This is a genomic window from Alkalicoccus chagannorensis DSM 18086 (assembly GCF_000429725.1).
Taxonomy (GTDB): domain Bacteria; phylum Bacillota; class Bacilli; order Bacillales; family Salisediminibacteriaceae; genus Alkalicoccus; species Alkalicoccus chagannorensis.
Genome location: NZ_KE386944.1, coordinates 114467 through 168866 on the forward strand (window position 1 = coordinate 114467; position 54400 = coordinate 168866).

Genomic DNA, 54400 nt, shown 5'->3' on the forward strand with positions numbered 1-54400 from the left:
GCCGCCCAGGCAGCGGCTTTTTCGACGGTGACCCCCGGAACCGTCCCGGGCGCAGGCAGGAGAATCACGTCGGCCCCGGCTGCGGCAGTTGCTGCGATTTGTTCCGGGGATACCACGTCTCCCTGCACACCAGCGCCGTGCATTTTACCAGCGATGAGAAGGGCCTCCTCGCCGAGCAGCCGCCGCGCCTTTTTTACGGCATCGGTGATCTGCCGGTTCGTCACTCCTGTCTGCGGGTTGCCGGTCAGGCAGAGAAAGTCGATTCCCTGCGAAGCGGCCTCCCGCAGCGTTCGTTCTGAAACGGTGCGCCCCTCCGGAAGCGTCTGGAGCGTTTCGGCAGCTGCAGCGTCCGGGTCCACCGGCTCCAGATTGATGCCGGTAGGTCGTCCCGTCCATTCCCGAAACCGCTGCATGGGCGGATGGTCGCCGGCGTGCAGTCCGTGAATATCCGGCTGCAGCACGTCGTAGCCGTTCAGGAGCAGGAGGTCGGCCCCGAAGGCAGCCGCGAGCTCCCCGTTTGTCATTTCCGGATAGACGGGAGGTGTCGAAGCAAGGACCTCCGCGAGGATCGTGCGCCCTTCAGACGCACGAACGGCCTGCTTCAATTCCTGGCCTGTCATCGCGAGTAATTCGGAGGAAGTACTGCTTAATAATCGCTTCATTGCTTCTTCTCCTTCATGGCATCTGCTACGAACTCCACATCGGTACCGACAACGACCTGTACGTTTTCTCTGCCCATCTTCATCACGCCCTGAGCGCCATGCTTCTTCAGCGCTTTCTCATCAACCTCTTCGCTGTTCTTTACCTGCAGGCGGAGACGGGTGGCGCAGTTGTCGATGGAGGTGATGTTGTCTGCTCCGCCAAGCGCCGTCATGAAGGCATCTGCCATGATGCTGTACTTATCTTCAGACGCTTTCTCTGACGCTTCTTCGGAAGAAGGCTCGGCAGCCGTTTGACCTTCGCTGTCAATCACGATGCCATCATCTTCACGTCCTGGTGTTTTGAGATCCAGTTTAATAATCAAGAAGTAAAAGATGACGAAGTAGAGTGCGCCGAAGGCAAGTCCCTGCAGGAGGAGCAGCGCAGGGTTCTGCGCGATCCCGAAGTTCAGCAGGTAGTCGAACATACCGGCAGAGAAGCCGAAGCCGTGCCGGATATCGAGCCAGACGGCAATCATCATCGACAGTCCTGTTAAGAGCGCATGGACGACATAGAGCAGTGGCGAAAGGAACATGAACGAAAACTCAATCGGCTCCGTCACCCCTGTGATAAAGCTGGTGATAGCAATACTGATCATACCGCCGGAAATGGCTTTGCGGTATTCTTTTTTCGCAGCAAAAATCATCGCGATTGCTGCTGCCGGCAGACCGAACATCATGATCGGGAAAAAGCCGGCAAGGAAGTAACCTGCGTTTGGATCGCCCGCAAAGAATCTAGCTATTTCACCGGAAGCACCTTCGTATTCACCAAAGACAAACCAGATGAGGGAGTTGATGATGTGGTGCAGGCCGACGGGAATGAGAAGCCGGTTCATTACACCATACACGCCGGCGCCGGCAGCACCTGCTCCGAGCATCCACTCGCCGAAGCTGTGAATTGCTTCCTGGATCGGCGGCCAGATGACGCCGAACAAGAGGGCGAAAACGACCATCGTAGCACCAGTGACGATCGGAACGAACCGCCTTCCTCCAAAGAAAGCGAGCCACTGAGGGAGCTTGATGTTGTAATACCGGTTATACAGCAGGCCCGCTGTAAGACCGGAAATGATTCCCCCGAGCACATCCATGTCAATATCACTGTTGATGGCTTCGGTGCCGTTCGTTAAGACGAGATAACCGACAGCCCCGGCTAAGGCGGAGGCCCCGTTGCCGTCCCTCGATAAACCGACGGCGACCCCGATGGCGAAAATGAGAGGCAAGTTGGCAAAAATAGCATCACCTGCAGCTGCCATGAACGGAATGTCTAAAAGATCGTCCTGACCGAGCCGGAGAAGGATGGCCGCAGCCGGGAGAACGGCTACCGGCAGCATGAGCGCCTTACCGATCCGCTGGATAAAAGCTAACATGTAGATAAACCCCTTTCGATCAAAATAATTAGGAAAGCCCTTTCTTACAAACGAATATAACACAAGGTCATATGGTTGTCTATACCACTTTTCTTTTGTATACTGAAGATATGAATAACCAATGGAGAGGGTGACGGGTCATGGAAAGAGAGTGGTATATCCGCGGTGGAACGGTTTATCATGCCGATGGGGAAAAGGAGGTGCAGCCGCTTATTCACATCAAAGGAGACCGGATAGTTTCCGTGCAGGAAGCAGCCGGCCCGCCGGAGCAGGCAGACGTCCTGCAGCTGGAGGACGACGACGTGATCCTGCCGGGTTTTATCGATATTCATATCCACGGAGCCTACGGCCATGACGTGATGGATGGAGAAGCAGCATCGCTGGAAGCAATGAGCCGGAAGCTGCTGCAGGAAGGGGTCACCTCGTTCCTCGGCACTACTATCACATCGGAAGAAGAAGCGACCGTGCAGGCACTGCGCACGCTCGGCGCATTTGAAACCGGGGAGGGGGCATCTCTTCTCGGCATTCATCTGGAAGGCCCCTTTATCAATCCGGTGCAGGCAGGTGCACAGCCGCTGGAGGCGATTCATGAGCCGGACGTGGGGTTATTTCAAAAGTGGCAGGAAGCAGCCGATGGACAGATCCGTGTCGTAACATTTGCGCCGGAACAGCCCGGCGGCCTGGAGCTGCTTGATTACCTGGCCGCTACAGGAGTAACAGCTTCCATCGGTCACTCCGATGCCGGATACGACGTGATTCAGGAGGGGGAGAAACGGGGGCTCAAGCATGCCACGCACTTATTCAACGGCATGCGCGGCCTGCACCACCGTGAGCCCGGAGTCGTTGGGTCCGTCTATTTGAGCAGTACATTAAAAGCCGAACTGATCCTCGACCACATCCACGTCGGCCCCGAAGCTGCGGCTCTCTCATGGAAGGTGCTCGGTGCGGACAGATTGATGCTGATCACCGATGCGATGCGCGGCAAAGGACTCGGTGACGGCACGTTTGATCTCGGAGGGCAGCCGGTCTACATTCACGGGAAAGAAGCGCGGCTTGAAGACGGAACGCTCGCTGGAAGCGTTCTGACGATGGATGAAGCCGTCCGTCATGCGCTGACGTTTCCTGGTATTTCATGGCATGATATCGTGAAAATGACATCAGCAAATCAGGTGGCTTCCCTCGGGCTGATGGACCAGCTCGGCGCGGTGAAAAAAGGGTATAGAGCGGATATAGCGGTGATGAAACCGGACGGCTCCGTAAAAGCCGTTATCTGCCGGGGAGGGAGAAGCGTATGACGATCAACCTGATACGAGTGCCTGACTATGAGGCCATGAGCCGGGAAGGGGCGTCTCTTTTTTACGAAGCGATCCAGAGCCGGCCGGACATCTGCCTTGGTCTCGCGACAGGAGGTACGCCGGTCGGTATGTACGAGGCGCTCATCCGAAAACTGAAGGAGGAACCGCTCGATTTGAATGGGATCTACACGTTTAACCTGGATGAATACACGGGTCTGGACGAAGAAGACCCGAACAGTTTTTTCTCGTTCATGAAGCATCATTTTTACGAGCCGCTGCAGCTGAGCCGGAACCAGAGCTTTCTCCCTGACGGAACTGCGGGGGACCTGGAAGGGGAGTGCCGCCGCTATGAGTCATTGCTCGAGGACTACGGCGTCGATCTGCAGCTGCTCGGCGTCGGAGAAAATGGGCACATCGGCTTCAATGAACCCGGTACCTCGTTCGATTCCGTCACGCATATCGTGAAGCTGAAAACGTCCACACGGGAGGCGAATGCACGATTCTTCTCCTCGATGGACGAAGTGCCGACCCATGCCATTACGATGGGCATCGGCTCTATTTTAAAAGCCGGGCGCATTGTGCTCATCGCAAGCGGAAAGGCCAAAGCAGAAGCGGTAGCGCAGCTGATGTACGGAACCGAAGACGAAGCCTGGCCGATTACCGCCCTGCGCCGGCATGCCGACGTGACCGTGATTGCCGATGCGGCTGCGGCATCTCTGTTGGAAGAAGAGAAGGAGGGTTCCCATGATTGACAAAGCGTCGCCGATACCGATTTACTACCAGCTGCAGGAACATATGCGGCAGATGATTGATACAGGAGTATGGAAGCCGGGAGAGCCTGTCCCCTCCGAGAGAGACTTGTCGGAGCAGCATGAAATCAGCCGCATGACCATACGGCAGGCGATGACGAATTTAGTGAATGAAGGACTGCTCACGAGAGTGAAAGGGCGCGGCACGTTTGTGGCTGAACCGAAAATCGAGCAGCCTCTGATGAAGCTGACCGGCTTTTCCGAGGATATGCGCCGCCGCGGGATCGAGCCGGGGTCGAATCTGCTGCAGTTCGACATCGTGGAAGCATCGGCGGATGCCTCGAAGCACCTTGAGATCGAACCGGGGACAGACATCTACCGCATCAGCAGGCTTCGTCTCGGCGACGGGGCGCCGATGGCTCATGAACTTTCTTACTTGAGAAAAGAGGGATTGAGACTGACGGAAGAAGAACTGCAGGGATCTTTGTATGAAGCCGTGGAAACGCAGCTCGGCATGAAGATGGCTGGTGCCCGGCAGACGATCGAGCCGTCGTTCGCCACGGAAGAAGAAGCTTCTTTGTTAACGATCGAAGCTGGAGCGCCCGTCCTTCTGCTGGAGCGGGTATCCAGGCTGGAGAGCGGAGCCCCGATTGAATACGTGAAATCGATCTACCGGGGGGACCGGTATAAATTTATTGCCGATCTGGAACGATGAAGGAGGACCATGATGGAATTCCGATACTTGGACGTGGTACAGCATAAACTGGAAGGAATCAAAGAAAGGCAGCGCAGGCCGCTGGAACAGGCGGTAAGGCAGATGAAAGAAGTGCTCCGTCGTGACGGCATGATCCACGTGTTCGGTACGGGCCATTCCCACCTGCTCGCAGAAGAACTGTTTTACCGCGCGGGCGGCCTTGCCTGTATCCGGCCGATTCTGATTGAATCACTCATGCTGCATGAAAGTGCCACGGAGGCCTCGAGACTGGAGAGAGAGCCTGATACGGCAGCTTCTTTTATGAAAGAGCAGCCGCTGAAGGAAGGCGATATGGTGATCGTTGTCTCGACATCGGGGCGGAACCCGGTGCCGATTGATGTGGCGCTCCTGAGCCGGGAAGCGGGAGCGGTCGTACTGTCCGTTTCTTCGCATCAGTATGCAGACACGATGCATTCCCGGCACGAATCCGGACTATTCCTGAAAGAGACGGCCGATACCGCGCTGGATAACGAGAGTGCCCCAGGGGATGCGGCGCTGACCCACCGGGCGCTCGATACTGGGTTCGGTCCGACGTCTACGATCATCGGGGCAGCACTCCTGCACAGCGTGATCGCAGAAACCATCGACCAGCTTGCGGAAACAGGACACAGGCTGCCTCTTCTTCAAAGCGGCAATGTGGACGGTGCGGATGCACATAACGCGGAGCTGATCACCCGCTATAGAGACCGAAACGAGCTGCTCCGCTGATGGTTGATGGAGCAGCCGTTTTTTTCTCTTTGCAGGAAAATGTCATAGCAGGAAGACGACGGCTTCCTGCGCTGCACGGGAAGCATAAAGAACCTGCAGCGACGCCGCAGGTCGTTCCGACCAAAAGGCGCTGCGCGCTTTTGGTCCAGTATAGAATGTCGAGTCAGATAGACGGCAGCGCACGCGGTTTCGACCAATACAGGCGCACTGCGCTGTTGTTTTAAGCGTCACGTGCGGCCTTCTTACTATGCAGACAGGAGGAAGAAGGTGTCTCCTCCAGGAACAAGAGAAGGACTGGGTGAAACATTGCTTCTACCGGTATATCCATCTAGCTCTAAACAGTACGGCCGGCTGAACTTGCCGGCGAATCGTCACGATCCTTCTCACGGCCCTGAACGCTATGGCCTCTGGAAGTCACGATTTGATTTCTTCCGGCTCGTTTGGCTATATACAGAGCGTTGTCCGCAGTGGCGTATAAATCTGAAAAACTGCCGCCGAGTGCTGGGTCGAAAACGGCAGTGCCTGCACTGAACTGTACGGATTCCGGCTCCCCATCGAAGGTGAGCGGGTTGTTCATGAGCTGCAGCTGCAGCTGCTGCACGTTCCGCGCCGCTTCTTCTTCCTCCATCCAGCAGACCGCCGCAAATTCTTCGCCGCCGATCCGGCCTGAAAAGCCATGACCCTCCGCATGACTCATAAGAAGACTTGCAAAAAACTGAAGGACTTCATCGCCGGCCTGATGACCGTAGCGGTCGTTGAACTGCTTGAAGTAGTCCAGGTCCAGAAGGACGAACGTAAAGGATCGACCCATGCTGATCACTTCTTCGAGTTGTTCAATAAAATAACTGCGGTTGGCCGTGCCGGTCAAATAGTCGATGGTAGCACGGCGATAGAGAGCTTCTTGATACAGATAGTCCTTTGTCACGTTGGTTAACATGAGGAGCGAAGCCTCTTCTCCGGAGCGCAGGCTTTTCATCGGATAGAGGCGGGCGCGGACGCGGAGCGGAAGGTTCTCATCCGTCCATGATTCCTCCTGCATATCCTGAACAGTGTGTTTATCGAAATTGGACACCTCCGGCAGAATGTCCGTACAGGGCAGTCCGCGCCACTGGGCGGGGAGCCCCGGGGTCAGCTGCATCAGCATCTGTTCTGCTGCACTGTTCCACTCCTTGATCCGACCTCCGCTGCTGATGATAAGGATACCTTCCGTCATCGTTTCGAAAATGCGTTCACCAGCAACCGGCCAGACCGCTAGAAGATCATATTTATAATAAAGCACGAGGAGAATGCCAGACGTAACGGTGAATCCGACAGCAATTTGACCGGGAAAATTCCATGGCAGGGCAGGAACGCTCAGCATATAAGCAACCGGAAGGATGAATGCAATAAAGAAAAGGGTGTTCATCACCCGTTCCGAGTGGTTGCTGCGGAGCAGCTGAATGAAAAGGATAGAGGCAGCCAGTAACGCAACAGAGGAAGGGTATACAATCGTAATCGCTCCTAAAAACGTCTGTGTGACAGAGATTTCCGATAAGGTGCCGAACTGGACGACTTCCGTAGATACGCGGAGAAGTCCGAGCTGTTGATCGAACAGAATCAGCAAAAACTGCAGCAGCACAGGTGCCGTAAGAAACAGCAGCCAGCGTCTCGTCCTCGCTGCACCGTAACCAGCATACTCCCTGGCAAGACCGAACAGCAGCACAGGGGTGATAAATAAAGGAAGCTGCTGCAGGTTTCGCAGCCACAGCATCAGTGTTTCACTAGAGGCTGAAAGCTCGGCAGCCGTGAGAATCATAAAGGCTCCCCCGGACGTTAATAAAGCCGCCAAGTACGTTCGTGCATGTGTGGCGGAGTGACGGAAAATCTGAATGGTCAGAAGCAGTGCCAGCATTGCCATCAACAGCATATAAAAAATGTATGGATGGATCGTCATCTGTACGGCTCCCTTCCCCGATTGACTAGTCACAAAGTATTAGTAGACACATTATAAAATGAAAATGAAAAGTATACAAGAACAAAGGGACTTCTTTCTGTACAACTTGATGATATATGTAGTAAAAAAGTTTAACAACATGGTTTTCAGGCAGCATGTCTGCATCTTAAGGAAGAGGTCTGCATCTACCATATGTCTACCGGTCATCTGTGCAGCACGCATGAATCGAGCTCGTTTTCCCACGGAGTAACATCGGAGACTGTGATTGCTTCAATCGTTAAAAAGCGATCTCCTTCACATGTTGAACAGGCTCAGGCATGCTCAGAGGCTTTTCCAATGGTACCCAGGATGCTCTTTGAAAAGAAAAAATAACATCTTTTCAGGAGTGAAGAGCGGCGACGCCGGAGGGATCAAGCGCCGTCCGAACCTCCTCCCCGCAGCGCGAGGATTGTAGAGGGGAAGCGTCCGCCTGAAACGGAAGAAAAGATGCCACGGACATGAACCGCTGCCTCAACATTTATGATAGTACAAAAAAAGAAGCCCATACCCGGAGGCATGGACCCTTTTATCAGTAATTCGGCTGCATTTCACCGGACTCGATTTCCTCGATGTAGTGGCAGGCTGCGCGGTGGCCGTCCTGCATAAGATCATCGTTGGTTCGGAGCTCCGGGTCTTCGTCTTTACATTTGTCTGTCGCAAAAGGACAGCGTGTGTGGAAACGGCAGCCGGTTGGTGGATCGATCGGGGATGGAACGTCCCCTTTGAGAATGATCTGATCTTTTTCAATCGACGGATCCGGTACTGGAATCGCTGAGAGCAGCGTCTTCGTGTACGGATGCTTCGGGTTATCGAAGAGGGACTTCTTATCTGCGATTTCGACGATTTTACCAAGGTACATGACCAGCACGCGGTCCGAGATGTGCCGCACCACCCCAAGGTCGTGGGAGATAAAGAGATACGTCAAATCGAGTTCCTTCTGCAGCTTACGGAGAAGGTTCAGCACCTGTGCCTGGATCGAAACGTCCAAGGCAGAAACCGACTCATCACAGATGATCATCTTTGGATCCACGGCGAGGGCACGGGCAATCCCGATCCGCTGCCGCTGTCCGCCGGAGAATTCATGCGGGAAACGGTCGATTTGGTGTTCGCCGAGGCCGACGGTAGTCATCAGTTCTTTAATTCTCGCTTCGCGCTCCTTTTTCGGGAGCACGTTCTGGATGGCCATTGCCTCGCCTAAAATCTGCCGTACGGTCTGGCGCGGGTTGATGGACGCGTAAGGATCCTGAAAAATGATCTGCAGGTCTTTGCGCATTTTACGCATCTCCGCTTTGGAAAGAGAGAGCAGGTCTTTGCCGCCGAATTCGACCTCTCCGGACGTCGGTTCATCCAGGCGCAGAATCGCACGGCCTGTGGTAGATTTTCCGCACCCGGATTCGCCGACGATACTGAGAGTTTCACCGGCTTTTACTTCGAATGAAATATCATCGACGGCTTTGACGTCATTCACTTTACGGCCGAGAATGCCGCCTTTGATCGGGAAATATTGTTTAAGATGTTGAACTTTGAGCAGATCCGTAGTCATCTTTCACGTTCACCTCCGGGCCGTCCCACTGGTCGGTATGAATCCAGCATCGGACTTGATTTCCGCCTTCGAGATCTTCCAGATCCGGCAGACGTTCATGACACATATCACGGGCAAAAGGGCAGCGGGGGGCAAAACGGCAGCCTTCCGGAAGGTTATCCGGCCGGGGCACCATGCCCTGGATGACTTCGAGTTCATCCTGATCGATGTCATGACGCGGCAGCGATTTCAGCAGCCCCACTGTGTACGGATGCTTCGGGTTGCTGAACAGGGTGTAGACATCGGCATATTCCACGATTTTGCCTGCGTACATCACGGCAACGTAATCACACGTTTCGGCTACGACACCGAGGTCGTGGGTGATCAGCATCATCGACATGCCGAGCTCATCCTGAAGCCGGCTGATCAGACGGAGAATCTGCGCCTGAATGGTCACGTCCAGTGCCGTCGTCGGTTCATCTGCCACGAGCAGCTCCGGGTCACAGGCAAGGGCAATAGCAATCATCGCCCGCTGCCGCATGCCGCCGGACAATTCGTGGGGATAGGCTTTGACGCGTCTTTCCGGAGAAGGAATACCGACCAGTTTCAGCATATCTACAGCCTTGCGGAGTCCTTCTTTTTTCGACGTTCCTTCATGAATCTGGTACGCTTCGGCAATCTGGTCGCCGATCGTATAGACCGGGTTCAGCGACGTCATCGGTTCCTGGAAAATCATCGAGATTTTGTTTCCGCGGATCGACCGCATCTCTGCTTCACTTTTCTCCAGCAGGTTCTCGCCTTTAAAGATGATCTCGCCGCCTTTAATCCGGCCGGGATCGTCAATCAGACGCATGATGGAGAGGGACGTAATACTTTTTCCGGAGCCGGATTCACCGACGATGCCGAGTGTCTTTCCTGCAGGCACGTCGAAATGAACGCCGTCTACTGCTTTAATTTCCCCTTTATGGGTAAAGAAAGAAGTCTGCAGGTTATCGACTTTGATAATTGACTCATTGGATTCCATGTTTTCATTTTCCAACGTGGTTCCCACCTTTCTGCAGTTGGAATAAAATCATCAATCAAGCTCAATACGCTTGTTCAGAATACGGTAGGAAATATCGACCAGGAAATTTACCAGTACGAACAGGAGGGATAGAACAAGGACAGATCCCTGAACAACCGGGAAATCACGCTGGTTGATGGCTTCCACAACCAAGCGGCCGAGGCCGTTGATCGCAAACACCGTTTCTGTCAGGACGGCTCCGCCGAGCAGAACGCCGAACTGAAGACCAACAACCGTAACAACTGGAATCAGCGCATTTCGGAGCGCGTGTTTATAAACGACATATCGTTCTTTGACCCCTTTGGCCCGGGCGGTGCGGATATAGTCCTGATGGATGACTTCGAGCATGCTGGATCGTGTCATCCGTGCAATGATCGCTGCCCCTGCAGTGCCGAGCGTGATAACCGGGAGGAGAATCTGCTGCGGTGTCCCCCAGCCGGAAACAGGCAGCCAACCGATATTTAAAGCAAGGTACTGTATCAAAATTAAACCAAGCCAGAAGTTCGGCATCGACAGTCCGAACAAGGCAATAATCATTAAGGACATATCTAAAAACGAGTTACGGCGGGTTGCAGAGATGATACCTGCAATCAAACCGATGAAAATACTAAGCAGTGTACTGTAGAAGGCAAGTTCTACCGTGATCCAGAAACGGTCTCCAATCAGCGATGTAACGGAGCGTCCACTCCGGATCGAGTTACCAAGGTCCCCCTGCACCGCGTTTCCGACAAAGGTAGCATACTGGACCGGCAGCGGTTCATTCAGTCCGAGGCGTTCACGAGTCTGCTCCACCTGTTCTTCCTGTGCGGCTTCTCCGGCAATGATCTGTGCCGGATCACCAGGAATCAGATGCATCATCAGGAAGACGACGAGGGAGACCCCGATCATGACCGGTATGGTCTGTATAATGCGTCTTATTGTGTAAACAAACATGGCTGGTTCACCTCTCTTACATTAAGTTTTTAACTTCGGATCGAGTGCATCGCGTACGCCGTCACCAAACAGATTGAAGGCAAGAACGACAGCAACAATAGCAAGTCCAGGGAAGAGAGTGATGTGCGGATATTCCCACATGTAATCCCGTCCTGCAGCAAGCATCGCTCCCCACTCAGGATCCGGGGGCTGTGCTCCAAGTCCAAGGAAGGAGAGTCCTGCAGCTGTGAGGACAGCCGTGGCGATTCGCAGCGTCGCCTGCACAATGATCGGCGACATGATATTAGGCAGGATATGCAGGAAGATGATCCTTGTATCGGACGCACCAAGTGCACGGACGGCATCAATGTATTCAAGCTGTCTGACACCGAGTGTAGAACCACGTACAATCCTTGCGAAAACAGGAATGGAAAAAATAGAAATCGCAATGATGACGTTGTTGATGCTTCCACCGAGAACAGCAACGATACCAAGCGCCAGCAGGATACCAGGGAACGCAAGCAGGACGTCCATGACTCTCATGATCACGGCGTCGATTTTCTTTCCGTAATAACCGGAGATGACGCCGAAAAATACCCCGAAAATCATCCCGATAAAAACGGATGTGAACCCTATGTAGAGTGTAATGGACATTCCGTGAATGATCCGGGCGAAAATGTCACGGCCGTGATGGTCCGTTCCGAACCAGTATTCCGCAGAAGGACCTTGAAGCCTATCTGCCACGTTCGGCGCAAGTGGATCATTCTGTACAATCCACGGTCCGGCAAACGATGTGATGATGAAAAAGATAATCAGAATTCCGCCTGCCATCGCCAGGTAGTTGGAGCGGAGTTTCCGCCAGACATTTTTTAAGTTTTCCAGCTGCGGACTCACCCGCTTTTTTTCCTGGGTGGAGACATTCACCGTTTCTTCCATAATAGGTTTCCCTCACTTTCTTTTATCAAATATCGTGTGTACGGAGAGGAACGTCTCTGCATCATCCATTCAGCATGCATGTCATACATAGAACATCATAAAATAAACAGACGATATGAAAAAAATTATATCACTGTGGTAAATGAACACAAGGGCTAACGCCAAAATAAATGATATTTTCACGATATAATAAATGAATAACTGGGTACAGAGGTAAATGATGTAAAAACAAGAATAGAAAACGCTTACAATTCTGTGATACGGTGAACATGCAGCTTCTATTTATCTGAATTTACTGATAAAAGGAACGTCAAATTAATTGACAAGAATAATAAATTAATGAAAATTCATGCTTGTTTTTTTATGCGAATTATTGTAAATTGTACTTGAACAACTTTGTAAAAATATGAGATTTTAAGGGGGATGTATCATGTTCAAAAGCAACGTGCTGAAGACGGCGCTCATGTCTGCAGCTGCTGTTACGGCACTCGCTGCATGTGCGAGTGAGCCGGATAACAACGGTACAGACAATGCTCCGGATAACGGGGCGGGGAACAACAACGCTGAGGTTAATGACAACGACAATGCTGACAATGATGCTGATAACAACGACGGGGAAGAAGCAGGAGAAGATGTCGATCCGGAAGATGTAGAAGTAGACCCGGATAACCTTGTCATTGCTACCCTGTCTGATGTATCTGAAATGGACCCGCATGGTTCTAATGACGTGCCATCCAGTGCCGTTCAGACAAATATTTTCGAATCCCTCCTTTATCAGGACGAAGATATGGAGCTCCAGCCACTGCTTGCTGAGAGCTGGGATGCTGTAGAAGAGGACGTATGGCAGTTTGAACTGCGTGAAGACGTGACATTCCACGATGGAGCAGAATTCAATGCCGAAGCTGTTCAGACAAACTTTGATCGATTGCTGGATCCGGATATCGGTTCTCAGCGGGCATTTCTCTATGAAATGGTCGAAGACATTGTAGTCGTAGACGATTACACGATTGAATTCCATACTGAATTCCCATTTGCAGCACTGCCTGCCCACCTGGCCCATTCCGGCGGCGGTATCATCAGCCCGGATGCCATTGAAGCAGACTATGAAGAAATGGAAAATGGTGGACAGCCCGGCGATTACTTAAATGAGAATCCGATTGGCACAGGTTTCTTTGAATTTGAAGAATGGACGCCAGGTTCTGAAGTCGTTCTGATGAGAAACGACGACTATTGGGGAGAGCCTGCCGGCATGGAACAGGTTACCTTCCGCGTATCTCCAGAGGACCTTACTCGTCTTGGTGAACTGGAAACAGGCGATGCCGATATCATCTTCCCTGTCAGCCCATCCGATGCGGATCGTGTAGAGGATACAGAAGGTATTAACCTTTATACACAGGAAAGCCTGAGTCTCTCTTATCTCGGCTTCAATATGGAAGCAGAGACGCTCGACGATCAGCTTGTACGTCAAGCACTGACGAAAGCGGTCAACAAAGAAGAACTCATTGAGGGTGTATGGGAAGGCTTCGCAACCGAAGCAGTAGGCCCAATCGGAGAGAACGTTTTCGGCTTCTCTGATGAAGTCGACGAGCTCGAGTACGACCCGGAGCGTGCGCAGGAGCTCCTTGAAGAAGCAGGCTACGGCGACGGTTTCGATACGACGATCTGGACGAACGACTCCCGAGAGCGTATGGACATTGCTGAACTCGTGCAGGCACAGCTGTCTGTTATCGGCGTCAATGCGGAAATCGAAGTGCTTGAGTTTGGCTCCTACCTGGATGCAACCGCAGAAGGCGAGCATGACATGTTCATCCTCGGCTGGTCCACAGTAACAGGGGATGCGGACTACGGCATGTATGCACTGTTCCACTCCTCCCAGCACGGCGACCCTGGTAACCGCTCTTTCATGTCTAATGACGAGCTCGACCAGCTTCTAGAAGATGCCCGCGAAGAAGTAGATGAAGATGCTCGTGCGGATCTCTATGAAGAGGCGATGGAAATCCTTGTAGAAGAAGCGCCGATGATGTATCTTTACCATCAGGACTACCTCGTAGGTGTTCGTGATGAAGTACAGAACTTCTGGAAGCATCCGAACGGTCTGTACCAGCTGCATGAAGTAACAATCGAAGAAGAATAAGACGGCACAGCTCGTCAACCAAGCACGTCAGAAGCGGATTGCTTCTGGCGTGCTTTTTTCTCGGATGATAAGAATATATAAGCTTCCATATAGGGTGACGGCATAGCCGGCTGCGTGGGAAGAACGATTGCAGCGACGCCATACGCCCTCCCGGTCAGAAGGCGTGCGGCGCTTTTGTCTCGTTGCGGCACCAGTTGAAGGAAAGGAAGCAGGTGGCGCAAAACCCGGGCGAAGCGTCGACAATGCCGACCGGAGCGGCTCAAAAAAAGTCATGTGGCTCAACATATCCGGCAGGCAACCTGCCCGCACCGGCTCGCTCATCCGGAGAGGGTGTGTTCTTGTCGGTCTGGAGGTCCCTGCCGGCGATAGACGAGATGCTCCTTGAATATCAGGCTTCTGTTTAGTATACTTATTCTGTGTTTTTATAGAGAGAGCATTTGTACTTTTGAGAAAAACAAAAAGGAGCTGCACTGACATGTCCAAGGTAGTGAAATTTGGAGGAAGTTCTCTGGCGGATGCCGGCCAGTTTGAAAAAGTGGCATCGATTATCCGGGCGGACGAGGACCGCCGCTTTGTCGTCGTATCAGCTCCTGGAAAGAGACATGAGGATGATACGAAAACGACAGACCTGCTCATTGCACTGGCGGATGCTGTTGCCGCAGGGGATGACGCATCGGAAGCACTGGAAGCCGTCGTGCTGCGCTTTGCCGATATCGTGCACGGACTGCAGCTGGAGGAGAGTCTTCTCACACAAATTCGTGAACGGCTGCAGTATTTGATCGACACGTACGAGCAGGATGAACATCGATTGTATGACGCGCTGAAAGCAAGTGGGGAGAATGAAAACGCGAAGCTGATGGCAGCCTACCTGCAGCAGCTCGGCGAGGAAGCCCACTACGTCTCGCCTGGAGAAGCAGGGATGCTTGTCACAGACGAACCTGGCAATGCCCGTATTCTGCCGGAAGCCGATGCCAGCATCGGAAAGCTGCGCGATCGCAGCGGGATTCATGTGATTCCCGGCTTTTTCGGTGTTTCAAAGAACAATCATATCGTTACATTCCCGCGGGGTGGATCGGATATCTCCGGCTCCATCATTGCTGCGGGAGTGGAGGCCTCCTTATACGAAAACTTCACCGACGTGGATTCCATTTATTCGGTGAATCCTTCTCTGGTGAAAAGTCCACATGAAATGAAAGAGCTGACGTACCGGGAAATGCGGGAGCTTGCGTATTCCGGCTTTTCCGTTTTTCACGACGAGGCCCTGCTGCCGGTTGTGAAAAAGAAAGTACCCGTCTGCATCAAAAACACGAATCATCCGGAAGGGGAAGGGACGAGGATTGTGGCTACCCGTGAAATTGTGGGGCTGCCTGTCATCGGTATCGCAAGCGATGAAGGGTTTGTGACGATCAACCTGACCAAGTATTTAATGAACCGGGAAGTCGGCTTCGGCCAGCGCCTTTTAAACATTCTCGCTGAAGAAGGCATTTCCTTTGAACACACGCCTTCCGGGATCGACAACATGTCGGTGATCGTACGGGAAGAATACCTGGATGAGGAGACCGAAAAGCGGATTCTGACCCGGATTCAGGAAGAACTCGATGTCGAGGAAGTGCATGTCGAACGGAATCTTGCCATGGTGATGGTCGTCGGTGAAGGCATGGCGAGTACCGTCGGTGTCGCGGCAAAAGCGACCAGTGCTTTGGCTGCTGCTGGCGTGAACATCAAGATGATTAACCAGGGCTCATCGGAAGTGAGCATGATGTTCGGTGTGGATGCTGCCCACGCGGATCAGGCAGTGAAAAGCCTCTATCACGCCTGCTTCGAAAAGGAACGTGCGCTGTAGAGCGCGGCCTCTGTTATTAAAAGGAGAATGAAAAGAAGGACCGGGAGCCCTGGCGGCTTTCGGTCCTTCTTAGAGGCTCTAAAATATGGTTCTCATTCACATGTTGGGGTGACGGCGTAGCCAGCTGGTCGAGAAGCAGGAAGAACCCATGCTTCCCTCAAAGAACCTGCGATACACGCCGTTCCGACCAAAAGGCGTTCCGCGCTGTTGGTCGCTTTGCAGCTGTGTTTCTCTATCATCCATTGTCTTTGTCCTGAATGTCCTGCCACGTCGGCTCTGGAATGTAGACGGAAACAGAGCCGTCCGGCGCAAAAAAGGACGCTTTTCCGTCTTCGCCGATCTCGACGCTGCTGCCGCAGTTGCCGGTGACATCAATCCACGTTTCGCCGCTGTGAAGTTCCCCGACGTACATCTCTTTCCAGCCTTCTTCGCCGTTCGTCATCACGACCGCACACCCGGACCCCGGCACGTCCTCGTCGCCGAGACGGACCCAGCCGATTGTGTTCGGGTGGTCGAAATAGTCTTGCTGTGCCCCGTAGGCTGCGTGGTGGCGTGCATCCAGCAGCGGATTGATCTGTTCTTTCTTTCCGGGCATTTCGTAGTTGCCATTGATGCCGTAATAATCACCGAAGAAGACGCACGGATACCCATCCTCCCGGAGGAGAATCAGCGCATAGGCGTGCTGCTTGAACCAGTCCTCGACCCAGGATTCCAGTGACTCTCCGGGCTGGGAGTCGTGGTTGTCCACAAAGGTGACGGCATTGACGGGATGGCGCTGCACGAGGCTGTTATCAAAGATCGTACGCATGTCGAAGTCCTCTCCGGTCTGGGAGGCTTCGTGGAAGCTGTAGTGGAGCCCGACATCAAACAGATCGATGCTGTAATGCACCTCCTCCAGGAAGGCTTCTTTTGCATCGACATCCGGGTTCCAGAACTCCCCGACAAAATAAAAATCATCGCCGAACGTTTCCCGCATTTTCCATAGGAAGTCAGCGATAAAGTCATGGTTGATATGTTTGATGGCATCAAGCCGGTAGCCGTCTACACGGGTCTCTTCGGCGAACCACGTTCCCCATTTCACCGTTTCTTCGCGGGCCTCTGGATGGTTGTAGTCAATGTTGGCGAACATGAGGTAGTCGTAGTTGCCGAATTCATCGTCCACCTGCTCGTTCCAGTCTTTATCTTCTCCAAGGATACGAAAAATGCCGTCTTTCCCTTCGGAATGATCATAATCGGTGCCGTTAAAATGATGATGGTGCCAGACGAAGTCCGAATACTTGCCCTCGCGGCCGGGGAAGTCAAAATACGTCCAGCCTTCGATCTCAAATGGTTCGCTGATGACACTCGTGCGGTCATCCGGATCGACTTCCACCACCTCGAACTGCTCGGTGTCATCGGCTCCGGCTTTATGATTCATGACCACATCGGCGTAGACCCGGATGCCGAGATCCCGGCACGTATCGATCGCGTCCAGCAGTTCTTTTTTTGTTCCAAATTTCGTGCGGGTGGTTCCCTTCTGATCGAACTCACCGAGGTCATATCCGTCATACAGGCCGTACCCGTTATCATCCTGCGAAATCGCCTTGGAAGCCGGCGGAATCCAGAGAGAGGTGATGCCGTGGCTGCGTATCTCCGGAGCCATTTCCTTCAGACGGTTCCAATGTTCTCCGTCGTTTGCGAGATGCCACTCAAAAAACTGCATCATCGTATGATTGCGTGGAATATCTGTCATCGTAAGTCCTCCTCCTCTGGTATGACAGTCTATTCCCGCCTTTGTGAAAAACAAAACAGAACTATTATCTCCATTCGAACGGAGTCTGCTGGTAGACGTAGTAGTTGAGCCAGTTCGAGAAAAGCAGGTGCGCGTGCGAGCGCCAGCGGTTCATCGGCTCCTCTGAAGGGTCATTATTCGGAAAATAATGCGCCGGGATCTGTACACTGAGTCCGCGGTCGAGGTCACGCTCATATTCTTCTTTCAGCGTAGCTGTGTCGTACTCGAGGTGTCCGGTGGCCATCACATGACGTCCATCCTTCGACATGAGTAAAAAAGGTCCTGCTTCCTTCGAGGAAGCGAGCAGCAGGAGGTCGTCGTTGCCTTCCGGTTCCTGAATGTTAATATTCGTATACCGGGAGTGCGGGGCAATGAATTCATCGTCAAAGCCGCGCAGCAGCTCCACGTTTCTCATAGCAGGATCGATCCGGTGGCGGAAAATGCCGGAGCACTTCTGTTCCAATGGTACTTTCTGAATGCCGTAAAGGTGGTAGAGAGCCGCCTGCGCGCCCCAGCAGATGTGCAGGGAAGAGGTGACGTTCGTTTCCGCCCAGTCCATGATCGTAGTGATTTCTTTCCAGTAGAGCACGTCTTCAAACGTCAAGAGTTCAATCGGGGCGCCTGTAATGATCATGCCGTCAAAGCGCTGGTGGCGAATGGAGTCGAAATCGGTATAGAACGCTTCCAGATGGGAGCGGCTGACGTTTTTCGGCTCATAGGATACCGTACGCAGGAATGTAATGTTTACCTGCAGCGGGGAATTCCCGAGCAGGCGGAGCAGATGGGCCTCGGTTTTTTCTTTTTCCGGCATTAAATTGAGGATGACGATATTCAGCGGACGGATGTCCTGCATCGTCGCCCGTTCATCCTCCATGACGAAAATATTCTCTGTCTCCAGTACATCTTTTGCCGGCAGGTTTCTAGGTACGTTAATGGGCAAAGTCTGCTCCTCCTCTCTGTCTCTCAATTCTGATAACTACCATTATAACAACTGGCAGAAAATCTACAAAGCTTTTCCGTTCACGTAAGCGCTGTCATAAAAAAGGCCCGGGATCAGGCTGTACGCGGCGGAAAAGTTCGCTTATAATGAGTCGGAGAAGCAACGCTGGAAAGGATGAAACAGACATGGACCGAAAATTGTTATTTTTTGATATAGACGGCACGCTCCTGGATGAAGAGAAGCAGCTGCCAGCCTCGACGAAAGCCGCTGTTGCTGAGCTGCAGGAAGCCGGTCACTACGTGGCCATCGCAACGGGACGGGCGCCGTTCATGTTCAGCCACCTCCGTGGGGAGCTCGGCATCCATACGTTTGTGAGCTTCAACGGTTCCTATGTCGAATTTGAAGGGAAAGCTGTTTACAAACGGGCGCTGAATCCGGAAGCGCTGCGCGAACTGACGCAGACGGCAGAAGCCAATGACCATCCAGTCGTGTACCTGGACCACATGGACATGAAGGCGAACGTGCCGCACCATCCACATATCGAGGAGAGCTTGAACTCGCTGAAGTTCGATCATCCGGAACAGGATGAATCATACCTGCACGGCCGTGATATTTTCCAGTCGCTGCTTTTCTGCGTGGACGGGGAAGAAGAGCCGTACAAGGAGAAGTTCGGGCAATTCGATTTCATCCGCTGGCATGACGTGTCGACCGATGTGCTGCCGACAGGCGGATCGAAGGCGGTCGGCATTGAAGCCGTCATGAACGAGCTTGGCATGACAAAGGACGACGTCTACGTCTTCGGAGACGGCCCGAATGATGTGGAGATGCTCTCGTTTACGAAAAACAGTGTCGCGATGGGAAATTCCGTGCCGGAAGCACTGGAAGCTGCAGCAATGAAAACAGCCCACGTCAACGACCGAGGTATCGAAAAAGCGTTGAAACAGTTCGGGTTGATCAAGTAAGATACAAACAGGTTTCTACCATGGAGAGTATCCTCTCCTTCAGAAAAAACAGACAAAATACCGCTGCGACATACCGCAGCGGCTGACACGACCCTGTAGCTCAGCAGGATAGAGCAGCTGCCTCCTAAGCAGCAGGTCGGAGGTTCGAATCCTCTCAGGGTCGCCATATCCTTAACCATTCAAACCCTTGCTGTGTAAGGGTTTTTTGTTTGTTTTAAGGGCAGAACATATGATCTTAAAAAGCTGGGTTTTCCGATTTTGGGGAACTATTGGGGAACTATTTTATTTATCCACAGATTTTGGGGGTAAAAACGAATCAAAATGGGATGCAGCCAAGCGATCTACATCGATGATTTTATGCCCGTACAGATTCATGGTCGTATCGATTCGAGCATGCCTTGCGCGATCACTTATCGACTTCATCGGTACGTTCTTCTCTATAAGATAGGTGATCGAGAAATGCCGCAGATCATGAAACCTCATATAAGGAAGGTTGTACCTTTTCAAAAATCGATTCCACCATTGGCTGATAGAGTCCGGTCTTCGCGGCTTGCCTGTTTCATCAGCAAAAACAAAGATGGTTTCAGGATATAGCCACTTGTCCCTCATAACCATTTTTTCTTTTCTTCTTTGTCTGAGGAGATCATCAATCATGTCCATCAATCCGGTGGGAATTGCCGCTGCTCCTTCTAGATTGTTTTTGATCGATTTAATTTTGATCCCTTCTCCCACAACCTCTGTCAACGACTGCTCAAAATAGATAGCCTGCTGCTCTTTAAGTACATGCTTTTCTTCTAATGCACATATCTCTCCTTGCCGTGCAGATGTAATAAATGCTACCCAGAACAACACCTGCTTTTCCAAGGATTCTCTCTTGATGCACTCAGCAATACGGTTGATGGTCTCGACATCGTAATTCACTTCTGTTCTTGTTCTTTTCATTGGAGGTGGCTTAGCACCGTCACAAGGATTTTCTCGTACTAATCCCCATTGTTTAGCTAAGCCCATCACGCTGGTAAAGGCTTTATGCATGTTTCGGATGGAGCTTGTAGAGCACGGTCCTTCTCCTCCGTCCATTCGCGATCCTGGCTTTTTCATGGTTTCGATGAGATTAACGACATGGATCGTTTTTATGTCTGATAGTTTTTTATGTCCAAACGCAGGCAGTATACGATTGATGAGGTGAAGCTTATGGCTTCGGATCGTATCGTAAGCGTAAACATCCTCAGCATACTTGTGCAGCCAATCGTCATAAAACTTTGATAGCGTCATTTTTTCCGGCCTCACATACGTTCCACCCAGAATGTCGGCTTCAAACTGCGTCAGCATCTTCTTTGCTTCTGTCACGTTTTTAGCAGATACGGTTTTCCGTTCGCGCACTTGCTTGCCATTTTCGTCATAACGAACAAAGACGGTTAGCCGATAGCGTCCTTCTCCGCGTTTTTCGATGTTGGCCATACGATCACCTCATTATTAGTGTAATATCTGACCAGCAGTAGTGCTGTCTCTCTTGGCTACTGTTCGTAACTCGAACACTTTCGCAGGTTGGGCGTCAGGCTGCATACCTCTTCCAGATCCTCGACCGCGATAATAAACGAGTCGATTTGCATAAACCCGTGCATATGTTCGGTGGGAATCTGCTCACGGATCTGTTTGACGTATATGCAAAACTCCCTTCCGCTCTCATCATACGGATTTGTCAGCAAAAACTGCTTATCAATTCGCAGAGACACCCGATCCAGCATCTCTTCCTCGTCAATAGCATACATATCCTCATCTAATTTATACGTTACCAGGTCCTCTTCCAGATCCGGTATCACGACGACATAAGACGTCACGTCCACACCGTCAATATTTGTGTTGTAAGCCCACATGGTTGTATACCCCTTTCCCAGTCTGCTTTTGTAGCTGAGCCATAACCCGCCGCGTATCCGCCGACCACTCCCGAGGATTATACCCCGCCGACTTTTCCGGTAGCTGGCTGCCGATTTTGTCTACTTTATTTACGAGTTGTCGGTTTTGTATCTGCTGCAGGCGCTCCTTGACCATGCTCAGCGGCACACCAAAGGCACGCGCGATAACAGCAGGCTCCTGATCCAGATAGCCTTGCAGGATGTGATACGGCATCGCGGCATACAGGCTAAACCAGCGGGCCTGTGACTCTTGATAGTCAATCAGAGACTCCGGCAATGATCGCTGATCGCCCGCATGCAGGAGTACGTGCGAGAACTCGTGGAAAAAGTCCTTACGCTGCTGCATGGCATCAGTCGTAATGTCCAGCATGATCATGCCGTCCTCCTCATCATAAAAGCTGTACGGCGTCTGTGGAGCGGAAAACAGTTGGATGTTAAATGCTTTTGAAAGCCTCTGACTGGCAAGCGTACTGGCGCTGGTAATGCCTCGTTTCTCGTATTCCTGGATAAGCCATGATTCAGCATTGGTTGAGTAGTACATAGTATCCTCCTTATCAAACGTATGTTCGGTTATATGGTGAAAAGAAAAGCCCAGGTAGGGCTATTCTTAGATGCGTGTATTCTCCGATACAGATACATTGTTTTCTTTTCTCGCCTGCTTTACGTTTTCGCGTATGCTTTCTTTCATCTCCTGTGGATTCGGCACACCTTTCATGTAAAGTGACCCCATAGATACGTCGGTGCTGGATATTTTCAGATCGCCAATTCCGAACTTTTTTTGCATAAATGATTGATTTACGTTGAAATCACGAATCCGATATAACTCAACCTCTTTTTCGCTGCTGCTTCCCATACCTTCTTTAATGACGATCCGCTCGTTCGTTATTTTATATTCTTTGTTTTTCACTAAATACATTTTTATAAGTGGAATCGGGATCCAAATACCTAAAGTTAACAAAGTAAGAAATATGTCCACCCCTGTGACTGCGGACCACGGCGACGCGCTTCCTTCCCATACTACCTCTTCCATGATTAACAACCCCCGTTAATGTTTAAAATATCTTTCTTATCTATAATCTACCAGCATGCGGTAAAAATAAAAAGGGTACTACTGACCCTCTCTATCCTTGCGCTGCCGCTTGATAGCTTTCCAGATATCGATAGCTTCCTGCAGCTCTTCCTCAGACATGTCTTGATCCTTACCACGGCTAAAACTTATGTTCAGGTTTCCTTGAGGGTCGTCCGTGCGTCCCATAAGGTAGTCTGTCGTGACCTCGAAAAAATCAGCAAGCTTACCAAGGTTATCTGTGTCCGGAGTTCTTTCTCCACTTTCGTAACCAGATATAGAAACTTTAGAAACAAAAATCTTCTCTCCCAACTGTTGTTGAGTTAGATTCCTTTCTTTTCTTAATCTCTTTAGTCTCTGACCATCCATAAAAGTTTTCTCCTTAATCAATTCTTACACCCCATTATAGGTTAACTATTTGTTAATTGAAATAAAGTTAACTAATTCGGAACTTTTTTGCTCAAATGCATTGACAGTTAACTATTAGTGAATTATGATGTAGTTAACCTCAAGTTAACAAGAAAGAAGGTGATCACATGAAACTCGAAAAACTAAGAGAGTTGAGGTTGGAAAGCAAACTCACTTATAAACAGGTGGCGGAGAAAATCGGAGTATCTAAAGAGCATTACTGGATGATTGAAAACGGTAAACGACGACTTAACTATGATATGGCCGTTAGGATCGCTATCGTTTTCAACAAAAAACCAGATGAAATTTTTTTGACTACTGAGTTAACTAGAGGTGAACGAGAGGGGGTGAGCTAATGAACTGCCCGCGCTGCTCCTGGAAGTCCGAGGATTGGCACAAACTCTGCAGGATATGTTCCTACCCACTGCATAAAAGCTATGACGCAAATGTCGTAAACATCTGGACTAAAACAAAGGAGGCCAATAAATGACGGAACTAATTAACACTTTCAGCGGGGATAACAAAGAGGACATTTTAGTAAGTGGTCGCGAGCTTCATGAATTTATGGAGGTTGGGACAAGATACGACAACTGGTTTAAGCGCATGGCGGATTATGGTTTTGAGGAAAATGTTGATTTTATACCTGTTGTTCAAAAATGGACGACAGCTCAAGGTAACGAAACGACATCAACAGACCATCATCTAAAGCTAGATATGGGAAAAGAAATCGCCATGCTCCAACGCACCGAAAAAGGAAAGCAAGCCCGACAGTATTTTATCGAAGTCGAAAAGCGATGGAACAATCCTGAAATGGTCATCCAACGAGCTTTGCAGTATCAGCAGCAGAAAATCGAGGCATTGGAATCGGAGAAGCAGCAGAACCTTCCTTATACGCGATTCGGTCAGCAAGTTTCTAATTCAGACGCATCTATCAACATCGGTGCTTTCGCCAAGATGATCTACGACAAGCACGGCGTCAGTATCGGACGGAACAAGCTGTTTCAGTGGTTCCGAGAAAATGGATACTTCATTAAGCACGGGAGAGAGAAAAACAATCCAAAACAGAAATATATTGAACAGGGGTTGTTCAGCGTATCACCAACGGTCATCAGTCGTTCTCATGGTGATGTAGAGAGCTTTACCACACTGATCAGCGGCAAAGGACAGGTCAAATTTACAAATATATTGCTGGAAGAGTTTGCAGTCAATAAATAAAAGAGAAGCCCAGGCGCCGCGCCAACGACGCCCTAGGAGGGGTAATAATGGAGAGCAACAAGGTGAGCGATGCAACGTGGAGGAGTGTAGCGAGGTTTTTTCTTAAGACAACCGTGCCTCGAATTCTGGAGGAGGAGAGGAAAAAGCGTCAGTCGGTTTGACTAACTATATGTAGTATAACAACCAATGCCCGGTTATGTGATGACACCTCGTCATATATGACAGGACGTCATGAGAGGAGGTGAGGAACTTGGAGATAACAAAGACGCTAAGAAAAGCCCGAAAACGTGCAGGCATATCACAAGAAGAGCTGTCGATCCGTATGGACTATACCCAGACTCACATATCAAGACTGGAGAACGGGAGTAGGAGGGTCACTTGGGATGACGCCGTTAACTGGGCTAAGCAGACCAACGCCAATGATTTACTGATCGCCGCCATGATCGGCGCTGATGTGGCTAACGTGCAGCAGATCACTGAGTTCATATCGCAGTTGTCGCAATATATCGGATTCGCCATTTTAGGAGGGATAGCATGACCATATTTTTAAGCGGCGTTATTGTAGCAGCGTTTGCCGGACTATTTTATGAGGAGGTTATCAAAGATGAAGCAGCCTAAGATTTTTTATAAAGGCGAAGAGAGACCGGTGTTGAGCATGAAGTTTTTATACGGCGAACTTGATGTCATCGTGACAGAAGCTACGGACACACAAGAAGGCATAGCCATTTTCCGAGGTCCTACGCATTACGACGAGCCAGATTCTTACACACTAAATCACTGGCCCGACCTGAACCAGTTATTTATCGAAGAGGAGGAGCTAGCATGGAGCATGTAGAGAACCCGATTATCAGCGACCAGCATCCGGTTTTGGATCCGATGGACCGGCCACGAGTTGAGCAGTGCGCGCAGTGTGGCAAGACGCTCACAGAAGGCACAGAAACGCTTGTGATGGACGATATCCACTTTTGCGACATGCACTGCCTGCAGGATAACGTTCTCGAAAATATCGAATATGAGGAGGAAATCATCTGATGAAGAATCAGACACAAAAAAAGAAGGACGACCTGGCGGGGCCGACCTTCAACGGGGAGTTAGTTAGTACCTACTCCCCTCATTATACAAGAGAACTGGAAGAGAAAACAAGACAACAAATCCGCGATTACGAAAACGGCGATTATGTGATTATCTGCCGCAATCGTCCGGAACCTATCCCGTTTTGATGAGGTGAGACTATGAACGAATCATTTATGAAAGATATCTACCGGCAGCATCGCGCACAAAAGCGGGTGCTGGAGGATCACTACCGCAAATACGAAAAGTTGGAAGCGGAATTAAAGGCGCTGCCTTACGACATAAACGACGCCCGCGATGTCCTCAAAGGATATGAGGCAATCCTGCGAGACCATGATGATGACCCTTTTAAGGAGGCAGACCATGAATAAATCCGAATCAATCGAAAACATTGCTCCGGCGTTGGTCAAGTTTAACAAAAACGTCAGCAAAGTAGCCAAGGACGCCCAGAATCCTTTTCACAAATCCAATTATGCCACGTTAGATCAGATCATCCAGGAGGTGAGACCGGTCCTGCACGAGCAGGGCTTGTCAGTACTCCAGATCCCGAGCACCAATGACGATGGCACGATGACCGTCAAAACGATGCTGCTACACGAATCTGGGGAGTTTATGGAGTCCGAGGGCATTACCCTACGGCTGGCAAAAAACGATCCACAGGGGGCGGGGGCGGGCGTCACATACGCTCGTCGTTATGACCTCTGTGCTTTCCTATCACTTAATACCGGAGACGATGATGACGGCAACAGTGCCAGTCAGCCACCACAAAACAACCAGCAGCCTAAAAAGGTGACCGCAAAGCAGGCAGACCAGCTTAAGGAGTCAGCGCAAGAATTGGCGGAATTGAGGGGCGTGGACACCAACGATGTGTATCAGCATCTCAATGTATCGAACATGCAAAACCTGACAGAAAACGACTTTAAGCAAATCATGAACAAACTACACCGCTGGAAAGAGTCCGCAAAACAGAAGCAAACCGAGGAGGCAGAAGCATGATCAACGCAGTGACACTGGTGGGGAGGCTTACCAAAGATATTGAACTCCGATACACCGGAAACGGTACGGCCGTCGCTAATTTTACCCTGGCGGTCAACCGACCCTTTAAAACCAAGTCGGGCGAGCAGGAAGCCGATTTTATTAACTGCCAAGTATGGCGCAAACAAGCCGAGAACGCCGCTAACTATCTGAGTAAAGGTAGCCAGGCGGGAGTGACCGGCCGTATCCAGACGAGGAGCTATGACAACAACGAGGGCAAACGCATCTTTGTGACAGAGGTTGTCGCAGACCAGGTGGCATTTCTCGAGCCCAAAGGCAGCGGATCAGGACAGTCATCGCCACCTCAAACAGAGCAGGGACAACCTGTAGACATCAATGATGACGACCTGCCGTTTTGATGCAAGTGAAAGTAAGCATCCCGGACGCGATCCAGTCCCTCGCCAAGCAGCAGGGCTGGACACGCCGGAGATACGAAGACTACGCAAAAGCTTATCTGAGCAAAGTGCATCCGCGTCTACGCTTTATGGAATTGGATGGACCGGATGCGCTTTGTAAAACCAAGGAGGACAACTAAATGGGAGATATTACAGAAATGATTATGGAAGGTATCTTGTGCGACGTTTGCGGCGGTCTGGCTATTACAGAGAACGAACAAGAACCTGGACACCCACAGACTTGTGAAGATTGTGAGGAGGACTAACCATGCCTAAACGCAAACGCCGCCGGAAGTGGCTGCTGCTGTTTCGACGGGAGGAAGGCTACAAGGTCTGGCGGTACGAGCCGCTCAGAAAAGATGAGATCAATGCTAGAAAGCGGCAAGGCTGGAGAGTGTGGCATTAAACAACATGAAGGGAGAGGCGGTTATTGAAGGGGTATATCAAAGATTATCGCAAAGAACTGGAAAGCGAGATATGGCTTATGCCGCCTCTCTATCATCGTGTTTGGCAGTTTCTGAAGTACAAAGTCAATCACAAGGAAAACGTGGTGCCAATGAGCGACGGTTCAACACTGACGATTCAAGAGGGGCAGCATCTAACGTCCGTCCGAAAGATAGCGAAAGGCATAGGCTACTACGAGCAAGGCGCATGGAAAGAGCCCAACCCGAAAACAATCCAAAGAATACTCGACTGGTTAAAGAAAAAAGACATGATCTCTATAAGTACCGGACATGGTAACAGCAAGTACACACTAATAACCCTTACGCAATGGGAATCTTACCAGTCGAAAGATAGAGAAGGTAACAGTGAGTACACAGCTAGTACACAGCTGATGGAGAGAAACAAGAATGAGAAGAATGAAAAGAATGAGGAAAAGAAAGAGAGTCCCAAATTGAAATTTGAGACGCACCATTTAAAGCTGGCGGAATTGCTGTTTAAAAAAATAAAAGAAAACGATCCGGGAGCGAAAGAGCCGAACTTAGAAAAATGGGCGCACACCTTCCGGCTGATGATGGAGAGAGACGATCGACCAGGCAAGGAGATACAAGAGTTAATCATGTGGTCGCAGGACAATGACTTTTGGAAGTCGAACATCCTGTCCGCAAGCAAGCTAAGGGAGAAGTATTCCACCTTAAAAATGCAAAGGGAGTATGAGAATAACAAAACTCTCAAGCTTGTAAATGGCGGCAAGAATAGCAATTACGATCCTTTAGCTAAATTTAGAGAGGAATAGAGGTGCAACGATGGAGCGAAAGCAAGCAGTTGCAGTTATCGACACAATTATGCAGCTTTATCCAAGAGCAGAATTTACAGAAAAGAAGATAGAAATCCTGATAGCCGCTCTCCAAAAGATGGACTATAAGGGCGTCATGAAGAACCTGGAGGCATACGTTGCTGAAAAGCCATATCCGCCTACTGTGGCAGAAATAGCATCCTACCCACCTGAACCCAACGAGCATTTCAAAAAACAGCAGGAGTGGGAACGTGAGGCAGCCAAAGTGCCACAGGAAAAGAAAGAGGAGTTCCGCCGCAAAATGAAGCAGGCGATTCGGCAGGTGAATACTCATGGCTGACCGCAGAGAATTAGAAGAGTCGCTGTTAGGATCGTTCTTCCTTGAGCCATCGCTCATACAAGAATCCAGAATCGAACCAGACATGATGCAGCACGTTGCGACCAAAACTATTTACGAGGGCATGGTCCGACTGAGAGAAGAAGGCACTGGCATTGATGTCATGACGCTGATCGACCGTGTGAATCCAGAGGTACTCGATCAAAGTGGCGGAATAGAGTATCTGGCCCAGATAGCCGCATCTGTACCGACTACCTCCCACTTTAAGCATTATGAACAGCGCATCATTGAGCATTACAAGTTGGAAGAAGCACGGCGGGCGGCGACCCAGTATATCAACGATGTATCCGAGGACAATCTGCATGCATTAAAACAGCGATTGGATCAGGTTGAGGAGATCCGATCCACGGCAGACTCCAAGAGCTTCCGTGATGTCGTGTTAGAGGTGGCGGACGACATGCACGGTATCGGCGTTACCACCGGACACCTGACCGGATTATACGATTTTGACCGCATGACCGGAGGGTTACAACAGACAGACCTCATCATCGTGGCTGCACGCCCCTCTATGGGCAAAACAGCCTTCTCGCTGGAGTTAGCCTCCTCCCAGACCAAAAACGGCAAGACAAGCCATTTCTTCAGCTTAGAGATGGGGGCAAAACAATTGGTCAAGCGATTGATTAGCGCACAGGGGAATATCGACGGGGCTAAGTGGAGAGACCCAGAACGATTGTTTGCAGAGCAGGACTACCAAAAAGCGATCTATGCCATGGATGAGCTTAGCAAGTGGGATTTCCGCATCCATGAGAACGATCGGACGGTCGCTGACATCCGAGCCAAGATCCGGCAGGCGGTAAACAAAGAACCGGACGGGGATCACATTGTCATCATCGATTACCTGCAGCTTATCACCGGCGGCGGAAGATTTGAGAACCGTGTCCAGGAAGTCGGTTATATCACACGAGAGCTCAAACTGCTGGCAAAGGAGATGGAGATCCCGATTGTTTTACTCTCTCAACTCTCGCGAGGGGTGGAGCAGAGGCAAGATAAACGTCCGATGATGTCGGATATTCGAGAGTCCGGCAACGTAGAGCAGGATGCGGATGTGATTGCTTTCCTCTACCGCGATGACTACTACAACCAGGAGTCTGAGCTCAAAGACATTATCGAGGTGATCATCGCTAAGCAGCGGAACGGACCAATCGGGACGGCGGAACTCGCTTTTGTTAAAGAGCACAACAAGTTTTTGAATCTCGAAAGCAACCTAGAGGAGGTGCCGGTATGATGCACAAAGTTGTTTTTACCCTTTTGCGGATGCATTACGAAACAACAGGAGAAATATTGGAGCACAAACGATTTTTAGAGTGTGTTAAGGACTACAACGCTGATGACATTAGTTATGGAATACAAATGTTCAGCCGCTGGTTGGATAGACAGGAGGCAAACAATGCAGCTAAGGAAAGCCACGCTACAGGAGAGCATCGTGAAGCGCAATATACAACTTAAGCAAAAAATACGAGAACAGGACTTCGAAATGGAGGAAAAGGATCAACTGCTGGAGCATCAGCAGGTCAAGATCCGGCAGCTCTTGGCACAGGAAGCCTACCTGCTCAATCGACTACAAAAAGCGGAGGAGGACAAGCATGCAAGTCACCGAGGAACGTATCAGGCTGCTGAACAAGCAAAAAGAGATTGAGAATACCATCTGCTATAACTGTCCGCGCGGCAAACCATCTGACGCGGCGCACAAGGTCTATACGGCGTTTATGAGAGACAACTGCTTATCGGACTGTCCCACCGGTCAACGTTTGCAGGAAATAGGCGCAAGGTTGCTGGGCGAAGATTTTAAGCAAATCAACAAAGGCAATTTTGACTATGATGCTTACGTGTATTACAGAGCAAACGGGTACACGGTCACGCAAATATCCGAGATTCTAAAGACCAACGCCACCACGATCAAGAAAAACAGAGACGCTGCCGGTCATCCAGTCAAGGATCAGGAGCTTTGTAAGCAGATTTTAGCTGGGCGTGTGGCGCATTAGAACGAAAATGTGAAAGGAGTGATTGTAATGGGAGAAAAACCGAAAGTAGATTTAGATAATTGGAACCAGCAGCTAATTATCACTGGTATGACTGGATTAGTCAAAGATGAAGGCTACACACCAAGAGAGGTTTTTATGTTACTTGATGAAATAGAAAAAGATACGTTTCATGCGCTGTCTGAAATCCGAAAGGGTAACGCGTAAAACGCCGATGATGCGAAGTGAAACGCGAAAAGGGAGGAATTAGTAGAATGAAGATGCAGAGAGCGTATCTAATCAAAGGTACAGAGAAAGTGGTTATTCAAAAATCAATGGCACCGGATGTTAGCGAGGATGGATTTCAGGAAGTTATGGTGTTTGTCCCTATGGATGAGATAAAAATGTGGGCTGAAGAGATAGAGATGATGGGATTGGATGAAGATGATGAGGAATATTTCTAAATCCGCCGATGATGCGAAATAAAAGGGAGGAATAAACGATGAATAAAATCAACCACTGCGCAAAATGCGGGCATCCGACGTTATTAAACCAGAAACTATGTGCCTTGTGTGACAGAGATGAGAGGGAGGGTTAATAAATGCATGAAATGACACTGAAAGGATTGTTACGGGTTGGTCGCTCTTATTTTACAGAGCATGAAGCAAAATGGATGATCATTGGAGTGCAAGCCTATGGCAATGAAGTTGAATGGATAATTAACCCGAAAGCAAACTTTAAAACAAAACTAGAATACTACGAACAAGCTTATAACGAGGATTTGACGCTAAAAGACAACAGCAATATAAAAATCGTAGATTATGATTTCGTTGAGCACATTCTATTTGAGGATCCTGAAACGGAGGACGAGTGAATGCACGGCGAGACACCCAAAGTCATCAAAACCAAAAACGGCACACCGACGGTCATCGAATGGCTGGGGCAGCGTTATACGCTGACGCACCCGAGTCATACAAGGGGTAATCAGGAGATCCAGAGGAGGGCGCAGTGATGATATACGTATTCCAGACGCTGCTGATCCTGATGATGCTTATCAGTTTTATTGGGGCTATCAGCAGCAAAGAAAAGGACATCCAGCAGATGATGGCGATGTCGTCCGCAGTAACCGTGGTGGCTTTGACTATAACTTTTGTTTATTGAAAGAGGAGGGCAAAGTGATGCCGACATGGAGAGTGACGATCAAAGAGGCGAGGCAAACGAGTAACTATATCTGGCAGTGCCTGGCGATCGGGGAGTACGGCGAGGATCTGTCGGTGACGTTTTTTAAAAGGCAGCCTCAAGTAGGAGAGGAATTGATTTTAAACGGCAAACACGATTACAACCGATCCGGCACAAAAGCGGATATCCAGTATCTGCGGGCTGAGCCGGTAGGTGATAATCCCACCTTAGACCAGGCAGGGGCGATCGACGGCAACTTTATAGCAGACCGGTGGATTAACAAGGAGACCAAGGAGTTTATCAGATTTCATCATAGGTATTGGAGGTCAGAGCATGGATCTAAAACAACTGTTTGATATGCAGCGGAATCTTGACGAGGACATCGTAGCCAACAAGGGACTGGAGGGCGTTGATACGCTTCCGGACAAGGTGCTGGCTCTGATCGTAGAGCTGGGCGAGTGCGCCAATGAGTGGCGTGGATTTAAATTCTGGAGCGAGGATCAGGAGCCAAGAAATGAAGTTGTGAAGATTATCGCATGCGATAACTGCGACGGGACTAGTATCGACCCCGTCATACAAGAATCGTGCGCGGTGTGTGAAGGCGACGGAGTGATAGGTGATGGATATGAAAATAAGCTGCTAGAAGAATACGTGGATTGTCTGCATTTTCTGCTATCTATCGGGTTGGAGATTGATGACGAGATAGGAGATTGGGATTTATCGGAGTTTCACAGCTTCATGATTGATGATATCACAGAGCAATTTACCCTTGTTTCGCAAGTTGCTGCAGAGCTAAGAGGTGTAAAAGGAGATGAGGAGAGAGAGTATTTTGTTCTAAAAATGGCCTTCAGTTATTTCTTAGGTTTAGGCGAGATGCTCGGCTTTTCTTGGGAGGATATCACAGAGGCATATATGGACAAGAACAAGACGAACCATGAGCGGCAGGTGAATGGGTATTGATTACTCTCACCATTCCAGGGAAGCCGGTTCCTGCTGTGCGTATGACCGGTAGAGGGGCGCATGTAAAACCGAATGCCAAAAGATATTTAGACTACAAAAGCAGTGTAGGGTGGCTGGCAAAGAGTCAATATAAGCAGCCTCCGATGACAGCAAACGTCGCTGTTAATGTCACTTTTTACATTCATGGGAAGGTTCGTGGCGACATCGACAACCTCTTTAAAAGCGTTACAGACGGACTCAATAAGATTATATACAAAGATGACAAACAGATTACTCAAGCGGTTGCCGAGATTAAAAGCTGTGATAAGGATGAGGACCACGTTGTTATAGAGATAAAAGAGGCAAGGAAGGGGTGTGACGATGTTTGACTACCGCAAGTACACACAACCAGCAGAGGGATCAGGAGTCAAGGTGACGCATTGGACTCAAGAGGAAATAGAGGAACGCTGCCCGCCAGTGGAACGGTCGCTCTTGGATGAAGAAATCCACTACAACCAGTCGAAAATGCAAAATTGGAAGTGGAGTAGATAACAAAAAAGCCGCCCCTCTCAGGACGGCAGCGCCTACTGCTAGTATATCACACTCTGGGAGGGGTAGGATGACAACGATCGAGAGGAGCACCTACAAACAAATGGAGGAACTATGGTTTAACTATGAGCAGTTAGCTAAGGACGTACACAACATGCGTATGGACCTGATTAGTCCACACCAGGAAGTGGTAGACGAGAATACGGACGGCGGGAAGTCTGGACGCATCTCTGCGCCAACAGAAGCTATTGCGACCAGACTCGTCACAGACACTGAGCTCCACAAAAAAGAAGCTACCCTCACCGCCATAGAACGAGTGTATAACATGCTGCCGCCTGCGTATAGGAGACTGGCCATGATGCGATACTGGACCACGTACAACAAGCGAACATGGGAGGGCATCGCCTACCATCTCGGCATATGCGAAAGGCAGGCAAGGAGATGGAGAGACCAGATCATGCAGGCGACTCATGAAGAGATTCAAAATTCTTTCGAGAAAATTTGAAAATGTCCGTTTTCCCTCTTTTTTAGGTTATAAAATGCTAGTATGGAAGGCTGGAACGGGGAGGTCTACTCCTCATGCTTAGCCGCACCCTAGTGCCGAGCGTCTGGTTGAGCGCTTGTGCATTAGCAATCAACATATCGCGGGTGCGCAACCCCATTCCTCCTGAATGATTGCTGCCGCATGCGTGTATAGCGCACCCGCACATGTTCAAGGCGCGACTAGGATTTCCTGGCCGCGTCTTTTTATTGTCTGCTTCCAGGGCACAAATGACAGAGCCGCGCGCTCAGCCCTGGAAAGAGCCAATAGAAAATGCCGTTATATCAACACTCGCATCTTGCAAAATGGTATAATATAGGTATGGAGATAGGCCTGTACAGCCGAAAAGGAAGCACCCACTTCCCTTCTCCATAATTTATAAATGGGTCTACTGTGGTAGGTGGGTAATGTGAACTTGTCTCGAGAACAAACTTATGAAATTCTAAAGCAGCCCATACAATCAGATTTTTTAGGGAACGAAAAAGCTTTTGAAGCTCATTTGGTTGAACATCTTGAAGAGATAAACGATATGTTAAACCTTAGTAAAATAACTGCAATCGGACAGCAAAAGCAAATACGGTTCCAGGGTTCTCAAATCATTATGGACATTCTTACTCGTCACGAAGATGGAAGTGCCACTATTTATGAGGTGAAAAAACCTAACTCTAAAAATGCTCATACATCTCCTTTTGCTCAAATGAGCGCAATAGGTCAATTACTTCTCTATCAAAATGTATTTCAGCACAAAACGAGCACTAAGCCGAGGTTGGTTCTTGCAGACAACAAGATTCACTTAAGAACATTTATGGCTTTTGAAGGTAATGACTTACCAATCACTTTGTTGGAGTTTCAAAAAAATCAAATTTTCATTCCTTACAGGGCCTTTTAAGGCTCTTTTTTTATGATTAAAGGAGGTGAGGGAATGGGGCGAAAGAACAAATACGATGAGTTGGATATAGCGGATCGGTTGGACCTGGTCGAAGGGTGGAAGCGAGACGGCTTATCGGACGAACAAATAAGCAAAAACCTTGGCGTGTCGTACCAAACGCTGAAAGAGTGGAAAAAGAAGTATCCAGCTTTCTTAGCCGCCATAAAAAAGGGCAAAGAGGTATCGGACTATGAATTAGAGAATGTACTACACCGTCGAGCGACCGGCTATTACTACACAGAGGAGACGGTCACCAACAAAGGAGATGTCGTCACCGTAGAAAAGTACGAACACCCAAACCCCACCTCCTTGATCTTTGCGCTGAAGAACAGGCTGCCAGAGAAATACAGTGACAAGCAGAACGTCGAACACTCCGGCACAGTCACGAACCAGAACATCGACATGTCCAGCATCAGCACAGAGGAGTTGAAACGCCTTGCCAACCTTGACCACAGCACAGAAGAAGACGATCGCTGAGCAGGCACGACAAGAGATAGCGAGGCGAAACATTATGCCGTTCACGAGGTATACATTTCCGGACTACGCCCCGAGTTGGCACCACCACCTACTGGCTTCATACTTGGATGAGTTTGTGTTCGGGGATATCGACCGGCTTATGGTGTTCATGCCACCGCGATACGGCAAGTCTGAGCTCGTCAGTAGGAGGCTCCCATCTTTCATATTTGGCAACGATCCGGAGGCTCAGATCATATCAGCAAGTTACGGATCGGACTTAGCCAGCCGGATGAATCGGGATGTGCAGCGTATTGTTGATTCTCCTACTTACCATGATTTGTTTCCTCAGACCACGTTGAACGACTCCAATGTGCGTTCGGTGGCCAATGGTAGTTATTTAAGAAATAGTGATATATTCGAGATTGTAGGACATCGAGGTACGTACAAGAGTTCGGGTGTAGGTGGAGCTATCACCGGTATGGGCATGACATACGGTATTATTGATGACCCGATTAAGAACAGGCAGGATGCTGAGTCGCCTACGATTCGAGAGGGAATATGGGATTGGTACATTTCCACGTTTTATACCAGACTTGAAAAAGGCGGGAAAATCCTGATCACACTAACGCGCTGGCACGAGGACGACTTGGCAGGAAGGCTGCTCGAAAAGCAAGATAAAGACCCGAAGGCTGACCAGTGGACTGTGCTCAACTTACCGGCTATCGCCGAAGAACCGATCCATCCAGAAGATCCACGGAAGGAAGGGGAGGCGTTATGGCCCGAAAAATACCCGAAAGAGGAGCTCCTTAAAATCAAAGCTACTGTCGGATCGTATGAGTGGAATGCCATGCATCAGCAGCGTCCAGCAGCAGCCGACGGCAATCTGTTTAAGCGTCCGTACTTTCGCTATTTCACAGCGAGAGACGGATTGTTTTATTTGGAGCGTCCTGGATCGACAGATAGGAAGGTTGCACGAGATGACTGCTACATTTTCCAGACTTGCGATCCTGCGGGTAGTACCAAGACAACAGCAGACTACTTTGTTATGGCGACATGGGCGATGACACCTCACCATGAGCTCCTGCTGCTTGATGTTTACCGAGACAAGTTGGAGGGGCCAGATCAACCGGAACTGTTTAGGCAATCCTACCAGCGATGGTATCCGGTCCTGCAAGGGGTAGAGCCAGCGAATATGGGGCTGACGCTCTACCAGACGCTCCAACGCACGGGACTGCCGGTGGTAGAGCTCAAGCCGGATAAAGATAAGGTTACAAGGGCTCTGCCAATGGCCGCGAAGTACGAGGCGGGGCAGGTGTATCATCCCTATGCAGCAGAGTTTGTGGAGGCTTTTGAAAAAGAACTTCTCGGCTTTCCTAATGGCAAAAATGATGACCAGGTGGACGTTACAAGCTATGCTGCTGTTGTCCAAGCGAGAATCGAGGAAATGCTCATGACTCAGCAAGACGACATGATTGTCTATGACGATGACGTAGAGATCAGCCCATACTGAGGAGGTGGTCCACATCTCGGACGCTGTGCCGATATACAGCGGTTTGCAGAAAGGTGGTGAGTGAATGACATCAAAATACGAAAGTATGAGCGAGGCCGAACTCCGGAACTATGCGGCAGGAGCAGACGACTCCATCAATCTGATGCAAGAGCGTATGGCCGAACTTGAGTTTGCCATGGAGGATGCTGGTTGGAAGAAGCTAAGCTATGAGTCTGAAAAAGAGTTTAGTCGTGAAGGATTACAGCGCATCAATCAGCTATCTCGGTATTTCTTTTTGAAGAACCCTCTCATCAGGCGTGCGGTGCTCACACAGTCTAACTATGTGTTCGGCCAAGGGGTCGAGTTTACGAGTTCGGATCCGGAGAGCCCCACGCAAGATATTCTCGATGATTTTATCTATGACGAGGAAAACCGACGAGAGCTCACCAGCCACGAAGCCATGATGATGAAAGAAAACGAACTCAACTTATTTGCCAATCTCTTTTTCGTCTTGTTTGTGGATCGGAGCACCAAGAAAACGACCGTCCGCACGATACCGATTGACGAAATCACCGACATTATCATGGATCCAGACGATGCCAAGCGGCCGCTATTTTATAAGCGGGAACGCACGGTGCAGCGCATGAATTTTGATACTGGTAACTACCAAGCCAAGCAGGAAGTGGAGTACTACAAAGACTGGCGGGTGGATGACCGACAACATAATAACAGACAACAGATCGGCGGTTATCCTGTAAGGCAGGATGCCGTCGTTTATCATGTGCACACGAACAAACTCTCAGATCAAAAGTTTGGCGTGTCCGAGATCTATGCCGCGCTTGATTGGGCGCGGGCGTATAAAGAGTTCCTCGAAAATTGGGCGACGATCACCAAAGCCCACAGTCGTTTCGCATGGCAGATGACCACGAAAGGTGGCAGGAAAGGTGTTAATCAAGCCCAGCAGCAGTTAAATAGCACGATGGGGGCCCAGGGAGGTCGTGAGAGCAACCCACCTCCCGTAACGGCCAGTACTTTTGTGGGCAGCGAAGGAAACGAGTTAAAGCCGGTCAAAACAGCAGGAGCTCAACCCTCAGCGGCAGACGGTCAGCACATGGTGCACATGGTAAGCGCGGCCACAGGTATCTTTTACCACTATCTCGTGGGCGATCCGAGCACCGGCAACCTAGCGACCGCAAAAAGCATGGAACGACCGATGGAGCTTCAGTTCCGGAACCGTCAGCAGCTTTGGAAAACCGTCTTCCAGAACATTATCAGCTATGCGATTAAGCAGCATCAGCCAGATTTTGAGGAGTCCATCGATGTAAGCTTCCCATCCTTGCTCGACCATGATACATCCGAAATGATCGGGGCGATCGTGCGGGCGGTGACGCTGGAAGGACAGCAAGCTACCACGATGCCGATGCGGTATGCTACGAAGCTTCTGCTGCAGGAACTCGGCGAGGAAAACATCGACGAGAAGTTGGATGAGTGGTTTCCGGAGGGGAACGAAATGCCGAGCACGGGAACAGACGCAGGCATGAATGCAGACAACGCTGACGGCCTTGTCGATGAAGCTCTGAAAGAGTGGAGAGAGGCGGTGAAGCACCTTGCATCCAGACGAGAGGGCGATACAGGCGTTTGATCGGCTACAGGAAGCCGCTCAAACTCGCAAAAAGTGGAGAACACTCGAAGAGATCGAGAAGAAACTCCAGCGCGGTCTTAAGCAGGTGTGGAGTAAACAGGCTGATGCCTATGTGGAAGAACTCGAAAAGAATCAAACGCGCATTGACGCACTCTCAGAGGGTGCTTTTTTTGTTGAGGCAGATTCTGACGACATCCACAACAGTGCATCCCGGGCAAGCGAGCGGGTCATTGATGATGAGTTAAAAGAGGTTATCGATACAGGATTACGCGCAGCGTTGGAAGAGGGCGGTAAGCACCTGTTGGCAGACATCGACGAGGACCAGCCATTCACGATCCAAAACACCCGAGCCGAGGACTACATCAGCAGCCGATCGGCCACACAGGTGACAAGGGTCAAGGAAACGACGCGAAAGCGGATCCGGAGAACCTTAGAAAAAGGCATGGCTGAGAAAAAGAGCTACCAAGCACTGGCACGAGATATCAAACAGTCCTTTTCCGGATTTAGCGGGAGGCGCGGACAAGAACATATCCGCGACCGAGCCGAATTGGTGGCCGTTACGGAAATTGGCGAAGCTTTTGAGGAAGGATCCGAGGTAGCGGCAGACAAAATAGCCGAGAAAGGCATCCATCTTGAAAAGGCGTGGCAAACATCCGAAGATGCCCGCGTCAGTGATGGATGCTTAGACAATCAGAATCAGGGGTGGATACCGAATGACCAAGACTTTCAGAGCGGCCACATGCACCCGTTACGGTTTCCTGGGTGCAGATGCACCTGTCTACGTCGGAGAAAAAGGGGGTGATAAGCGATGAAGCGAACAACAACGCCAATTTTTATGAAAGAGAGCTTTAGCGATGATCTAAAATCTTGCGTGGATCAAGTACAAGCTCAAGGCCACGACGAGCAGGCAGCTTATGCTATTTGCCGCGTCAGCCTTGGAGAGTCTGGAGACAAGGATAAAGACATCGCTGAGGCGGGCCGTGCGTTATCTAAGAAGAACGAGGCAGATCTGGACGATGCCTTGAAGAAAATCCAATCTGTTCTCTCGAAAGTCAAAGAGTACGACAAGGATGCACTTGACGAGATCGAGCGAAAGGCCAAAGAGGAGCAGCAGGCGCAAAAGAAAGAAAAGGGTGAGTACGAGGAAAGCAATCAACTCATCGAAACGCGGATTCGGAGTGATAACACAGTTCCAATTCTGGTGATCAGTCCAGGGTGGGGATCCAGTGGTTATTATGCCGAATCCGTTTTGCGTGATGGCGCTCCAAAGTACAAAGCTGGTACACAAATGTACTGGGACCATCCAGAGGCCAGCGAAAATTACGAACGACCTGAACGATCCCTCCGAGACCTTGCTGGTGTACTCCAATCGGACGGCTACTACAGCGATAGCGGGCCGTCGGGTCCTGGTGTCTATGCGGATGCCAAGGTATTTGATCCGTTTCAAGATGCTGTGCAGGAAATGGGTGAGTTTATCGGCGTGAGTCACCGCGCAAAAGGCACATCTGCCTACGGAGAAGCGGAAGGCCGAAAAGGAACAATTATTGAGTCCATCGATGATGTTATATCAGTGGATTTTGTGACGCTGGCTGGACGGGGCGGTGAGATCGTCCAACTGATCGAATCTAAACGGAATAAGAAGGGTGATGAGGATATGAAGTGGAGCGACATCACGCTCGAAGGTCTGAAAGAAAATCGGAAAGACCTGTTTGAGAGCGCACAGAAAGAATTTAAGGAGAGCGTCAAGCTAGAAGAGAAGAACACACTCATTGAAACGCTATCGTCGGAGAACAAGCAACTCAAAGAAGCGAAAGCACAAGCCCAGCTGAAAGAACTGGTGGAGAGCGTAGCAAAAGAAGCCTCCCTTCCGGATCCGGCAGTGACTCGTATTGTCAAAGAGGCAAGCGTGGATCTACCACTGACCGACAAGCTGGAACTGGACTATGAAAAGGTGCAGGAATCGGTCAAGAAAGCCGTAAAAGACGAGATGGCATATATCCAGCAGGTATCCGGTGGTACGGGCGTCAAAAACTTTGCTGAATCCGCACAGGGTGCTGGTTTTGATGCGGAGCAGAGCGAGGCATCGTTGGTTGAGGCGTTTAAAGGTATGGGACTAGATGAAGAGGCTGCCAAAGTAGCCGCGAAAGGGAGGAAGTAAACCATGGCAAAGAACAAAGTATATATCCAAGCGGAGAAGCTATATCTAGCAGTGCCAGAAGGTACAGAGTCCGGTGATCCGGTTGTTGTAGGAGACCTCCCTGCAGTAGCCGTAACGGATGCAGACGAGGACGACAAGGTCAGCGTGGACACTACCGGCGCCTATAAGTTGGCAGTGACAGGTGCGGTCGAAGAAGGCGACGCCCTGTATTTTGCTGATGGTGCACTTTCAGCAGATGATGCGGAGGGAGCATCGCCGCATTTCGGGTATGCCCTTGAAGCTGGCGAAGATGAGGATATTACAGTAAAGGTGGGGAAATAATATGAGTCAATCTAACATGATCAACATTGTCAAAGATATTCGGGATGAGGTAGTAGACTCTTCTCAAGCGAACAGCTCTTTTCTAGAGACAAGCTCCCGTAGCGTGTCGACCATGGCACAACAGGCCAAACAGGACCCAGAGCGGCAGCGTCGTTTTGCGGAGTCTGCACAACTACTTGCAGGCGTCATGCAGGGGAAGCTTCCGACTCATGCGCTCCAAGAAGCCATGGCCACATCGGACTTCCCGTTACTATTCGGTGATGTCATCGACCGTCTACTACTGGCAGGTTACCGCCACAGTCCGCAGACGTTTCAGGCGTACACGCGCGTGACGACCGTTCCAGACTTCCGTCCGGTCAACCGTCATTATGTCGACGGTGCTGACGGCGTACTGGACGAGGTTAAGCAGCAGCAGGAATACAAACTCGACACGATGGATGAGGGCAAGTACCAGTATCAGGTCAAGAAGTTCGGTAAGCTGCTCCAGTTTGCTTGGGAAACACTCATTAATGATGACCTTGACGCTTTTGCTGACGCTCCAGAACGTCTGGGCCGCGGTGCTCGACGATCCGAAGAAAAGTTTGTCACGAACCTCTTCCTATCTGGTAGCGGTCCGCGTGGGACGTTCTTTACTTCTGGAAACAACAACGTGATCGAAGGCAACCCAAAGCTTAACGTCGAGGGGATCCAGAAAGGCTTTACACAGATGCGGTCTCAAAAGGACCCAACGACCGGAGAGCCTATTTATAACCGTCCGCGTTATCTCGTTGTCCCTCCTGAGCTCGAAGTGCAGGCGCGACAGATCATCAATGCGACAGAAATCCGCTCGAAAGGTACTGGCGGCGGCACGTCCGAACAGGAAATGATCACAGCCAACTGGATGCGCAACGATCTGCAGATTGTGGTCAATGACTACATCCCTGTGGTAGCAAAAGATGCAGCCAACCCACCATGGTTCTTGTTTGCGGACCCATCCGAGGGACGAGGAGCCATGGAGTTCGGGCGTCTGCGAGGATACGAAGACCCAACCCTCATGATGAAGTCTCCGAATGCTATGCGCCCTGGTGGTGGGCAGCTTGGTGATCCGATGTGGGGCGACTTTGATACGGACTCTATCACGTATAAGGTCCGCCACGTCTTTGGCGGGACCCTCATGGACCCTCGTTATGCAGTAGCATCCAACGGATCCGGAGAGTAAACAGAGGAGCGTAGCTGAGGCTGCGCTCTTTTTATTTAGACAAGGAGGGATGATCGTGCCAAAAGATCCGCATTTAAAAGCCTTAGAAGACATCGGGAAAGAGATTAAGTCCATCAGCAAGGACGTGAAGGACATCAAAAAACGCTCGGATCCTCCGGATAATCTGCGAGAGCCTCAGCGACATCCGGCAGGTGAGGATGTATGAGTTTTAGTTATGACCCTAAAACCAAGAAAGGCCGTATACGGCTTGTTATTGCGGACACCAACGAGGACAACCGCTACTTTGATGATGATGAGATCGAGGCGTTCCTTGCGATGGAGGATGGTGAGTGGAAGCTTGCAGCGGCTCGTGCTCTAGAGACAATGGCATCTTCTGAGACGATCATCCTGAAGGTGGTCACGTCGCAAGATACGCAAACCAACGGACCACAGGTAGCCGCCGACTTACGGAAGGCCGCTCAACAACTTAGAAAAGATTACGAAGAAGAAGGCGGCTTTGCCATCGTGGAGCAGGCCAACGACATGTTCAGCGCTCGTGAGCTTGTCTGGAAGGATATGATGCGTCGTGCAAAATAGAGCCATCATCGACAACCGCCGCATGGATTGGATCAGCAACCGGTTTTTGCATGTAGTGGACATCACCACCGAGGACGAGGATCAAACGGATGACTTCGGGCAGCCAATCCCGTCAGAATCCACGCTTTATGAAGGGTTAAAAGCACAGATATCCAGCGCTGGAGGAGATGAGGTGCGAAATGATGGCAGCGTCTACGGACTGCACACGCACTCCATCCTTTTGATCGGTGTGTATCCGGATATCAAGACCGGAATGGAAGTCCACACTTCGCGCAATGGCAAAGAGGAAACGTATAGGGTCCTTTTGGTCGAGATCAATTCACAAGACACGCACACGCGCCTGCAGGTAGAGAGGAGGGCAATCTAATGGGAAAAGATATGTTTTCCATGGACATTTCCGGACTAGATGCTGTTGTAGCTAAGTTGGAGGCGTTGGAGGGAGGCGTGGATGATGCTGTGGCTACAGCCTTGGAGACAGCTTCCCTCGAAGTAGAGAGCGTGGCAAAATCTATGGCGCCAGTGGAGACAGGCACCCTCCGAAGATCCATTACGCACGAAGTGAGCGGTGGTGATGCGCGCGTGGGCCCGTCCGAGGAAGTTCCTTATGCGGCACGCATTGAGTTTGGATTTACAGGCGCGGACGCTCTGGGAAGGAACTTTTCAACGAGCGCCCAGCCGTATCTAAGACCTGCGCTCATGAACACGCGCAGTGCTCAACGGGCAGCTTTTGTCGGTGCTATCAGCGATCTGGCGGGTAGTTGATATGATGCTCAGTAGATTTCAGCAGATAGTTTCTGAAGCCACAGGTGAGCCGACGTATCCCCTCACGATCCCAAGGCAACTATCAGAGTGGGGATCGGATGAGGTTTTCACAAAATATCAGCAGATTGCAGGCAGCCGATACTACTCTCATTCCGGAGACTCTAATTTATACACCACCTCTATACAAGTTACCGTATCATCTAAAAATTATGGACGATGCGTCACGACAATTAATGACATTATTGACCGCCTATCCGGCTACCGCGAGTATAGTAAACCAGGGTTTCAGTCCATCTTTGTAGATGCTTATGGACCCGACCAGCACGATATTGACACAGGCGTTTATCAAAAGAGCGTTGATTTCAGCGTCTCTTATTCTGACTAACGAAAAGGGAGAGATTTGATATGACTTCACAAGCAAAAAAAGCCTTTGGTACACAGATTAAAAGGAAAACGGAGACGGATACGTGGGAGGGGGTAGCGGAACTCACAGATATTACAGGACCGTCCATGGAAGCTGACGAAATTGACGTCACATCACACGACTCCGAAGGTGGATACCGGGAGTATGTGCAAGGACTTAAAGACGCCGGTGAAATTGAGGCAGAACTGTTCTTTCTTAAGGACGAGCCCTCTCACATGAAGGCGCTCGATGATTTTAATGCAGGCGACAATGAGATGTACCGCATGATTTTCCCGGATGCAGACGAAGAAGAGGATCGCTCTTATTTTGAGTTCGAAGCCTTTGTCAACGGATTTGAGATTGAGGCGGAAATGGAAGAAGCAATCAAAGCCAGCGTATCGTGGAAGGTATCTGGAAAGCCGACATTTGAGGCTGGATCTGAAGGGGGAGCAGAATAAACATGTCGAATATGCCAAAGCCAATTGAAGTAGAACTAGACAAACCACGAACAATGTACATCACACTCGGTGCCATGGCGAAGTTTGAAGAACATCGCGGCAAAAGCATAGACAAAATGGACGAGGAAAGCCTGATTGATGTGCTTACGTTTGTCTGGGTATCCATGCTGCACGAGGATCCAGATCTCACTTATGAGCAGGTCGGCCACGCCATTCACCCAGGCAACATGGAAGATGTTTTTGACAAAATTAAAGATGCCATGCAGCAGATGAACGTCAAAAAAGCGGATGACAACACGGAAAAATCCGGCGGTGGCACAACAAAAAACAAAAAGCGCTCGATTGGCTAGAGTTATGGTCGATCGGGCGCTTTGAATTTGGCATGACGGATCATCAGATCTGGTGGGAGACTACGCCCGCGCACTTCGCGGCACTTATCGACCGCATGAATGAGAAAAAGCGATATGAGGCTGCTGTGCAACGACGGGAGGACTTTCGAGCCGGGTTGATTGCATCCGTGATCTACAATAGCAAGCTACCGAAAAAGAAGCAGAACAAACGGAAAGAGCCGCTGGAGTGGTTTGGCGAAAAGAAATCTAGAGCCCACAACAACACTGTGGACCAGCAGAAAGTAGCGGCGATGAACTGGGCTAAGGCGCTCGGAGGGACGGTGAAACGATCATGAGCATTGGAGATGTTGTAGTTACGTTACGGTCGCAAGTATCAGACCTCAAAAACGGACTAAATGAGGCAAAATCCGGCGTTCAAGGCATGGGTCAATCCATGCAGGATGCTGGCCAGCAAGTAAGCAGCGTCGGCGCAGGGATGACAGCGATGATCACCGGCCCTATTGCTGGCCTTGCTGCTGGTCTTGTTGGTGTCACGAAAGGGTTTGCCAATAGTGGCGATGAGATTGCCAAAAACAGCCGCGCCGTTGGTTTATCCTACGAAGAGTATCAAAAGATGGAATATGCCATGGGGCAGATGGGCGTGGAGCAATCCACGATGGAGCGCGGCCTGCGCAACCTCAATCAAACCATGGGCGAAGCAGCACAAGGTTCTGACGATGCCCGTGATCAACTTTCTGAATTGGGCGTTAGTATGGAGGATCTCGACAACGGAACGCTCTCGACCAACGATGCGATGATGCAATCGATTGAGGGTCTGCACGGGATTGAGGACAGCAGCGTCAGAACAGAGAAGGCCATGGACTTATTCGGCTCCAAGGTAGGCCCTGAGCTTGCTACAGCAATCGAAGAAGGAAACATGTCGATGGAAGAGCTCATGGAGCACGCTGAGGACATGGGCATTATTATGTCTGATGACATGGTGGAAGCCTCCGAGGAGTTTAACGACGCTTGGGATGATATGACGCGCATGCTTAAATCTGTTTTTATGCCCGTGGCCGCCGAGGTCATGGGTTTTTTGATGGATGTTGTATTCCCGATCATACAAGACAGAATTTTACCAGTTCTGCAGGAATTCGGGCAGCGCATTTCTGATGTTGCCACATACTTTGTCAATCTATCTGGACGGACGCAGGCGCTTATCGGTGTAGTTACAGGGTTAGTTGCCGCATTAGGTCCAGCTTTGTTTATCTTTGGGAAAATGATGGTGGCTACAGGTGCATTAGTCAAAATCTTTGCGGCTTTTCTATCGCCAATCGGCTTGATTGTCGGCGCTATCGCTGGGTTAGTCGCTGGTTTTATCATCGCCTATCAAACCTCGGAGGAGTTCCGCGAGATCATCAACTCAGCCATGCAAAGCGTCCGTGAGGTCTTTATGGATGCGGTATCAGCCATCCGATCATTCTGGGATGAGAATGGATCGGCCATACTGGAACGAACAAGAGAAATCTTTACTCAGATATTTGAGCGTATCTCCGAGGTCATGCTCAATATCGCGGAGTTTATCGGCGATGTGCTGACCCAAGTGCAGGAATTTTGGCAGACACATGGACAGGATATTGTAGAGGCGGCTCGTGAGTTTATCGACTCGTTACTTGAAAACTTCGAGAATTTCCGAGACTCTTTGCAGCCAACATGGGAACAACTCGTGGAATTGTTTGATACATTGCGGCCGAAATTAGAATTGCTTGCCGCTATTGTCGGCGGCGCATTGGTAGCAGCTTTTGCTGTGGCTATGTCGACAATTAATGCAGTAGTTGCAGCGGTCGGCCCATTGCTAAGTGCTTTTGTGAGCCTCGTCAGTACTGTTGCTAACGTCGCAATGGCTGTGGGCAGTCTGCTGGCGGGAGATCTAACAGCAGCCACCGAGCAGTGGGAGCGAGCCACAGAATCAGCCATCAACTTCGTGCAAAGCCTCTGGGAGGGGGTCGTCTCGTTTATATCGACGTTTGTAGATACGATCGTCGGCTTTTTCCAAGGTTTGTACGACACGCTTGTTGGTAACTCGATCATACCGGATATGGTCAATGCCATTATTGACTGGTTTCAAGATTTGCTTTCTTCAGGAACCGAAATTGTGTCGGAGATAGTAAGCACTGTTGTCGGATTTTTCACGGATTTGTTATCGAGCGCCGTTGATATCTTTAATGATATTTATTCTGCGATTTCGGAGGCCTGGAGCAATGCGTTTTCTGTGACATCAGAAATGCTATCGTCCATTTTTGAACGAGTGTCCTCTATCTTTTCTAATGTACTCAGCACCACGACCACGATCATGTCTGATGTTTTATCCTTCATAAGACAAACTTGGTCCGATATTTATACGGCTGTTGCGGATTTTCTAGGGAATATACTTTCCTCCATCACTCAAAATTTTGCGGAAATGCTTAGCACAGCCAGCTCAACCATGTCTGAAGTATTATCGTTTATCACTAAAACTTGGTCCGAAATCTACAGCTCTGTGACGGGGTTCCTTGGCGATATGCTTTCTTCGATTAGGCAAAACTTCGAAGAAATGCTCAGTACGGCCACACGGATTGCATCAGATATATACGAGGGCGTAATCTCTACTTTTACAGACTTGTATGATGGTGCGGCCACAGCCTTTTCGGATGTTGTATCTGCAGTATCGGACGGAATGAGCGAGGCTTACGATACAGTCATTGGATGGGTTACGGACTTTTATGATGCTGGTGCCAACATTGTCGGATCAATTGCCGATGGAATTAAAGGAGCCATTGGAGAAGTTACAGGAGCCATCGGCGATGTGGCTAGTTCAGCGAGAGACTTTTTACCATTTTCTCCTGCCAAAGAAGGTCCTTTACGAGACATTCACAAGCTGGATTTCGGCAATCCAATAATGGATTCTTTAAACCAAAGTCAGTCTAGCATCCAAAGCATGATGGCTGACTTACTCAGTCTCCCGGATATTACAGGTGGAGACTTTGATCTGGCGACGGTTGGGGCGGGAGCGGAAGCTGCTCAAGAGATTGTTATACAGCAGACCTTTAACGACTCCAGAGATCCATCCGAAGAACGAAGAAAACAACGAAAAATGCTGAGGCAAGCAGCCGAGGAATGGGGGTCTAGCTAATGCAAGTATCATGGGAACCAGCTAGAGGGCCATCAGTCGATTTTCATCAGCACACTCGTGATCAGTACCGACTAAAAAAAATAAAAGGCATCGGCGGCTCAGATGTAGAGTTGCAAATGGAAAAAGCACCCTTCCAGGACGGAGAATCATTGATCGACCAGCTGTTTGACCCTAGAGAGATGACATTGGAAGTGTTTTTATTAGGTAATACAGAAACGCTTTATGAACTGAGGCGGATGTTTGCTGCATCGTTTAATCCAAAATACGGGTTAGGTGTTTTAAAGGTAGTTGAGCCCAACGGAGATGAATATTTGATTGATGCTGTGAGTGATGGTGCACCTAAATTTTCTGAGGATGCTGAGCAGGGGAATATTTATCTAAAAACTACCATTGATTTGATGGCCCCAAACCCATATTGGCGATCACCCAACATCGAAGAAGAACCCACGTTCGAGCCACTCTTTGAATTTGCCTTTGAAGGAGAGTTTGAGATGGGCCTGCAGCGTGATGCGAGGGTGATCGACAATGATGGAGATGCTCCGTCCCCGCTGCAGATTGAGTTTTACGGACCTGCCGAGAATCCGCGTATTGATAACATGACGACGGATGAGTTTATTAAGGTTAACCAAACTCTTGATGAAGACGAATATATGAGGATCGACACCACGCCCGGACAAAAGAGCGTGGTTTTTGTATCTGCTGACGGGTCCGAGAGAAACGTATTTAACTGGATCGACCTGGAGAGCACGTTTTTCCAGCTTGCCATTGGTGAGAATGAGCTTGAATACAGCGCCGACAACGACATCCAAGGCGCGCGCGTGGACATGTTTTGGCAAAAGAAATACGTCGGAGTATAGAGAGGATGAAGTTTTATGGCGGAAATCTATAAGTTTTTTAACAGCACTACGGACGATCAACGAAAGTATCAAGCAGCCGACTTTGCTGAGTATTTTAATAGTGTTCTCAGCACCGGCCTGTTGCACACAGACGAGAATCCGGGCATGGAGGTCAACGTAGAGGCGGGCACACTCAATACAGTTGTCAGTTCGGGCCGTGCTATTATGCGCGGTTATTTTTATGAGAACACATCCGATCTGACGCTGGAGCACGCCGTCCCGGAGTCGGATTTGGACCGCATTGATCGAGTGGTGCTCCGCTGGGATAGCAGAAACCAGAGCCGATTTATCAAGTTGTTTGTCTTGGAGGGAGACTCAGCGGAAGATCCGGAGCCACCGGAACTACAGCGAGACAACTTTATCTACGAGGTCTCACTCGCACAAATCTACGTCAATCAGGACACGGCGAGTCTGCAGCAAGAGGATGTTACCGATGAACGACTGGACGAGGACCTTTGCGGCCTTGTGCACTCGCTGATCAGCATTCCCACATCGCAGTTTTTGGAGGAATGGGAAGAATTTATTGACGGCGTTAAAGATGAAGGTTTTACGCCATACCCGGAGTTTCGAGACCACAAAACGGACGACGAACCTCACCAATATGGCCCCTTTGCGTGGCGCTACAACAGCAGCACAGGCACGCTTGATCTGGTGGTGGATGACTAATGCGGACGATTGCCAGAATCAACGCTGACGGCAGCCTCTTGCTCCGTGGAGAGGTTTTTGAACTAATCGCCAGCTGGGACGAGGCGCAGGAGATTGACGACACGTACACCATCGACGAGGACACAGAGATAGACGAGGGTATCGATTTTGAGCGCTTTGTCGAGATCCTGTTGGGCATAAAAGAAAACCTCGTCTCACCTGAAGGCATGTATTTTGACCAAAAAGGCAACCTATTTGTCAACGAGCTGCTGGAAGGGTTGAGCGTCAAGTTTACAGATGGCAAGGAAATCGAGATTGAGGGAATTGAGGAAGGGGTAGATTTGGATGCCTAGTTTTACAGTCGGAGATTTGATCAAACAGAAGGATGACGGCAGCTATGCCATGCAGACCACTGCTCAACTTACTGGGAGTATAGTTGATGAGCACATACTCTTAGACGCAGAAGCAGTTACAGGTAGTGGAAATAGTTTCACGGAGAGTGTTGATCTCGAAACATTAAAGCAATACAGATATATAAACGTTGTTGTTATTGATACTCTTGATGCTAGTGTAGAAATAAGAGCTTGGACACCAACATCAGCTGGAACATCAGGGGCATATCGTTATTTTGACGGAGAAACTTGGTCAATACCGACTATTAGTACACCTGAAAATAGTGGGGTTCGTTACTTGATTGCTAGTTTTAACGCAGAAGATGGTTTTGATAAAATTTTCGGAGGTAATCCTAACGCTTTTTTCGCTGGTTTGAGGTTTAGATATGGCGCAAATACCGAGCCTACATCGGGTTCGTTAACAATAAAAATATTGGGGGTTAAATGATGCCAGAACAGACTAAAAAAGCTATCGAATTTGCTAAAAGTAATGAAGAATACAATGGAACAAACCACAGTTTAGTTGATTTAGTTAGGAAGTATTTTAACGATAACAATATTAATTACAGTTCATTTTCGTACAAAGATTTAGAACCATTCCTCAACTAACGGAGAGCGCTAGCGATGTTTTTAAACAACTAACTGCGCCTCAGTAATGTGAGTAGTTTTTCAAAAAAAATATCGGAAAAACTGACACATTTTTCGACCTCTAGGAGTATGTAGAGTAGGGCCATAAAGGCTACTACTCGATAGGGGTTGATGAATATGATGGCATGGGTAGACTACAAGCTATTTTCGACAGAAGGAAACGGAATGGCTTCTTCGGACGAAATCATCCGAATAGACGTGGATATGGACAGGGTGGATGAGGCATTTTATTTGTCCAGAAGAATCGCGGAAGAGACCGGGCATGATCCATCTAGGATTAAGGCTGTATCGGCATCGGAATAACGTAAGGGCAGTCCATCCGGGCTGCTTTTTTAATTGAAAGGAGTGGTAGGATGGCGAGGTTAAAGGAAGGCACTCAGATTGACGGGCAAGACGTCATGGATCTAATAAATGAATTAAAAAGCAACACACGACCCTCTAAGTTTGACGCAGAAAGGAAGCCGGAATCTACCGACAACAGCGATGGGGGATTTTTGGCAGGGAGCGTATGGATATACGACGACGGCGAATACATTCGCGAGGCTTTTGTTTGTTTAGGTGAGGCGGAGGGGGAGGCGATATGGGAGAGTTTCGCTTTTAACAATAACTCCCCCGCGCCCGGGCCATCACAGCTGGTCGGAGGCGATATGGACGCGGGGTACTATGGCCAGGTGGCTGCATCGCAACTCATAACTGGAGAAGACTTGCTAAGCGAATTAGGATTGTCAACAGGAACCAGTCAATTTTCCGATGAAGGGTGGCTGAAGTTTTCGTACGAGGGGAACGTCCAGTTTGTGAATAAAAAGCCGATTGTGTATGGCGTAAACTGGAACAGTATTTATAACTTAGGCGCGGTATACGGCACTGGGGACGACATATCTAGCGGCGAACAGTGGATGCTCGACAATGACAGTAATTTTAGTCCGAGTGACCGCGTTGCTCAAGACGCGCAAGTGACCATCGATGGGTTGACGTACAGAGTGAGATTAATGAGAGGATCCGCCAACGACCCTTTGGATAGCAATCATGACGGTGATCGAGACGCTCCCGGTAGCGAGTGGAACAGACTTATGTTGCCGATACACGAACGAGCGGCTACCGGCGATTGGGTAAATCCTGATTACGTAGAAAGCGATGTGCCGGATTGGGGAGTGGGTTTTACAGATGAGGACTTGCATACTGACAGTGACTTTGGAGACGGGGCTTCTTCTCGGTGTCAGGAAACGGTCGAGGATAGCACAAATTCTCGCGTCGTTCGCGGAGGTTCTTCCGGAGTTTCTAACGCAGGACAGAATTCGTCGGTTAATTCTGCCTCGGTTTTCGGCGTCCGTTTCGTCCTTGAATTTAGCGAGTAAGAAAGGGGTGTTAACATGCTACAACGCAAAGGCAATCAATACACATTACATCCCCACGAAATCACAATCAACGAAAACGGAAATGAGCGCACTACTTATGCACTCCCGTCCGTTGATTGGTGGGAAAAAGTAGCCGAAAAACACGATCATATCAAGATCGTAGGAACAAAAGAAATTGAAGTCACAGAAGCGATGCAGGAGCGTTATGAGGAAATCAAACGGATGCCGGAGGATTTTACCTCGATGTACATCGACTACGTAAAAGACGGAACACTGCCCGATGGCGAAGAAGTGAGCATCCCGAAAAACCATCCGTTTAACCTCATCATAGCGTACAACCAAAGCGGCGAAAATGCTGTTGATATTTTATCCGCAATGGACGCAATGACGGAAGTGTACGAAAAGAACCTGTCGCTGGAATCGGAAAATACAAATGTGATGCTGGCGGTAACCGAGCTTTACGAAGAAATGAACAAGGAGGCGGAATAGATGGCGACGATATACGCACGACTGATCGAGCGCGGGGAAAAAACGATCGATGATGTTCCGGCGCACCTGCAGGAAGAAGTACAGGCGATTTTAGATGCTGCGGATAATTAAGACGGCGTGGGCAGCGTTTCAAATACTACTAAAGGAGCGATATACGATGGCGACGATTTATACAACACTCATTGTACGAGAGGCAAAGACATACGACGAGGTGCCGAACGTTTTAAAAGAGGAAGTAGCGGACGAACTGCGGGCGCTGGGCCTTGAAAAGCTGATTACGGAATAGCAGACCGATGATGCGCAATAGTTGAATTACTAAAAGCAGAAGGTTACTCGTCCTTCTGCTTTTCTAGTTCTATTACAATTTCACTAAATTCTCTATTACACTTTTCTATTATTTCTTGGATTTCCTCTTGGCTTACTGAACCTTCTTCATAAAGAATTTTTAAAAGTCGGGGGAACGCCCTTATTAATATAACAATACCTTTAAAAGTGACTTTCGAGGCTTTTTTAATTTTTTCTTTCACTTCTTTTGCAAACTCTTCGTTGTCCGCAGTCTTCTCTTCAAGGTCATAGTTGGCATAAATGTCTATAATCTCTTGCAATGACGAATTGAGGGTTGGCGTTAATTCTAATTCGTTAATGTAATCTTGAAAAGTGTATATGTTTTGCATTGAATCAACAATGCTGTTTACACCTTCGTTAAATGCTTCAAGTGGACGGAAGTTCTCACGCATTTCTTGTAATTCAGCGTTCATTTTTTGGACTGCAGAAATATCCTCTGTCCAAGGATTAAAAAAATCCACACTGTTCATTATATCCGTAGCAGGTTGAATGTTCGCAGCTTCCACAAGTTTATCGTTCAGGATTAGGTTTTCTCTTACTTGTTCAACAGCACTTTTCATAAATTAACACCCCTTTAAATCATTACTATACAGGTTGGAGGTGACGCATGAAACCCATCAGAGTAGTCACACAAGATTTTGAGCTACTGACGGAGTTAGACCGATACACGTCCGCTATTGTCGAGAGAGACTGGCGCGGTGTTGGAGAGTTAGAACTACGAATAAACCGCCACACCAGAGACGCCCATCTACTACAGAAGGGCGTCGTTTTAATGGTAGGCGGCGACACCAGCAAAGTGTTTATCATCCGTAGGCGAGAGATTGAGCTGGATCAGGACGGCAAAGCGTCGGAGGTTTGGAACATACGTGCGCCCGCGCTTAAGTCTATCCTGTCGCAGCGTCTCACCCTACCGCCGTCGCACACGTCCTATGATAACCGGCAAGGACCAGCCGAAACCGTGATGAAGCATTATGTGGAGCGGAACGTGGTAGATCCCGACGATTCGGAGCGTCAGATCGAGAAAATCCATGTCACCGACAACGAAGAAAAAGGCGAGACGCTGCAGTGGAGAAGTCGCTATAAGAACCTTGCCGAGGAATTAGAGGACCAGTCGAAAGCATCCGGCATGGGCTGGAATGTCGTGCTCAACATCGCCGAACAGCGGTGGGATTTTGTTGTATTGGAAGGCAAAGACCTAACTACATCGCAATCAGACAATCCACCTGTTATCTTTTCGCCGCAGTTTGACTCTCTCAAGAGCATGAACTTTTACGAGGATGATACAGACTACCGAAACGCTGCTTATGTGGGTGGCCAAGGTGAGGGAACCGAACGCCGCTTTGTCGAGGTTGGCGGTGGCGAGGGCCTGGAGCGCTACGAGACCTTTGTAGATGCCCGAGACGTGGATGAAGAGGAAGAGGATGAAGAAGGCGAGGACCAGCCACGTCCGGAAGAGGATATCATTGAAGAACTGGAGAACCGAGGAGAACGAGAGCTCCGGGATCGGGAGCAGGAAGTCTTTTTAGAGGGCGACATCCTGCAGCAGTCTCCGTTTACGTACGAGACAGACTATGACCTCGGCGACATCGTTACCCTGCAAAACAAGGATTGGGGCGTCACCATCGATGCCCGCATCACGATGATACGAGAGGTCTACGAGCCGGATGGCTTTAGCCTGGAGGCGGTATTTGGCGATGACCGGCCGACCTTAATCAAGAAAATTAAACAGGATATGAAGCAATCATCAGCAGAGGTGCGGCGATAGGTCGTGCCTTTTATTATGTAGTCAGAGGGGGCTAAGAATGTCATCAGGTCAGCAGTTAGCGGACATCAAAGATGTAGAGCAAAAAATCAAAGAGATCGAGGGGGAGCTCACCAATCTAAAAGAGGAGGTGCAGATGCGCGACACTCAAGCGCATCAACGTATGGATGAGCTCAAACGTAGTATAGACTCTCTCAAGACAGATACAAGGGATATAAAGCAAGGCATGCAGGCCGTATTGGACAAGCAGGATGGATTTACAGATTTTTTAAAGGGTATTGTCAGCCGAACGTTTAAGTGGTTTTTTATGACGATACTGGCATTTGTGCTTGTGATCGGCGTGCTCGTTAACGCTGATTTGTCGCATTTATTCTTTATTCTCAATTTTATGTAGGAGGCTAACAATGGATAAGGGAACGATCATCCGCACGACTGTACTGGCGCTGG

74 protein-coding genes and 1 tRNA gene (2 of these 75 cut by a window edge) are annotated in these 54400 nt (G+C 49.7%); 60 read left to right on the forward strand and 15 right to left on the reverse strand.

Annotated features, from left to right (window positions below):
- Together G477_RS0115395 and nagE are read right to left on the reverse strand one after the other, a co-directional pair.
- Positions 1-662: the 5' portion of a DUF7916 family protein gene (locus tag G477_RS0115395; protein ID WP_026698686.1), read on the reverse strand. Its footprint begins 241 nt before the window's first position; the window shows 662 of its 903 coding nt (coding positions 1-662); the start codon lies at positions 660-662; its stop codon lies beyond the left edge, outside the window.
- Positions 659-2065, reverse strand: coding sequence for an N-acetylglucosamine-specific PTS transporter subunit IIBC (gene nagE, locus G477_RS0115400; protein ID WP_026698687.1), 1407 nt, complete (start codon positions 2063-2065; stop codon positions 659-661). The genes G477_RS0115395 and nagE overlap by 4 nt, the downstream gene beginning before the upstream one ends.
- Before the next feature lie 140 nt (positions 2066-2205).
- Here nagE and nagA point away from each other — a divergent pair, with 140 nt between their 5' ends.
- Genes nagA through G477_RS0115420 form a run of 4 tightly spaced genes read left to right on the forward strand, consistent with a single transcriptional unit; the run spans position 2206 to position 5571 of the window.
- Positions 2206-3360 carry an N-acetylglucosamine-6-phosphate deacetylase gene (gene nagA, locus G477_RS0115405; protein ID WP_026698688.1) on the forward strand — a complete coding sequence of 385 codons (1155 nt, stop codon included), beginning with the start codon at positions 2206-2208 and terminating at the stop codon, positions 3358-3360.
- Positions 3361-3362: 2 nt separating this feature from the next.
- Positions 3363-4112: a glucosamine-6-phosphate deaminase gene (nagB, locus tag G477_RS0115410; protein WP_026698689.1), complete on the forward strand. Its 750-nt coding sequence runs from the start codon at positions 3363-3365 to the stop codon at positions 4110-4112.
- Complete coding sequence (locus tag G477_RS0115415; RefSeq protein WP_026698690.1) at positions 4105-4824, forward strand: GntR family transcriptional regulator; 720 nt, start codon at positions 4105-4107, stop codon at positions 4822-4824. The genes nagB and G477_RS0115415 overlap by 8 nt, the downstream gene beginning before the upstream one ends.
- A 12-nt stretch (positions 4825-4836) precedes the next feature.
- Positions 4837-5571, forward strand: coding sequence for an SIS domain-containing protein (locus tag G477_RS0115420; RefSeq protein WP_026698691.1), 735 nt, complete (start codon positions 4837-4839; stop codon positions 5569-5571).
- Between the two features lie 334 nt (positions 5572-5905).
- On the opposite strand, the gene G477_RS0115425 is transcribed toward G477_RS0115420, so the two are convergent.
- The 5 genes from G477_RS0115425 to G477_RS0115445 all read right to left on the reverse strand — a co-directional run bounded on the left by G477_RS0115425 (position 5906) and on the right by G477_RS0115445 (position 11976).
- Positions 5906-7504, reverse strand: coding sequence for a GGDEF domain-containing protein (locus tag G477_RS0115425; RefSeq protein ID WP_026698692.1), 1599 nt, complete (start codon positions 7502-7504; stop codon positions 5906-5908).
- Positions 7505-8072: 568 nt separating this feature from the next.
- Entirely contained in the window at positions 8073-9086 is a 1014-nt protein-coding gene (locus tag G477_RS0115430) for an ABC transporter ATP-binding protein (RefSeq protein ID WP_026698693.1), read from the reverse strand.
- Entirely contained in the window at positions 9052-10089 is a 1038-nt protein-coding gene (locus G477_RS0115435; RefSeq protein WP_026698694.1) for an ABC transporter ATP-binding protein, read from the reverse strand. The genes G477_RS0115430 and G477_RS0115435 overlap by 35 nt, the downstream gene beginning before the upstream one ends.
- A gap of 51 nt (positions 10090-10140) precedes the next feature.
- A complete protein-coding gene (locus G477_RS0115440; RefSeq protein ID WP_026698695.1) occupies positions 10141-11061 on the reverse strand; it encodes an ABC transporter permease in 921 nt (306 codons plus the stop codon).
- Positions 11062-11082: 21 nt separating this feature from the next.
- Entirely contained in the window at positions 11083-11976 is an 894-nt protein-coding gene (locus G477_RS0115445; protein ID WP_026698696.1) for an ABC transporter permease, read from the reverse strand.
- A gap of 430 nt (positions 11977-12406) precedes the next feature.
- On the opposite strand from G477_RS0115445, the gene G477_RS0115450 reads away from it, so the two are divergent.
- Positions 12407-14110 (forward strand): glutathione ABC transporter substrate-binding protein, encoded by a 1704-nt coding sequence (locus tag G477_RS0115450; RefSeq protein WP_026698697.1) that lies wholly within the window; start codon positions 12407-12409, stop codon positions 14108-14110.
- A 475-nt stretch (positions 14111-14585) separates the two neighbouring features.
- Positions 14586-15953 carry an aspartate kinase gene (locus G477_RS0115455; protein ID WP_026698698.1) on the forward strand — a complete coding sequence of 456 codons (1368 nt, stop codon included), beginning with the start codon at positions 14586-14588 and terminating at the stop codon, positions 15951-15953.
- A gap of 235 nt (positions 15954-16188) precedes the next feature.
- Here G477_RS0115455 and G477_RS0115460 read toward each other — a convergent pair whose 3' ends face one another.
- The gene (locus G477_RS0115460; protein WP_026698699.1) at positions 16189-17676 is read right to left on the reverse strand and encodes an alpha-amylase; all 1488 of its coding nucleotides are present in this window, start codon (positions 17674-17676) and stop codon (positions 16189-16191) included.
- Between the two features lie 73 nt (positions 17677-17749).
- Positions 17750-18664, reverse strand: a complete 915-nt coding sequence (gene metA / locus G477_RS0115465; protein WP_026698700.1) for a homoserine O-acetyltransferase MetA — start codon at positions 18662-18664, stop codon at positions 17750-17752.
- A 185-nt stretch (positions 18665-18849) separates the two neighbouring features.
- Between metA and G477_RS0115470 the strand changes: the two genes are divergently transcribed.
- Together G477_RS0115470 and G477_RS0115475 are read left to right on the forward strand one after the other, a co-directional pair.
- Positions 18850-19626, forward strand: coding sequence for a Cof-type HAD-IIB family hydrolase (locus G477_RS0115470; RefSeq protein ID WP_026698701.1), 777 nt, complete (start codon positions 18850-18852; stop codon positions 19624-19626).
- An 89-nt stretch (positions 19627-19715) separates the two neighbouring features.
- Positions 19716-19792, forward strand: a tRNA-Arg gene (locus G477_RS0115475).
- Between the two features lie 116 nt (positions 19793-19908).
- Here G477_RS0115475 and G477_RS0115480 read toward each other — a convergent pair.
- The 5 genes from G477_RS0115480 to G477_RS21030 form a co-directional block, all read right to left on the reverse strand.
- Positions 19909-21084, reverse strand: a complete 1176-nt coding sequence (locus G477_RS0115480) for a tyrosine-type recombinase/integrase (protein WP_026698702.1) — start codon at positions 21082-21084, stop codon at positions 19909-19911.
- A gap of 56 nt (positions 21085-21140) precedes the next feature.
- On the reverse strand, positions 21141-21500 hold the full coding sequence (locus G477_RS0115485) for a hypothetical protein (RefSeq protein ID WP_026698703.1): 360 nt from the start codon (positions 21498-21500) through the stop codon (positions 21141-21143).
- Positions 21475-22080 carry an ImmA/IrrE family metallo-endopeptidase gene (locus G477_RS20640; protein ID WP_051288108.1) on the reverse strand — a complete coding sequence of 202 codons (606 nt, stop codon included), beginning with the start codon at positions 22078-22080 and terminating at the stop codon, positions 21475-21477. The genes G477_RS0115485 and G477_RS20640 overlap by 26 nt, the downstream gene beginning before the upstream one ends.
- 66 nt (positions 22081-22146) lie before the next feature.
- Positions 22147-22569, reverse strand: a complete 423-nt coding sequence (locus G477_RS20645) for a PH domain-containing protein (RefSeq protein ID WP_051288110.1) — start codon at positions 22567-22569, stop codon at positions 22147-22149.
- A 78-nt stretch (positions 22570-22647) separates the two neighbouring features.
- Positions 22648-22974, reverse strand: a complete 327-nt coding sequence (locus G477_RS21030; RefSeq protein ID WP_026698704.1) for a helix-turn-helix domain-containing protein — start codon at positions 22972-22974, stop codon at positions 22648-22650.
- A 167-nt stretch (positions 22975-23141) separates the two neighbouring features.
- On the opposite strand from G477_RS21030, the gene G477_RS0115505 reads away from it, so the two are divergent.
- The 49 genes from G477_RS0115505 (at position 23142) to G477_RS21650 (ending at position 52132) form a co-directional block, all read left to right on the forward strand.
- Complete coding sequence (locus G477_RS0115505; protein WP_026698705.1) at positions 23142-23369, forward strand: helix-turn-helix transcriptional regulator; 228 nt, start codon at positions 23142-23144, stop codon at positions 23367-23369.
- Positions 23370-23499: 130 nt separating this feature from the next.
- Positions 23500-24228 (forward strand): antA/AntB antirepressor family protein, encoded by a 729-nt coding sequence (locus G477_RS0115515; protein ID WP_026698706.1) that lies wholly within the window; start codon positions 23500-23502, stop codon positions 24226-24228.
- A gap of 250 nt (positions 24229-24478) precedes the next feature.
- Positions 24479-24766 (forward strand): helix-turn-helix domain-containing protein, encoded by a 288-nt coding sequence (locus tag G477_RS19875; RefSeq protein WP_051288114.1) that lies wholly within the window; start codon positions 24479-24481, stop codon positions 24764-24766.
- A 66-nt stretch (positions 24767-24832) separates the two neighbouring features.
- The gene (locus tag G477_RS0115535; protein ID WP_026698707.1) at positions 24833-25063 is read left to right on the forward strand and encodes a hypothetical protein; all 231 of its coding nucleotides are present in this window, start codon (positions 24833-24835) and stop codon (positions 25061-25063) included.
- The gene (locus G477_RS0115540; RefSeq protein WP_026698708.1) at positions 25051-25260 is read left to right on the forward strand and encodes a hypothetical protein; all 210 of its coding nucleotides are present in this window, start codon (positions 25051-25053) and stop codon (positions 25258-25260) included. Before G477_RS0115535 ends, G477_RS0115540 begins: the two co-directional genes overlap by 13 nt.
- Positions 25260-25448, forward strand: a complete 189-nt coding sequence (locus G477_RS0115545) for a hypothetical protein (protein WP_026698709.1) — start codon at positions 25260-25262, stop codon at positions 25446-25448. The genes G477_RS0115540 and G477_RS0115545 overlap by 1 nt, the downstream gene beginning before the upstream one ends.
- 12 nt (positions 25449-25460) lie before the next feature.
- Complete coding sequence (locus G477_RS0115550; RefSeq protein ID WP_026698710.1) at positions 25461-25670, forward strand: hypothetical protein; 210 nt, start codon at positions 25461-25463, stop codon at positions 25668-25670.
- Positions 25663-26295 (forward strand): ERF family protein, encoded by a 633-nt coding sequence (locus G477_RS20655; RefSeq protein WP_051288117.1) that lies wholly within the window; start codon positions 25663-25665, stop codon positions 26293-26295. The genes G477_RS0115550 and G477_RS20655 overlap by 8 nt, the downstream gene beginning before the upstream one ends.
- Entirely contained in the window at positions 26292-26693 is a 402-nt protein-coding gene (ssb, locus tag G477_RS0115560) for a single-stranded DNA-binding protein (protein WP_026698711.1), read from the forward strand. The genes G477_RS20655 and ssb overlap by 4 nt, the downstream gene beginning before the upstream one ends.
- 176 nt (positions 26694-26869) lie before the next feature.
- Positions 26870-26995 carry a hypothetical protein gene (locus tag G477_RS21640; RefSeq protein ID WP_281171175.1) on the forward strand — a complete coding sequence of 42 codons (126 nt, stop codon included), beginning with the start codon at positions 26870-26872 and terminating at the stop codon, positions 26993-26995.
- Between the two features lie 2 nt (positions 26996-26997).
- Complete coding sequence (locus tag G477_RS21415) at positions 26998-27135, forward strand: hypothetical protein (protein ID WP_170203895.1); 138 nt, start codon at positions 26998-27000, stop codon at positions 27133-27135.
- A gap of 24 nt (positions 27136-27159) precedes the next feature.
- On the forward strand, positions 27160-27966 hold the full coding sequence (locus G477_RS0115580) for a hypothetical protein (RefSeq protein WP_026698712.1): 807 nt from the start codon (positions 27160-27162) through the stop codon (positions 27964-27966).
- A gap of 10 nt (positions 27967-27976) precedes the next feature.
- On the forward strand, positions 27977-28306 hold the full coding sequence (locus tag G477_RS0115585) for a replicative helicase loader/inhibitor (RefSeq protein WP_026698713.1): 330 nt from the start codon (positions 27977-27979) through the stop codon (positions 28304-28306).
- Entirely contained in the window at positions 28299-29588 is a 1290-nt protein-coding gene (dnaB, locus tag G477_RS0115590) for a replicative DNA helicase (RefSeq protein ID WP_026698714.1), read from the forward strand. The genes G477_RS0115585 and dnaB overlap by 8 nt, the downstream gene beginning before the upstream one ends.
- Positions 29585-29809: a hypothetical protein gene (locus G477_RS21275; RefSeq protein WP_156897378.1), complete on the forward strand. Its 225-nt coding sequence runs from the start codon at positions 29585-29587 to the stop codon at positions 29807-29809. The genes dnaB and G477_RS21275 overlap by 4 nt, the downstream gene beginning before the upstream one ends.
- 137 nt (positions 29810-29946) lie before the next feature.
- The gene (locus G477_RS0115600; RefSeq protein ID WP_026698716.1) at positions 29947-30345 is read left to right on the forward strand and encodes a zinc-finger domain-containing protein; all 399 of its coding nucleotides are present in this window, start codon (positions 29947-29949) and stop codon (positions 30343-30345) included.
- A 27-nt stretch (positions 30346-30372) separates the two neighbouring features.
- On the forward strand, positions 30373-30549 hold the full coding sequence (locus G477_RS21420; protein ID WP_170203897.1) for a hypothetical protein: 177 nt from the start codon (positions 30373-30375) through the stop codon (positions 30547-30549).
- A 47-nt stretch (positions 30550-30596) separates the two neighbouring features.
- Positions 30597-30785, forward strand: a complete 189-nt coding sequence (locus tag G477_RS0115610) for a hypothetical protein (RefSeq protein WP_026698717.1) — start codon at positions 30597-30599, stop codon at positions 30783-30785.
- Positions 30786-30922: 137 nt separating this feature from the next.
- Positions 30923-31195 (forward strand): hypothetical protein, encoded by a 273-nt coding sequence (locus G477_RS19885; protein WP_035212193.1) that lies wholly within the window; start codon positions 30923-30925, stop codon positions 31193-31195.
- Positions 31196-31332: 137 nt separating this feature from the next.
- Positions 31333-31482 (forward strand): hypothetical protein, encoded by a 150-nt coding sequence (locus G477_RS21280; RefSeq protein WP_156897379.1) that lies wholly within the window; start codon positions 31333-31335, stop codon positions 31480-31482.
- Positions 31483-31499: 17 nt separating this feature from the next.
- Positions 31500-31856 (forward strand): hypothetical protein, encoded by a 357-nt coding sequence (locus G477_RS0115630; RefSeq protein ID WP_026698718.1) that lies wholly within the window; start codon positions 31500-31502, stop codon positions 31854-31856.
- Positions 31834-32460: a dUTP diphosphatase gene (locus G477_RS0115635; protein ID WP_026698719.1), complete on the forward strand. Its 627-nt coding sequence runs from the start codon at positions 31834-31836 to the stop codon at positions 32458-32460. The genes G477_RS0115630 and G477_RS0115635 overlap by 23 nt, the downstream gene beginning before the upstream one ends.
- Positions 32457-32828: a RusA family crossover junction endodeoxyribonuclease gene (locus G477_RS0115640; RefSeq protein WP_026698720.1), complete on the forward strand. Its 372-nt coding sequence runs from the start codon at positions 32457-32459 to the stop codon at positions 32826-32828. Before G477_RS0115635 ends, G477_RS0115640 begins: the two co-directional genes overlap by 4 nt.
- Positions 32829-33058: 230 nt before the next feature.
- Positions 33059-33493, forward strand: a complete 435-nt coding sequence (locus G477_RS0115650) for a hypothetical protein (protein WP_026698721.1) — start codon at positions 33059-33061, stop codon at positions 33491-33493.
- Between the two features lie 451 nt (positions 33494-33944).
- On the forward strand, positions 33945-34418 hold the full coding sequence (locus G477_RS0115655) for a PDDEXK family nuclease (RefSeq protein ID WP_156897380.1): 474 nt from the start codon (positions 33945-33947) through the stop codon (positions 34416-34418).
- A gap of 33 nt (positions 34419-34451) precedes the next feature.
- Entirely contained in the window at positions 34452-34934 is a 483-nt protein-coding gene (locus G477_RS19890; protein WP_051288118.1) for a helix-turn-helix domain-containing protein, read from the forward strand.
- Positions 34894-36423: a phage terminase large subunit gene (terL, locus tag G477_RS19895; protein WP_051288120.1), complete on the forward strand. Its 1530-nt coding sequence runs from the start codon at positions 34894-34896 to the stop codon at positions 36421-36423. The genes G477_RS19890 and terL overlap by 41 nt, the downstream gene beginning before the upstream one ends.
- Before the next feature lie 64 nt (positions 36424-36487).
- Positions 36488-38044, forward strand: coding sequence for a hypothetical protein (locus G477_RS0115670; protein WP_026698723.1), 1557 nt, complete (start codon positions 36488-36490; stop codon positions 38042-38044).
- Complete coding sequence (locus G477_RS0115675; protein WP_026698724.1) at positions 38010-38846, forward strand: phage minor head protein; 837 nt, start codon at positions 38010-38012, stop codon at positions 38844-38846. Before G477_RS0115670 ends, G477_RS0115675 begins: the two co-directional genes overlap by 35 nt.
- Before the next feature lie 6 nt (positions 38847-38852).
- Positions 38853-40202: a hypothetical protein gene (locus tag G477_RS0115680; RefSeq protein ID WP_026698725.1), complete on the forward strand. Its 1350-nt coding sequence runs from the start codon at positions 38853-38855 to the stop codon at positions 40200-40202.
- A 3-nt stretch (positions 40203-40205) separates the two neighbouring features.
- Complete coding sequence (locus G477_RS0115685) at positions 40206-40523, forward strand: DUF2190 family protein (protein WP_026698726.1); 318 nt, start codon at positions 40206-40208, stop codon at positions 40521-40523.
- A gap of 1 nt (position 40524) precedes the next feature.
- Complete coding sequence (locus G477_RS0115690) at positions 40525-41721, forward strand: phage major capsid protein (RefSeq protein WP_026698727.1); 1197 nt, start codon at positions 40525-40527, stop codon at positions 41719-41721.
- Between the two features lie 55 nt (positions 41722-41776).
- Positions 41777-41926 (forward strand): hypothetical protein, encoded by a 150-nt coding sequence (locus G477_RS21285; RefSeq protein ID WP_156897381.1) that lies wholly within the window; start codon positions 41777-41779, stop codon positions 41924-41926.
- A complete protein-coding gene (locus G477_RS0115700; protein WP_026698728.1) occupies positions 41923-42297 on the forward strand; it encodes a hypothetical protein in 375 nt (124 codons plus the stop codon). The genes G477_RS21285 and G477_RS0115700 overlap by 4 nt, the downstream gene beginning before the upstream one ends.
- On the forward strand, positions 42287-42664 hold the full coding sequence (locus G477_RS0115705; RefSeq protein ID WP_026698729.1) for a hypothetical protein: 378 nt from the start codon (positions 42287-42289) through the stop codon (positions 42662-42664). Before G477_RS0115700 ends, G477_RS0115705 begins: the two co-directional genes overlap by 11 nt.
- Entirely contained in the window at positions 42664-43059 is a 396-nt protein-coding gene (locus G477_RS0115710; RefSeq protein WP_026698730.1) for an HK97-gp10 family putative phage morphogenesis protein, read from the forward strand. Before G477_RS0115705 ends, G477_RS0115710 begins: the two co-directional genes overlap by 1 nt.
- Positions 43060-43464: 405 nt before the next feature.
- Positions 43465-43920: a phage tail tube protein gene (locus G477_RS19905; protein WP_035212198.1), complete on the forward strand. Its 456-nt coding sequence runs from the start codon at positions 43465-43467 to the stop codon at positions 43918-43920.
- A 2-nt stretch (positions 43921-43922) separates the two neighbouring features.
- Complete coding sequence (locus tag G477_RS0115720) at positions 43923-44270, forward strand: hypothetical protein (protein WP_026698731.1); 348 nt, start codon at positions 43923-43925, stop codon at positions 44268-44270.
- Between the two features lie 32 nt (positions 44271-44302).
- Positions 44303-44605 carry a hypothetical protein gene (locus G477_RS0115725; protein ID WP_026698732.1) on the forward strand — a complete coding sequence of 101 codons (303 nt, stop codon included), beginning with the start codon at positions 44303-44305 and terminating at the stop codon, positions 44603-44605.
- Entirely contained in the window at positions 44602-47421 is a 2820-nt protein-coding gene (locus tag G477_RS0115730) for a phage tail tape measure protein (protein WP_026698733.1), read from the forward strand. The genes G477_RS0115725 and G477_RS0115730 overlap by 4 nt, the downstream gene beginning before the upstream one ends.
- Positions 47421-48278, forward strand: coding sequence for a phage distal tail protein (locus tag G477_RS0115735; RefSeq protein WP_026698734.1), 858 nt, complete (start codon positions 47421-47423; stop codon positions 48276-48278). The genes G477_RS0115730 and G477_RS0115735 overlap by 1 nt, the downstream gene beginning before the upstream one ends.
- A gap of 15 nt (positions 48279-48293) precedes the next feature.
- Positions 48294-48983: a hypothetical protein gene (locus G477_RS19910; RefSeq protein WP_051288122.1), complete on the forward strand. Its 690-nt coding sequence runs from the start codon at positions 48294-48296 to the stop codon at positions 48981-48983.
- Positions 48983-49315 carry a hypothetical protein gene (locus G477_RS0115745; RefSeq protein ID WP_026698735.1) on the forward strand — a complete coding sequence of 111 codons (333 nt, stop codon included), beginning with the start codon at positions 48983-48985 and terminating at the stop codon, positions 49313-49315. The genes G477_RS19910 and G477_RS0115745 overlap by 1 nt, the downstream gene beginning before the upstream one ends.
- On the forward strand, positions 49308-49802 hold the full coding sequence (locus tag G477_RS0115750) for a hypothetical protein (RefSeq protein WP_026698736.1): 495 nt from the start codon (positions 49308-49310) through the stop codon (positions 49800-49802). The genes G477_RS0115745 and G477_RS0115750 overlap by 8 nt, the downstream gene beginning before the upstream one ends.
- A 317-nt stretch (positions 49803-50119) precedes the next feature.
- Positions 50120-50305 carry a hypothetical protein gene (locus G477_RS0115760; RefSeq protein WP_026698737.1) on the forward strand — a complete coding sequence of 62 codons (186 nt, stop codon included), beginning with the start codon at positions 50120-50122 and terminating at the stop codon, positions 50303-50305.
- Between the two features lie 50 nt (positions 50306-50355).
- A complete protein-coding gene (locus G477_RS0115765) occupies positions 50356-51357 on the forward strand; it encodes a hypothetical protein (protein ID WP_026698738.1) in 1002 nt (333 codons plus the stop codon).
- Positions 51358-51372: 15 nt separating this feature from the next.
- Positions 51373-51846, forward strand: coding sequence for a hypothetical protein (locus G477_RS0115770; RefSeq protein ID WP_026698739.1), 474 nt, complete (start codon positions 51373-51375; stop codon positions 51844-51846).
- Positions 51847-51957: a CD1375 family protein gene (locus G477_RS21645; protein ID WP_281171176.1), complete on the forward strand. Its 111-nt coding sequence runs from the start codon at positions 51847-51849 to the stop codon at positions 51955-51957. It abuts the gene before it with no gap.
- 46 nt (positions 51958-52003) lie between these two features.
- Positions 52004-52132, forward strand: coding sequence for a CD1375 family protein (locus G477_RS21650; RefSeq protein ID WP_281171177.1), 129 nt, complete (start codon positions 52004-52006; stop codon positions 52130-52132).
- A 43-nt stretch (positions 52133-52175) separates the two neighbouring features.
- On the opposite strand, the gene G477_RS0115785 is transcribed toward G477_RS21650, so the two are convergent.
- Positions 52176-52751, reverse strand: coding sequence for a hypothetical protein (locus G477_RS0115785; RefSeq protein ID WP_026698741.1), 576 nt, complete (start codon positions 52749-52751; stop codon positions 52176-52178).
- Positions 52752-52798: 47 nt separating this feature from the next.
- Here G477_RS0115785 and G477_RS0115790 point away from each other — a divergent pair, with 47 nt between their 5' ends.
- The 3 genes in view from G477_RS0115790 to G477_RS0115800 are tightly spaced (at most 37 nt apart) and all read left to right on the forward strand, a layout consistent with a single transcriptional unit that may run on beyond the window.
- On the forward strand, positions 52799-53956 hold the full coding sequence (locus G477_RS0115790) for a siphovirus ReqiPepy6 Gp37-like family protein (protein WP_026698742.1): 1158 nt from the start codon (positions 52799-52801) through the stop codon (positions 53954-53956).
- Between the two features lie 37 nt (positions 53957-53993).
- On the forward strand, positions 53994-54347 hold the full coding sequence (locus tag G477_RS0115795; RefSeq protein ID WP_026698743.1) for an emp24/gp25L/p24 family protein: 354 nt from the start codon (positions 53994-53996) through the stop codon (positions 54345-54347).
- A 10-nt stretch (positions 54348-54357) separates the two neighbouring features.
- Positions 54358-54400, forward strand: partial view of a phage holin gene (locus G477_RS0115800; RefSeq protein WP_026698744.1) — the beginning only. Its footprint extends 170 nt past the window's final position; the window shows 43 of its 213 coding nt (coding positions 1-43); its start codon is at positions 54358-54360; the stop codon falls past the right edge of the window.

What these genes read in the sequence shown, in the direction of transcription:
- nagE (WP_026698687.1), bottom strand. Translation starts at nt 2,065, where the DNA reads ATGTTAGCTTTTATCCAGCGGATCGGTAAGGCGCTCATGCTGCCGGTA.
- nagA (WP_026698688.1), top strand. Translation starts at nt 2,206, where the DNA reads ATGGAAAGAGAGTGGTATATCCGCGGTGGAACGGTTTATCATGCCGAT.
- G477_RS0115415 (WP_026698690.1), top strand. Translation starts at nt 4,105, where the DNA reads ATGATTGACAAAGCGTCGCCGATACCGATTTACTACCAGCTGCAGGAA.
- G477_RS0115420 (WP_026698691.1), top strand. Translation starts at nt 4,837, where the DNA reads ATGGAATTCCGATACTTGGACGTGGTACAGCATAAACTGGAAGGAATC.
- G477_RS0115425 (WP_026698692.1), bottom strand. Translation starts at nt 7,504, where the DNA reads ATGACGATCCATCCATACATTTTTTATATGCTGTTGATGGCAATGCTG.
- G477_RS0115430 (WP_026698693.1), bottom strand. Translation starts at nt 9,086, where the DNA reads ATGACTACGGATCTGCTCAAAGTTCAACATCTTAAACAATATTTCCCG.
- G477_RS0115435 (WP_026698694.1), bottom strand. Translation starts at nt 10,089, where the DNA reads ATGGAATCCAATGAGTCAATTATCAAAGTCGATAACCTGCAGACTTCT.
- G477_RS0115440 (WP_026698695.1), bottom strand. Translation starts at nt 11,061, where the DNA reads ATGTTTGTTTACACAATAAGACGCATTATACAGACCATACCGGTCATG.
- G477_RS0115445 (WP_026698696.1), bottom strand. Translation starts at nt 11,976, where the DNA reads ATGGAAGAAACGGTGAATGTCTCCACCCAGGAAAAAAAGCGGGTGAGT.
- G477_RS0115450 (WP_026698697.1), top strand. Translation starts at nt 12,407, where the DNA reads ATGTTCAAAAGCAACGTGCTGAAGACGGCGCTCATGTCTGCAGCTGCT.
- G477_RS0115455 (WP_026698698.1), top strand. Translation starts at nt 14,586, where the DNA reads ATGTCCAAGGTAGTGAAATTTGGAGGAAGTTCTCTGGCGGATGCCGGC.
- G477_RS0115470 (WP_026698701.1), top strand. Translation starts at nt 18,850, where the DNA reads ATGGACCGAAAATTGTTATTTTTTGATATAGACGGCACGCTCCTGGAT.
- G477_RS0115480 (WP_026698702.1), bottom strand. Translation starts at nt 21,084, where the DNA reads ATGGCCAACATCGAAAAACGCGGAGAAGGACGCTATCGGCTAACCGTC.
- G477_RS0115485 (WP_026698703.1), bottom strand. Translation starts at nt 21,500, where the DNA reads ATGTGGGCTTACAACACAAATATTGACGGTGTGGACGTGACGTCTTAT.
- G477_RS20640 (WP_051288108.1), bottom strand. Translation starts at nt 22,080, where the DNA reads ATGTACTACTCAACCAATGCTGAATCATGGCTTATCCAGGAATACGAG.
- G477_RS20645 (WP_051288110.1), bottom strand. Translation starts at nt 22,569, where the DNA reads ATGGAAGAGGTAGTATGGGAAGGAAGCGCGTCGCCGTGGTCCGCAGTC.
- G477_RS21030 (WP_026698704.1), bottom strand. Translation starts at nt 22,974, where the DNA reads ATGGATGGTCAGAGACTAAAGAGATTAAGAAAAGAAAGGAATCTAACT.
- G477_RS0115505 (WP_026698705.1), top strand. Translation starts at nt 23,142, where the DNA reads ATGAAACTCGAAAAACTAAGAGAGTTGAGGTTGGAAAGCAAACTCACT.
- G477_RS0115515 (WP_026698706.1), top strand. Translation starts at nt 23,500, where the DNA reads ATGACGGAACTAATTAACACTTTCAGCGGGGATAACAAAGAGGACATT.
- G477_RS0115535 (WP_026698707.1), top strand. Translation starts at nt 24,833, where the DNA reads ATGAAGCAGCCTAAGATTTTTTATAAAGGCGAAGAGAGACCGGTGTTG.
- G477_RS0115540 (WP_026698708.1), top strand. Translation starts at nt 25,051, where the DNA reads ATGGAGCATGTAGAGAACCCGATTATCAGCGACCAGCATCCGGTTTTG.
- G477_RS0115545 (WP_026698709.1), top strand. Translation starts at nt 25,260, where the DNA reads ATGAAGAATCAGACACAAAAAAAGAAGGACGACCTGGCGGGGCCGACC.
- G477_RS0115550 (WP_026698710.1), top strand. Translation starts at nt 25,461, where the DNA reads ATGAACGAATCATTTATGAAAGATATCTACCGGCAGCATCGCGCACAA.
- G477_RS20655 (WP_051288117.1), top strand. Translation starts at nt 25,663, where the DNA reads ATGAATAAATCCGAATCAATCGAAAACATTGCTCCGGCGTTGGTCAAG.
- ssb (WP_026698711.1), top strand. Translation starts at nt 26,292, where the DNA reads ATGATCAACGCAGTGACACTGGTGGGGAGGCTTACCAAAGATATTGAA.
- G477_RS21640 (WP_281171175.1), top strand. Translation starts at nt 26,870, where the DNA reads ATGGGAGATATTACAGAAATGATTATGGAAGGTATCTTGTGCGACGTT.
- G477_RS21415 (WP_170203895.1), top strand. Translation starts at nt 26,998, where the DNA reads ATGCCTAAACGCAAACGCCGCCGGAAGTGGCTGCTGCTGTTTCGACGG.
- G477_RS0115585 (WP_026698713.1), top strand. Translation starts at nt 27,977, where the DNA reads ATGGAGCGAAAGCAAGCAGTTGCAGTTATCGACACAATTATGCAGCTT.
- dnaB (WP_026698714.1), top strand. Translation starts at nt 28,299, where the DNA reads ATGGCTGACCGCAGAGAATTAGAAGAGTCGCTGTTAGGATCGTTCTTC.
- G477_RS21275 (WP_156897378.1), top strand. Translation starts at nt 29,585, where the DNA reads ATGATGCACAAAGTTGTTTTTACCCTTTTGCGGATGCATTACGAAACA.
- G477_RS0115600 (WP_026698716.1), top strand. Translation starts at nt 29,947, where the DNA reads ATGCAAGTCACCGAGGAACGTATCAGGCTGCTGAACAAGCAAAAAGAG.
- G477_RS21420 (WP_170203897.1), top strand. Translation starts at nt 30,373, where the DNA reads ATGGGAGAAAAACCGAAAGTAGATTTAGATAATTGGAACCAGCAGCTA.
- G477_RS0115610 (WP_026698717.1), top strand. Translation starts at nt 30,597, where the DNA reads ATGAAGATGCAGAGAGCGTATCTAATCAAAGGTACAGAGAAAGTGGTT.
- G477_RS19885 (WP_035212193.1), top strand. Translation starts at nt 30,923, where the DNA reads ATGCATGAAATGACACTGAAAGGATTGTTACGGGTTGGTCGCTCTTAT.
- G477_RS21280 (WP_156897379.1), top strand. Translation starts at nt 31,333, where the DNA reads ATGATATACGTATTCCAGACGCTGCTGATCCTGATGATGCTTATCAGT.
- G477_RS0115630 (WP_026698718.1), top strand. Translation starts at nt 31,500, where the DNA reads ATGCCGACATGGAGAGTGACGATCAAAGAGGCGAGGCAAACGAGTAAC.
- G477_RS0115635 (WP_026698719.1), top strand. Translation starts at nt 31,834, where the DNA reads ATGGATCTAAAACAACTGTTTGATATGCAGCGGAATCTTGACGAGGAC.
- G477_RS0115650 (WP_026698721.1), top strand. Translation starts at nt 33,059, where the DNA reads ATGACAACGATCGAGAGGAGCACCTACAAACAAATGGAGGAACTATGG.
- G477_RS19890 (WP_051288118.1), top strand. Translation starts at nt 34,452, where the DNA reads ATGGGGCGAAAGAACAAATACGATGAGTTGGATATAGCGGATCGGTTG.
- G477_RS0115670 (WP_026698723.1), top strand. Translation starts at nt 36,488, where the DNA reads ATGACATCAAAATACGAAAGTATGAGCGAGGCCGAACTCCGGAACTAT.
- G477_RS0115680 (WP_026698725.1), top strand. Translation starts at nt 38,853, where the DNA reads ATGAAGCGAACAACAACGCCAATTTTTATGAAAGAGAGCTTTAGCGAT.
- G477_RS0115685 (WP_026698726.1), top strand. Translation starts at nt 40,206, where the DNA reads ATGGCAAAGAACAAAGTATATATCCAAGCGGAGAAGCTATATCTAGCA.
- G477_RS0115690 (WP_026698727.1), top strand. Translation starts at nt 40,525, where the DNA reads ATGAGTCAATCTAACATGATCAACATTGTCAAAGATATTCGGGATGAG.
- G477_RS0115700 (WP_026698728.1), top strand. Translation starts at nt 41,923, where the DNA reads ATGAGTTTTAGTTATGACCCTAAAACCAAGAAAGGCCGTATACGGCTT.
- G477_RS0115710 (WP_026698730.1), top strand. Translation starts at nt 42,664, where the DNA reads ATGGGAAAAGATATGTTTTCCATGGACATTTCCGGACTAGATGCTGTT.
- G477_RS19905 (WP_035212198.1), top strand. Translation starts at nt 43,465, where the DNA reads ATGACTTCACAAGCAAAAAAAGCCTTTGGTACACAGATTAAAAGGAAA.
- G477_RS0115720 (WP_026698731.1), top strand. Translation starts at nt 43,923, where the DNA reads ATGTCGAATATGCCAAAGCCAATTGAAGTAGAACTAGACAAACCACGA.
- G477_RS0115725 (WP_026698732.1), top strand. Translation starts at nt 44,303, where the DNA reads ATGACGGATCATCAGATCTGGTGGGAGACTACGCCCGCGCACTTCGCG.
- G477_RS0115730 (WP_026698733.1), top strand. Translation starts at nt 44,602, where the DNA reads ATGAGCATTGGAGATGTTGTAGTTACGTTACGGTCGCAAGTATCAGAC.
- G477_RS0115735 (WP_026698734.1), top strand. Translation starts at nt 47,421, where the DNA reads ATGCAAGTATCATGGGAACCAGCTAGAGGGCCATCAGTCGATTTTCAT.
- G477_RS19910 (WP_051288122.1), top strand. Translation starts at nt 48,294, where the DNA reads ATGGCGGAAATCTATAAGTTTTTTAACAGCACTACGGACGATCAACGA.
- G477_RS0115745 (WP_026698735.1), top strand. Translation starts at nt 48,983, where the DNA reads ATGCGGACGATTGCCAGAATCAACGCTGACGGCAGCCTCTTGCTCCGT.
- G477_RS0115750 (WP_026698736.1), top strand. Translation starts at nt 49,308, where the DNA reads ATGCCTAGTTTTACAGTCGGAGATTTGATCAAACAGAAGGATGACGGC.
- G477_RS0115760 (WP_026698737.1), top strand. Translation starts at nt 50,120, where the DNA reads ATGATGGCATGGGTAGACTACAAGCTATTTTCGACAGAAGGAAACGGA.
- G477_RS0115765 (WP_026698738.1), top strand. Translation starts at nt 50,356, where the DNA reads ATGGCGAGGTTAAAGGAAGGCACTCAGATTGACGGGCAAGACGTCATG.
- G477_RS0115770 (WP_026698739.1), top strand. Translation starts at nt 51,373, where the DNA reads ATGCTACAACGCAAAGGCAATCAATACACATTACATCCCCACGAAATC.
- G477_RS21645 (WP_281171176.1), top strand. Translation starts at nt 51,847, where the DNA reads ATGGCGACGATATACGCACGACTGATCGAGCGCGGGGAAAAAACGATC.
- G477_RS21650 (WP_281171177.1), top strand. Translation starts at nt 52,004, where the DNA reads ATGGCGACGATTTATACAACACTCATTGTACGAGAGGCAAAGACATAC.
- G477_RS0115785 (WP_026698741.1), bottom strand. Translation starts at nt 52,751, where the DNA reads ATGAAAAGTGCTGTTGAACAAGTAAGAGAAAACCTAATCCTGAACGAT.
- G477_RS0115790 (WP_026698742.1), top strand. Translation starts at nt 52,799, where the DNA reads ATGAAACCCATCAGAGTAGTCACACAAGATTTTGAGCTACTGACGGAG.
- G477_RS0115795 (WP_026698743.1), top strand. Translation starts at nt 53,994, where the DNA reads ATGTCATCAGGTCAGCAGTTAGCGGACATCAAAGATGTAGAGCAAAAA.